This window comes from Lactiplantibacillus paraplantarum, assembly GCF_003641145.1.
GTDB lineage: Bacteria > Bacillota > Bacilli > Lactobacillales > Lactobacillaceae > Lactiplantibacillus > Lactiplantibacillus paraplantarum.
Map to the genome: position 1 here is coordinate 1325239 of NZ_CP032744.1, position 57671 is coordinate 1382909.

Consider the following 57671-nt stretch of genomic DNA (forward strand, 5'->3'; position numbering starts at 1 on the left):
TTGGCCGACTACCAACAGGCTTTACAGGCTGCTGGTTTTAGTCAGGTGACAGTTAGTGCTGATTTTGGTCAGCAGCAACCTGATGAGCATACGACGCGGTGGTTCTTTAAGTGTCGTAAATAACGGGAGGGACTAGTGGAGATGCAAGCGGTAGGGCTCATAACTGAATACAATCCGTTGCATAATGGTCATCGTTACCACTTGCAACGAGCCCAACTGCTGACTGGCGCGGACTGTGTGGTCGTTGTAATGAGTGGTAATTGGTTACAACGTGGTGAACCGGCAATTTTGGATAAGTGGACGCGTGCCAAATTGGCATTGGCCAATGGGGCGGACTTAGTTATTGAACTTCCCGTTTTTTTTGCAGCCCAACCTGCACACTTGTTTGCACGGGGCGGCATTGAACTGCTAAGTGCGTTGAACTGTACGAGCGTGGTTTTTGGTGCTGAGCACCCTGAGTTAGATTTTCAACGGCTAACAGCCGCTATTGCTGCTAATCAGGGCGACTTTAGTCACTATAACGCCACCTATGCGACACAGTTCAACTCTGCCTTACAGGCGGCTACTGGTGTTACGTTAACGGCGGCCAATGATATGCTGAGCTTTTGCTATTATACGGCTAATCAGGCGCTGGCCCACCCGATGCGGCTAGTGCCAATCAAGCGTCAGCAAGCTGATCATGCGACAACTGCTATCGCAACGGGAAGTTCGTATGCTAGTGGGACAGCGGTTCGTCAGGCCGCTTTTGATCAGAATTGGGGCAGTCTCAAATCAGTGGTTCCCACGGATACGTTGACCGCCTTGACGACGCAGCGCTTGCAGCGGTGGGCTGACTTTTGGCCTTTCTTACAATATCAATTGCTAACAGTTGATATTGCTCACAGTGGTCAGTATGATCAGATGGCGGAAGGCTTGGAGTACCGAATGCAAACAATGGCGCAACGGGCGACGTCTTTTGATGATTTTATTCATCAGGTGAAGTCTAAGCGGTATACGTACACTCGGCTGCAGCGCGTTGCGACGGCCGCGTTGTTGCAATTAACTCAGGCGGAAGTCCAAGCGGCCCAAGCCCATAATTATTTGCGTGTTCTAGGATTTACCCCTAAAGGTCAGGCTTACTTACATCAAGTCAAAAAACAGTTACCATTACCGTTATACACAAAAATCAATCAAAAACTGCGACAACATGCGCTGAATCTGGACTACCGGGCCGGCCGGGTTTACCAATTAATTAATGGGCAGTCCCAAGATTTGTATCGCCAACCGTGGCAATTACCGGCAATTATTGGTTGACCGAGGCGGACTTTCCTGATATGGTTAGGTCTATTGGCGGGCATTTTGGCCTGTCAAGGAAAAAACATTGACAAAGGATTTTTACACAGGTATAATTTATCACGTTGCATTAGGAGGTTTTTAAATGAAATGGTCACTTTCACAACTTAAAACGTACCGTGAAACGCCACTTCAGTTTGATGAAGCATTGGATTTAAAACACTCCTTGATGAGCCGTTATCCAGAAATCATCGATGTTAAGTCAGTTCATGCAACTGGTTTAGCTAGTTACGATAAGGATAATGTGTTGATCACTGCGAAGATTGACGCAATGTTAACGTTGCCGTCCAGTCGATCGCTGACGCCAGTGGATGTGCCATTGGCTTTTCAGATGACAGAATATTATGTTCCCCAGGGAACGGATCTCAGTCGTTTTGACGAGGAGACCGATACGGTAATTATTTTACCTGAAGATGATATTTTAGACTTTGATGTCGCTGTGGAGGATAATATTTTAATTCACATCCCCATGCAGATTCTTTCTGAAGCTGAGCAAGACGGGGCCCCAATGCCGACTGGTAAGGGCTGGGAAGTCCTCTCTGAGGATGACCAAGCGTTGCAAGCTGCAGAACTTAAAACTGTTGATCCGCGTTTAGCTAAGTTAAAAAACCTGTTCCCTGATCAGGAAGACAAGGATTAAGTTAGTTGAGCGTATCAAAAAACACATTATGTGAATTCACTTGAAGGAGGTGTAGGTTGATGGCTGTACCAGCAAGAAGAACATCTAAGATGCGTAAACGCAACCGTCGTGGTCATATTAAATTGGCTACACCAAATTTGGCACCATGCCCAAATTGTGGCGAATTACGTGTATCACACCGTGTTTGCCCAAGTTGTGGTTACTACAATGGCAAGCAAGTCGTAAAAGTAAACAACTAATTGTTAGTTGCTGAAAAGTCGCATTGCGGCCATGGCGCATGGGACCTTTCGTTACCATAATACGATCTAAAAACCCGCTTAGGCGGGTTTTTTTGTTATCCTCAATTAATGTCATTGTGGCGCACTAGTGTTGTGATTATCGTTAAACTAGTTTAGTTTGCATATTGATTGCGACTGATAGCCAAGCTTACGTATACTAAAGTTATCAATATAAAAAAATACACGTGACAACTTTTACTAGGCAGTGACGAGGAGGTTATGGAGATGACTATCAAAGGTTATGGACTTGGAATTATGCTACTGAGTGTTGCATTGTTAGCCGGATGTACTTCAAATCAGTCTGTGAAAAATAATGATAACCGACAACAATCGAGCAGCCAAAGTAGTTCGGCCAAAAGCGTGACGGCCACGACTAAAGTTTCACTAACAGCGGCCATTAAAGCCTTTCAGCAGCAATATCCAGATGCAAGTATCACGAGTATCGAATTAGAAACTAAACTTGGCCGCCCCGTGTATACACTGGAAGGAGACGGTGGTACTCAGGAGCATGAATTACAGCTCAATGGTCGTACTGGAAAAGTAATCAGTAAAAAATCCGAGCAATTGGACCAAGAAGATCAAGCTGATCATAAGGCCAATCAACTGAATCTAAGTAAAGTGATTAGTCCTAGCAAGGCCGTCGCAATTGCGGTCCATGATCGAAACGGTGGCCACGCAACGGAACTCAAGTTAGATAAGGAGACCGGGATTACTTATTGGGAGGTTCAGGTTCGTCAAGGCCAACGGCAAGTTGACGTTAAGATCGACGCTCATAAAGGTAGTATATTGGAAACAGAACATGATGATTAAGTTCAGGTGGGCAGTGTAAGCATGCGGCTGCGAAGCGTAATACTGTGACATAAATCAATGGTAAAACGGGTGGTCTTAAATGAGACGACCTTTTTTAGCAAGATGGGACTTCATCGCTCGGCTGGTTAGTTATATTCAACGTTGTTGGTCGTGATCATCACATCGGTTTCCATCACGCCAAACTCTTGCCACATGATTTGATTAATAGTTTGAATGAGATGCGTGATTTCTATGGCAGTCATTTGCGATGGCACGCTGATTGTGACACGTAACATAATTAAATTGCCGTCATAATGGGCTTTGAGGAATATGACTTTACGGACGACACTTAAACTAGCAATTCGGTGTTGATAACGATTTTCAAGGTAGGGGTCGAAATAATCAACTAGGTTCAGACTGCTTTCGCGAAAAATTTTGGCACCAGTGTTGAGAATGTATAATCCTAAGCCAATGCTGATAACGTTATCAAATCAGTGAAGATGGAAGCTAACGGTTATTAGGATCGTGAGAATCGTTGTTAGACTGGTCAGAGCATCCGTAAAGGTATCACGACTGGCAGCGGTCAGGGCGGCATTATTAAATTTACGGCTCCAGTAATGATTGAAGGCCCACAAAATTGTTAACGCAATAAAGGAGAAACTCGCGGCTAGACCAGCTACGGTTCCTGGGTTTTTCAATGGTGTATGGGTGGCAAACGTTATCATACCTTTAATAATGATTTCGAGCCCAATGGCCGCCATAATGGTGCCGGCAAGTAAAGTGAAAATGGTCTCAAAACGAAAGCGGGATTGCTGAATTCGGGGCCCTAATTGGTACTGCTCTTTGAGAGCGATAGGGGCGCCAAACAGATCGTTATCGTGAGTTCGACTAGCGATAAACAATCCGGTCATGAGTAAGCCAGTCGAAAAAATTCCTGACAGATTATTGAAAGCATCCGCTCGTAAGGCTTGTGAGTGGCCCCAGTGGGCACCTAGGAGCTCAATGATAAATAGGCCTAAGTAAACGGCCACGTTGCCCCAAAGATGGTGACGGGCCGTTTTGAGCGAGATAACTACGGGGTGTTCAATTTGATGCCAGTTAGGTGGTGTATTGTTGCGCATGGTTGGTGCCTCCTTGCAGATCTTAGCCTGAATTGGCGGGCTAATTGCTAGGTATAGCGACATGAATATTGCTCAAAGTATGGCCGTAGCGCTAGCACAGATGAATACAATAATCACACCCCACGTCATTAAACGATGAAGGCGATTAGCTAGACCACATTAACACTAGCGTAGCATGGCTTGTTAAGGATTGTCAGGGGTCATGATTTGAAAGGAAAGTGGCCTTTTAGATGCTGCTGTGAAAATTAATTTCTTTCTTGATTGAATGTTATGAAATTAATTTTATTAATTGCGATCATTTACTTTATTAACTGCATTTTTTTTGGTACGATAGTTGCGTAATAAAATTTGGGAGGCAATAAACTAATGAGTAATGAAAAACCACAAATTGGTGTCATTGGGATGGCCGTCATGGGTAAAAACCTGGCGTTGAACATCGAAAGCCGCGGCTACAAGGTTGCGATTTTTAATCGGACCGGTGCCAAAACTGAAAAGGTCGTTAAGGACCACGCTGATAAACAATTAGTACCAAGCTATAAGATTGAAGACTTCGTAGCGTCACTTGAAACGCCACGTCGGATTATCATGATGGTTAAGGCTGGAAAACCAACTGATGCCGTGATTGATGAATTATTACCATTATTGGATAAGGGTGATGTCTTAATTGATGGTGGGAACACCAACTTTAATGACACGATGGCCCGTAACGCTCGCTTAGATAAATCCGGTATCAACTTTATCGGCATGGGCGTTTCCGGTGGTGAATTAGGTGCCTTACAAGGGCCTTCATTGATGCCTGGTGGTCAAAAGGAAGCTTACGATTTAGTTGCCCCAATCTTAGAAAAGATTTCCGCAAAAGCGCCTCAAGACGGGGCACCTTGTGTCACTTACATCGGCCCTAACGGTGCTGGTCACTATGTTAAGATGGTTCACAATGGGATCGAATATGGTGATGAAGAGTTAATCGATGAATCATACAATATTATGCGTAACGTGGCGGGTTTATCCGTTGACGAAATGGCTGACATTTTCACTGACTGGAACAAGGGTGAATTAAGCAGCTACTTGATTGAAATTACCGCTGACATTTTGTCACGTAAGGATGATTTAGGCGCTGATAAGACTAAGCCGATTGTTGACATGATCTTGGACCGTGGGAACAACAAAGGGACTGGTAAGTGGAGCTCTGAAGATGCGTTGAACGTTCAAGTGCCACAATCAGTTATCACGGAAGCCGTTTATGCACGTTACATCTCGATGATGAAGAACGAACGGGTCGCTGCTTCTAAGCAGTTAGCTGGTCCAACTGCTGATGTTAAATTACCAGCCAAAGAAGAATTGGTTGAAAAGATTCGGCAAGCGCTCTACTTCAGCAAAATCATGAGTTACGCTCAAGGCTTTGAACAACTCCGCTTTGCTTCCGAACATTACGGTTGGGACTTGAAGTTTGGGGAACTTGCTCAAATCTGGCGTGCCGGCTGCATTATCCGGGCACAATTCTTACAAAACATCACGGATGCTTTTGACAAGAAACCAGACTTAAATAACTTATTGATGGACGACTACTTCACTGATATCGCCGCTAAGTACCAACAATCAACACGTGAAGTGCTTAGCTTAGCCATCCAAGCGGGTGTGCCAGTGCCTTCATTTAGTGCCGCATTGTCATACTACGACTCATATCGGGCCGAAGTTTTACCTGCTAACTTATTACAAGCACAACGCGATTACTTTGGTGCTCATACGTATGAACGGACTGACCGTGAAGGCTTGTTCCATTACAGTTGGTATGAAGAACAATAAAATAACTTTGAACTGAATAAACTGTGACTGATGACGATGATCGTCATTAGTCACAGTTTTTTTGTGTTGAAGTTGGGATTACCAGTGATTCGCGGTGGTTTAAGTGGATTAGAACGTACGTTTGCGTTAAAATTAAAGGTAATGAACTAACGCGAAAGTGGGGGTTGCTATGCGACAAGAATCATTATTTAGTCCGGATAAGGCTAGTAGTCCGTTGGCGTACCGAGTCCGACCAGTGACGCTAGCGGGCTTTAAAGGTCAGGATCACCTACTTGGTCCGGGTAAATTATTGCGACAATTAATTGCTGAAGACCAGTTGCCATCTTTGATCTTCTGGGGACCGCCGGGTGTCGGCAAGACGACGCTAGCCGAAATTATTGCGCAACAGACGCAATCACACTTTATTACTTTCAGCGCGGTTACTAGTGGTATCAAAGAGATTCGCCAAATTATGGATGAAGCGGAGGCCAATCGTGATTTTGGCGAGAAGACGATTGTTTTTATTGACGAAATCCATCGATTCAATAAGGCCCAGCAAGATGCATTTTTGCCCTATGTTGAACGTGGGAGTATTACCTTGATCGGAGCGACCACGGAAAATCCGTCATTTGAGATTAACGCGGCGTTATTGTCGCGATGCAAGGTACTGGTACTAAAGGCATTGACGGCTGGTGATCTGGAAGCAGTCTTGCAAGGGGCGTTGCATAATCCGAATGGGTTTCCCAATCTGGAGATTACGTTGCAACCAGATACGTTACGACTAATTGCAGAATTTGCCAATGGCGATGCTCGCATGGCACTCAATACTTTGGAAATGGCGGTCTTAAATGGTGATCGAGATGGCTCCCATGTCACGGTCACCACAGCAGGTCTATCGCAGTTGATCAATACAAAGTCGTTGCGCTATGATAAGCATGGCGAGGAGCATTATAATATTATTTCTGCACTACACAAGTCGATGCGTAATAGTGACGTGGACGCGGCGATTTATTGGTTGATGCGGATGCTTGCTGGCGGCGAAGATCCCTTGTATATTGCACGACGCTTGATTCGTTTTGCCAGTGAAGATATTGGTTTGGCTGATCGGCAGGCCTTGCCATTGACGGTGGCAGTATTTCAAGCCTGTCAACTGATTGGGATGCCCGAATGTGATGTGAATTTGACGGAAGCCGTGACTTATCTAGCACTGGCCCCGAAATCAAATGCACTATACGCAGCCAAATCGGCAGCTCAGTCAGATATCAAAGCAACGGGAAATTTACCGGTACCGTTACAAATTCGTAATGCACCGACAAAATTAATGAAAGATTTAGGTTATGGTTCTGATTACCAATATGCACACGATACGGCTGATAAATTAACTACCATGACAACGATGCCACCGGAGTTAAGTCAGCATCGTTACTATGAACCAACTAGCCAGGGACAAGAGAAAGCCTGGCAACAGCGCTTAGCTACCATTCGACAGTGGCACCACCAACATCCACAAACAAAACCGACCGATGGCGAGGCTTAAAGATTGCAATTTGATGAGAATTCACTAAAATTAGATTTGGGTGAGGAACAGACACTGGTTGAGGTGTAGGAAATTCAGCGTTTTCATGTTAAAATAACATGTTGTACTAGCTTAAGGCAGATTAGTGGGGCTCAAGCACTAATCTGTACGGTTTTTAGATAAGTTGAATATTAGGAGTGACTAAAAGTAAATGAGTCGAATATTAATTATTGAGGATGAAAAAAACCTCGCACGCTTCGTTGAATTAGAATTAAAACACGAAGGCTATGATATTCAAGTCGAATATAACGGCCGCAAGGGGTTAGACGCAGCGTTAGCTGAAGATTTTGATGCCATCCTATTAGACCTAATGTTACCAGAACTAAATGGTTTGGAAGTATGTCGGCGGGTACGTGAAGTTAAGAACACGCCAATTATCATGATGACGGCCCGTGACTCTGTGATTGATCGAGTTTCCGGCCTGGATCATGGGGCAGATGATTACATTGTTAAGCCATTTGCTATTGAAGAATTACTGGCACGCTTACGAGCACTATTGCGGCGAATCGATTTGGAAAGTGAACAACAAAGCACTAAACAAACGACCGTCACTTATAAAGATTTGACGATTGAAAAGGAAAACTTAGTCGTTAAACGCGGCGACGAAGTCATCAACTTGACGAAGCGTGAATATGAACTGTTATTAACTTTAATGGAAAATATTAACGTAGTCTTAGCACGGGATGTCTTGTTAAACAAGGTTTGGGGTTATGAGTCAGAAGTTGAAACGAATGTTGTCGACGTTTATATCCGTTACTTGCGGAATAAAATTGACCGACCAGGCGAAAAGAGTTACATCCAAACTGTTCGTGGGACTGGATACGTGATTCGTTCTTAATGACTGACATCAATACTAATCAAGTGACGCCCAAACCACGGCGCCGTTGGTCATTAAAATGGAAATGGGCGCTTGGGACCGCAATCGGGTCCGCGCTCATTTTTATTTGTTTTTCATTATTGGTCTATAAGAGCTTCACGAACCTCTTATTGCGCCAAGAACAACGGAACGTGGCTAGTGCAGTTACAACGGTGCAACAGTCTTTGCGAACGGAGTCCAAGGGATTAACGATCAAATCGGTGGCGGCTAAGTTGCAACCGGAAGCGAGTGTAGAACCGGCCAATACCATGAGTGAGCGGAAGCACGGGGTTCTCCAGAGTAAAATCTTTTCAGATTCAGATTTGACCGCCCTTTCGCGAACGAACTTAGCAGTGACGGTGTATGACCCACGTGGGAATACCTTGTATCTTTCACGTAAAGACGCTCATGAATTTTCGAAAAGCCAATCGCGACAAGTGGCCATTGTTGGTCGTGGCAGTGAGGCTGAATTAGTGGGGCGGGCGCCCATCTACGCAGCTAGTAATCACCGGTTGATTGGATATGCCCAAGTTACGAATAACTTGGCAGAATATCACTCCACGACACAGAACTTAATTTGGATTTTTGTTGTCATGACGATGATTACAATCTTTGGTGCCACACTATTGGGCTATTTTCTGGCAGCGTTTCTATTACGGCCAATGCGGAAAATCAAGCAGACGATTAATGCGGTCAATGATGATCCTCAAACGGATTCGCGGGTGCCCGATCTTAAACGCAATGATGAATTGTCGGATTTGGCAGTGGTATTCAACGATATGTTGGATCAGATGCAACGCTACATCAATCAACAGCAACAATTCGTTGAGGACGTCTCCCATGAATTACGGACCCCGGTGGCCATTATTCAGGGACACATGGAGTTGTTGAATCGGTGGGGTAAGGATGATCCGCAAGTGTTATCGGAATCACTAGCGGCTAGTTTATCAGAGACTAAGCGGATGCAGAGCCTAGTTCAAGAAATGTTAGACTTATCACGAGCTGAACAATTAGAGATTAACTTCAGCCATGAGACGTCGGATGTTCAGAAATTAGTGACGCAAGCTTTTAACGACTTCAAAATGATTCATCCAGACTTTAATTTTACATTTGACGATGACGTTAAAAAGCCGGTTTATGCCCAGATTTATCGAAATCACCTTGAACAAATCCTGATTATTTTATTGGATAATGCGGTCAAGTATTCGACTCGACGCAAAGAAATCCATTTGTCATTATCCACGGATTATCGCTATATCGAAGTCGCCGTCCAAGACTTCGGTGAAGGCATTTCTAAGGATAATCTCGACCGGGTTTTCAATCGCTTCTATCGGGTTGATAAAGCGCGTAGTCGTGACAAGGGCGGTAATGGATTAGGGCTATCGATCGCCCAACGGTTAGTTGAAGGTTATCATGGCCATATTAGTGTTGAATCGGTAGTGGGCCAAGGCTCGATCTTCCGGTTCCAGTTGCCAATTTTACGTGATTCAAAGCTATTGGCTAAGGCCGAGGCTGAAACGAATGATGTTGAAAAGATTGCTAAGTCGGAACTGCCAGCTGGAATCCGACCAGCTACTCGTGATGAAGATGAAGCGCCCTTGGATGATCATGAGCACGATCACTAGGCAATCGAATCATTGATGAATTTTAAGACGCACATTCAAGTTGATGTAACTTGAATGTGCGTTTTCAGTTTGGATAATTGCGCTGTAATGAATTTTAAAGACGCGGCCTATGGGATCATATCGTGATTTTGAGGGAGGCTTGAATCAATATTGAACATCGACTAGTTCGATAAGGCACAGTAAGATGCTGATTAAACGACGAATGGATGGCGCACAAACAGGTTGAGTTTAATCCTGATTCAGATTGATCCGACTCGAAATAGGTCTAAGTTGACCTATATTTGTTGGTATGTTCATCATGAAACCATTTTCACAAGTAACCTTTTTTGGTATAGTGGAAGAGTAGTTAATTTAATCAGGGGGCGAAGTTGTTGACGAACGAACCAACTTATCGGCCAATGACGTTCAAAATTTTTTTGGAATTCATTCGGCTAAATGCCAAGGCAGCTAGTGTGGTGCCGTATTTTATTGGTGTTTTATTTTCAATCTATTATTTTCATGCGTTTAATTGGATCAATTCGTTAATTTACTTAGTTGCGCAAGTAGCGATTGCATTATTTGTGACGGGGTTTAATAATGTGCAGGATTACTACTTGGCTAAGGATTTACATTATCGGGATACTTATAACATTGTTGGCCGTGAGCACCTGTCACCACGACGATCATTGAATTTGATGCTAGCGATGTTAGCAACTGCAATTATTTTAGGATTAGTGCTAGTCGTCAGAACAAACTTATTGTTACTGTTCATGGGCGCTGCAGCGATTGGTGTGGCCATCTTCTATACCTATGGCCCGGTGCCGTTTTCGCGCTTTCCGTTGGGTGAACTACTATCGGGATGTGTCGAAGGATTTGGCGTTTTCTTTCTGAGTGTTTATATGAACGTCGCAACTCCCGTACTGGCGGGCTTCAAGTTTGCTTGGCCGCAGTTTGCGATTGTGGGGAACTTAGAGAACATATTGGTTATGATTTTGGTGGGGCTACCAGGGATTTTCTTGGTTGCAAATATTATGTTAGCTGACAATATTTCAGATTTAAAACAGGATATTCGCAACGAGCGCTATACGGTGCCGTACTATATTGGTCATCGTTGGTCACTACGGGTCTATGATACGCTAGCGCTGTTAGGCTATTTACCAGTGCTGGTGAGTGTTGTCTTACAAATACTACCGATTTATCAATTGGTAGTGTTGCTCGTTTTACCAAAAATTTTGAAGAATATTCGGGCCTTTAACGCGGTGCAGGTGAAAGAAACCACCTTTAATACGGCGCCACAAAATTTGATGATGTTTCAAGGCATGCAATTACTTGGACTGATTCTGGGCATTTTCTTTTAATCCGGTCTGGTTAATTGGGATGGTTCACAAAAACGGCGGCCGTCATTCAGCAATTATGCTGGATGACGGCCGCCGTTTTTGTGTCGCTGTTTTTTGAAACTTGTTAGTCATGTATTGCAGTTGTTTTCGGCAGCTATTTACTGATCAACCGCACGGTACTACGGCCATCCCCCATCTTTTTGATGAGAACTTGTTGGCCAATTGTTCGTTTCATTGATTCAATGTGACTGATAACGCCGACCATTCGGTTTTCACCAATTGTTTCGAGTGCCTGCATCGCTTTTTCCAAAGTTTCATCATCCAGGGAGCCAAAACCTTCGTCGACAAACAGTGCGTCGATTTGGACGCCATTAGCCGAAGATTGAACGACCTCGCTGAGCGAGAGTGCAATCGACAGAGCGGCGATGAAGGTTTCACCACCGGACAACGTGTTAGATGAACGCGAGTTGCCGGTTTCATTATCGTAAACATTGATATCGAGGCCGTGGTCACTGCGGTTGTCACTCGCTTCGGCAGCCAATTCAAATGTGTAACGGTTATTGGAAAGCAGATTGATAAAGTGATCATTGGCGTAGTTTAAGACGCGTTGCAAGTAGTTTTGGACAACGTAGGTCTCTAACTTGAGCTTGTGATCGTTGCCATCTTTGCCAGTCATGATATTATACAGGCTTGTAATTTCGGCGAACCGCTTTGCAAATGTGCCTTGCTGGTGCATGATTTGTTGGACTTTTTCGAGACAACTTTGCGCGTCGGTTAAGGTTTGTTCCGCCACGGTTTGTGATTGCAGTGCTTGATCCTTATGAGCTTGCAGGTCGGCCAGCTGAGCTTGGATGTCCGCAATATTCGGTCGTTCAACGTTCGTTAAGGCGGTTTGCAGTTGCTCGATTTCGGCTGTTAGGCGTTCCTTGTCTTGCCGATAGGTGGCAATTTGAACTTGCAAGGCGGTCAATCGACCATTAGCGAGTTCTTCTAACCAATTTTCAAGGACAGTCTGGTCATGAGTCGGTGCTTCTGGAGCAACTAAGGTCTGTGCGATTGTCTGCTCAAGCTGCGTGCGCGTGGCTTGGGTTGTCTTCAACCGGTCGTTTAAATCATCGAGCTTAGTTTGATGTTTTGATAAGGTAAGTTGACTGGTTTGAACGGTGGTTTGGGCGGCCTCTAGGCGTTGCTGGTAGGACGCGACAATCTGATTGAGATGTGCTTTTTCGGCCAGCAGGTTAGCGCTTGTGACTTGGAAATCCGTACCAATGGCTGCCTGAGCTACCGTCAAATCGGCTGTTTTATTGCGCAATAAGGCCCGTTGTTCGCCTAACTGTAATTCAGTTTGTTGGGCCTGTTTTTGTTGTGCTTCCAGTTCAGCAGTATATTTATCAATAGCTTGAACCACTCGTTGGGCTGCCTCAAGTTTCTTCGTAATTGTGGTGAGTTGCTCAGTGAAAAAAGCCCTGACTGCGGTCAAATCGTAGGGTGCCTTGAGTGCTAGTCCGTTGGTTTCGATCAACTGTTGGTAAGTTGAAGTTAGTTGCGTTTGGGCGGTGGTTACTTGCTGCGTGGCCTGGTCAACTTCTTTTTCAGCCTGTTTGACACGTTGCTGTGTGGCTTCCACTTGCTTGTTGGCTGCCGCCAACGCGTTTTGGGCGTCGTCAACGGCTTGCATGGATTGTCGTAAGTCAGCTTCATTTGCAACGATGGTTGTGACCGGCATCTGTGAATGATCGGTTGATCCGCAGACTACGCAGGGCTGGCCGTCAACGAGTTCTTGTTGTAATTGGGCAATCATTAAGCTTTGGCGTTGACCCCGTTGTTGTTCAAATTGAACTTGCGCATTGTGCTGATTCTGTTCATCGCGGGTAAGCTGCGCCCGTAAATCAGTCAGTTGCTTGGTGACGCGCTGCTGTTCTTGTTGCGCACTTCGCCATTGACTATCAAGTGGTGTCAGGGTGTCGACGAACTGTTCCCGTTGTTTAATCAGCAAATCTTTAGTAGCGTGTAAGTTATCAACAGATGGCAAGGTCGCTTGTTGGGCGGTGATTTTGGCTGTTAGCGTCTTTATTACGGTTTGGTGCTGTTCAAAAGTTGCCTTCAGATCAGCGACACTCGGCTTGAGCTTCGCGAGCTGTGCGGTGAGATTTTCAACGCGTTGCGCTTGTGGAATCAATGTGGCCAATTGTTCCAAGCGCTGTTGGTGCTGATGGTTAGCTTCACTTTGGTCATGTAATTGTTGAACTGCAGCTTGCGCTTGGCGATAGTCGTCCTGCGCTTGTTGCACGTTACCCATAGCTGCTTGCTGGTCAAGCGTCAATTGCTTTTGGTCCCGTGTTTGTTGAGTGAGGGCTTGCATGGTGGCTTGTAGGGGCTGAGCCCAAGTTAACGCGTGCAACTGTTGCTTGGCTATGGTAATTGCCGGTGTTTGTTCTTCAACTTTAGTTTGATAATCAGCTTGCGCCTGTGTGAGCCGGTCAAACTGTTGTTGGCGATCGCGTGCTTGCTGGTAGGCCGTTTCGGCCGCTTTAACAGCCTGATTGATTTTGCTAGTCGTTTGCTGTGCTTGGTCAAAAGCACTTTGACGCGTCGTAACAAATGCTTGTAGCAGTGGAATTTTTTGATCGTCCGGAACTGCTTGAAGTTGCGCCTGTTCCTCATCATTCCAAGTTGCTGAGGCTAGTGCGACCCGCAAATCGGTGACAAACTGATCACCAGTCTTGCTGGCGGCTTGATACTCCGCTTTAAGTTCCGCAGTAAAGTCTGAATAAAGTTGCGTTCCAAAAATCTTTTTAAGAATTTTTTCCTTGTCAGTCGTTTTTGATTTTAAGAATTCCGAGAAGTCATTTTGGGGGAGTAGAATGATTTTTTTAAATTGATCGGCAGTCAAATTTAAGATGGTCGTGATCTCGGGACCAACGTCAGCTGGCTTGGTTGCAATGCTCTCAATCTCCACGCCACCGACGTGATCAACGACAGCTAATTTGGCCGTACTATTCTTTTTCGTCAGTCCAGACCCTTTTTTCTTAGCTAAGTATTGTTCAGGGGAGCGCGCAATCTTATAGAGTTGATTGCCTTGCTCAAAGTAGAAGGTGACGCTTGTCGGTTGGTCGGCGGGGGCGAACTGACTGCGCATCTCTTTGGCTGCCCGACCATCCGTGCCATCATTCGTTGTACTGCCAAAGAGGGCAAAAGTCATGGCATCGAAAATAGTTGATTTACCGGCCCCAGTATCACCACTAATCAAAAAGATCGGGGTACTTTCTAGCTTGCTAAAATCAATAATTGAATGTTCGTGGGGGCCAAAATAGTTCATGGCTAAATAAACGGGTTTCACGGCTAATCCTCTTTTCTTAAGTTGACAAAAATCTGGTCAACGAGTTGTTGTTGCGTCGTTGAGAGTTGGTTACCAGTAATCGCGTGGAAAAATTGCCCAACAATTGCATCGGGACTCAGCTCGTTCATGTTTTTTGGGCCACTGATGGCGGTGGTTTGGTGATTCGATTCGTAGTCCAATTCGACAATGGTGCCGTAGATTTGTTCGAGTTGTGCCCGGACGTTCAGATGCTTGCTACGGTCGAATTCCTGGACGGTGATCGCGAACCAAGCCTGCTTTAACGGCTGTTGCTGATAAAAGTTGGGATCAAGTAACGTTTCCCATGGCGCACGCAACGTAACCAAGTCAGTCTGCGGCTGAATTGGTTGGAATTCATGGGTGATCGCAGTGGGGGTGATTGTCACGATTTCAACACCTTTGCCATGGAACTTGGGATTGGCTTCCTTGACGTTGAATTTGACGGGGCTGCCGGCATACCGAATTCGATCTTTGTCAGGTGAGGCTAACCGAGTGTGAATATGGCCCAGCATCACGTAGTCGAAGTCTGCGAATAGATCGGTGGTCAGCGTCGCCAAACCGCCCACTTTGGAAGTTGTTTCACTTGTCAGTTCCAAGTCGTCATCCGCTTTGGGTGTAACGGTAAAATGAGTAATCAATAAGTGCCGTTTTTCAGGATCAAAGGTAGCAACGAGGTCACTAACCACGCGTTGCATCGCATCGTGAATGGTGTGAATCGCCTTGACTTGTTTTTCGGGCAAACCTTGTTGCTGATAGTAGACCCGCGCGTCAATGGGATCAAAAAACGGTAACATAAAGATTTGGGCCGTTGGGGTCTCGATGGGCGTGAAGGCCTCAGCTAGTAACGTATTGATATGAAAATTATTATAGGCTAGCCATTCACGACCGTAGTTGAGACGCTTGGCGCCATCATGGTTGCCAGCAATGGCATAGATTGGTAGGTGATGCTCAATATTAATAGCCTGCAGCATGTGGTCGAGTGAAGTGACCGCGTCGGTACTTGGAACGGCCCGGTCGTAGATATCACCAGCAATCACGATACCATCAACTTTTTCAGCCAATGCAATCGTTAGAATTTGCTTGAACGCTGCTTCCTGTTCATCTAACAAAGAATAACCGTTAAGCGTCCGGCCGATGTGCCAATCCGCTGTATGTAGTAACTTCATGGGAGTTCCTCCTTGAGTTTGAATTGTTAATTTCCATTATCGCATATTTACATAAAATTTCAGGCCGCGAAGTGTCGTCTGCCCAAAGTTGATTAATTTTGACGAAATACGTTTGAGTTAGTTTGGAATGTTGGCGGACAAACCTGATAGTGGGCAAGTTCTACCCCTTACTATTCAATTCAGCTATAATTGCGCTTAACTAGTTGAGCAATTATTGATTGCAACATACGGGGGAGTGATTTGCTGGTCAGCCTTGCTCTCAGCGATTGTGAGTTTTAGTCATGCTTAACGTCGGACTCGGTATTGGAATAATTAGGGCGCTACAATCTTATTGGGCTAGCAGTTTAAAAGGGGGCTTACTCATGATTCCAGAAAAATGGCAACAGACGCTTGGAGTTAAATTACTCGTCGTGGTGAATTTAATCAATTTGGTCACCTTAGCAGTGATCAAATTGGCCAGTGGTGGGCCCGTGTGGCGAGTTCGTAATGCACCGTTGGCCGTGGTTGGTGGGTTGTTTTTAATTGGGATTAGTTTGATTTTGATCTGTAAGCAGAATTCCAACTGGCGCAAGGGGACATATCTCGGTGCTGATATTAACTTGACCGTTTTATTTTATTTGTTACTCATTGATTTCAACCGGATTTCCACGATTGGCTTTGCGCTGATCGCGATAATCATCTCGATTGTCGCATTACCGATGGCATATGTTTCCCGTAATCTTTTGGTTGGAATCAGGATTCCGTGGACTTATTTGTCAGAAGAAAACTGGCATCGGACTAACGTGCTAGCAGGCAGATTATTTGGCATTTCAGGACCGCTGTTAGTAGCGATGGGAAAGATGTCAACAAAGTCATTTCTCAATGTCTTTGTTACGATTATCGTGTTGGTCGTGATTTTGACCGTGGGTTATTCCTACCGGCTAAGTAAGAAGTTGATCTAATCGGCCTGGCAGCGTTAATTGGCATCCGTGGTAATGTTCGCGAAATCAGTTAAGGGGACGGCTGCATGCCGTACAACGTAAAAAGCACCGCCACGAGAAGTTTCATGGCGGTGCTTTAGTGTTGATTGAGCTTCAGTGGTTATTGACGGTGCCGTTGTTGTTTACCGGCATTTCGGCCGCGACCCGCATTATTTTGCGGACGAGGGCGACTAGGATTGGATTCGGTTGCACTAACCGGCTTTGGTTGCGTCGGTGTTGGTGTTTTGATTGGGTGCTTTTTGAGTTCTGCTTCAACTTCGCGCCGAATACGTGGCCGGAAGAAGTTGATAATCAGTGTTTGCAAGCAGGCAAATAAACCACCAACGAAGAAGTAAAGTCCTAAACCTGCGGGAGCGGACATGGAAACAAATAAAATCATGACCGGACTCATAATAAGCATGAGACGCATCGTCTTCTTCTGTTCTTCAGGTAACCCAATCATGGATAGGTAACCTTGTGCCAAGTAGGATAAAAAGGCCAAAATGGCTAGAATCAGACTGGATTTCCCAAGGGAGATTCCCATAAAGGTCGCCTTAGATAATTCAGGCGAATAGCGAATGGCGTAATACAAGGCGGAGAAAATTGGCAGTTGAATCAGTAATGGTAAACAGCCAATACCACCAGTCATACTGATACCGTTGTCACGGTAAAGTTGCATGAGTTCGTTACTGATTGCGGCCTTTTCTTCCTGAGTCGTGGCTGCCTTTTGCCGTGCCTGGATTTTTTCCATCTGTGGCCGAACGGCGGACATTTTTTCTTGTTGGTAAGTTGATTTACGTTGTTGGTTGATCATCATTGGCAATAAAACTAACCGCACGATGACCGTCAAGCCAATAATTGCCCAACCGTAGTTGTTGCCGAATAGTTGTGACAACCATTCCATAACATTTTGACCTGGTCTTGCTAAGTATTCGTAAACAAACCCGTATGGTTTACCAGCTTTGGTCGTTTGCACACAACCGCTTAGAAACAGTGCTAACGTTCCTAAGGTGAGGGTGAGCGTAAGGCCTTTTTTTGATTTCACTAGTTAATAATCCCCTTTGTTAAAGTCATATAATGATGATGATACTAAAGATGTCGGGGGAATTCAATTGGTTATCCGAAAATCGTGATAGTTTTGTGGTTCAACTTCATGCACTTCGAGGTGCTTGACCTTGCCAAAATCGGTTGGCGACTGCCGAACAACGTCGATAAAGACTTGCACTCGTTGATCTTCACCCTCGGCTTCAATAAAGACTGAACCGTCCATCAGGTTACGAACGATTCCGTTCACGCCGCATTTGTCAGCGGCAACTTTAGTGGCCCAACGGAAGCCCACCCCCTGGACCCGGCCGGTTGCTTTTAATGTTACTGCACGCATTGTGTCACTTCCTTACTTAACTTGTTCAGCTAGTCTAACCTGTGACTAGCACCCTGATTGTACTGATTGCTGATTGTATTGTGTCAGCATAATTAGTACAATCTGTATTACTTATATAATAGCATGGAAATGTTCAACGGGCGATATGCTATACTTGGGATAAAACGGACACTTTCGAATGATACAGGGTGCCCTGAATTGACAAGACCGGCTGATGTTTCAACCGATTAATTAAAGGAAGTTGACAATGGAAAAAATTAATTCATTACAAAACGTGCACGTTAAGGCGTGGAAAAAATTACAGACGAAAAAAGGCCGTAAACAACAGGGCCAATACTTACTGGACGGCTGGCACTTAGTCAATGAGGCCGTTAAAGCACACGTGGCGATTCAAACTTTGCTCATCACCGAAAAACAGCTGGCGACTAAACCGGATTTGACCCATTTTCCAGCCGTCATCGAAATCTCTGATGAAGTCGCCAAACACATCAGTGCAACGGTGACGCCGCAGGGGGTATTTGCGTTAGCGACTCTGCCCGCTGCAATTGAAGATTTATCACAACTAGATTTAACGCGGCCTTGGTTACTGCTCGATAATGTTCAGGATCCCGGAAATATTGGGACGATGGTACGGACTGCGGATGCTGCTGGTTTTGCCGGCGTGGCCTTTGGTACTGGGACGGTGGATATTCACCAACCAAAAGTTGAACGGGCCATGCAGGGGAGTCAGTTCCATTTACAACTGATCAGCACTGATCTCAATCAACTTGTTGATCAATTGCAAGCTCAGGGGGCACCAGTCTACGGTTCAGAATTGAACCCACAGGCGGCCCAGTATTTAGATGTTGATGCGCCAGCTAGTTTTGGCTTGATTATGGGGAACGAAGGTAATGGGATGAGCCAGGAATTGTTAACACGGACTGATCAGAACTTATATATTCCCATCAAGGGACAGGCAGAATCGTTAAACGTAGCCGTGGCTGCCGGTATTTTGATGTTCGGTTTATATCGCTAACTTACAATTAGTAAGAAAATGCTAAAATCCAGGTAAAATACTTTCAAAACAGCTAGCTTTTTAGTAGAATAGCCGTAGATATTAGCAAAGGGAGCTTTAGATGAAAACTAATAATGTGTGGCAACAAGATTCTGAATACGTGGCGATCGTCGAAGACTTATTAGCACAGCCAGCTGTTCAACGGCTTGCTGAATTTACGCAACACCATCATTCGAATCGATTAGATCATTCGATTGCGGTTTCATATGATAGTTATGTTTTAGCGAAGAAATGGCATCTTAATACGACGGCAGTGGCGCGTGGTGGATTATTGCATGATTTGTTTTATTATGACTGGCGTGAAACCAAGTTTGATCTCGGCTCACACGCATTTATCCATCCACGGGTCGCGTTGCGCAATGCTGAAAAGCTGACGAAATTAACGCCAATGGAAAAAGATATCATTTTGAAGCATATGTTTGGTGCAACCTTAGCTGTACCGAAATATCGGGAAAGTTTGCTCGTCTCTTTAGTTGATGATTATGAAGCAGAACATGAATTTTTTGGACCATTACGTATAAAAGTGGCCAAACAACTAGATCGGTTCCGAGGCAAGGTCTCCGCCGGTTAATTCGATAATTGGGGGTCATTGCATGTCAGAAATGCTAGCTGACACGGTTACAGAATCCAACGTGGATTTTGAACTGTGTCCAAAATTCGAAAAAACATTTTCCATTCTAGGTAAGAAGTGGAATGGGTTAATTATTGACGTTTTATTGGAGGACGGGCCGCAACGTTTTAAGAATCTGGCTCGCCGGATTCCTAAGTGTAGTGACCGGGTGCTCGTGGTCCGACTTAAAGAATTGGAAGAAAATGGGATCGTCAGCCGGGTCACACATTGTGATTCAGCTTTGATTGAATACCGGTTAACGACTAAGGGCCAAGATTTACGACAAGTGATGGATACGGTCCATAATTGGTCCGATAAGTGGTTTAGCCCGGCCGAATCCTAATACGGGGTTGACGTGCAAGGGACTTTGCCATAAACTGACAATGTAGATAAAAGCCTTGACGAGAAATAGTAGTTGACTGCGGGGTCGTAGGGACGGGTGTCACCGATTGAAAGCACCCTGACAACCAAAGTTGACGAATTCACTCTCCGAGCTGAAATTGGGCGTTTGTGAAAACAAATAATTTTCCGGTATCCCGACCGTTATGACGGGTAGTGAGTGTGCATAGTGATTACTGTGCAAACAAGGGTGGTACCGCGATGACCTCGTCCCTTTTTGGGGATGGGGTCTTTTTTTGTCCACAACGCAACTAAAAATGGGAGGCAGCACATGAGTTTACAAGATCGATTAACTGAATTACGTGATCAAGGCTTGGCCGATATTAAGTCAGCTGACGTCTTAAAAAAAGTCAATCAAGTAAAAGTTGATTTACTTGGTAAAAAAGGGCCAATTACCGAGGTTTTACGTGGGATGCGTGACTTGAGTCCTGAAGAGCGCCCTAAGGTAGGGGCCTATGCCAACGAAGTTCGTGATCGAATTCAGGCCGCGATTGACGAGCGACGTGAAGAATTAGAACGAGAAGCGGTTAATCAGCAATTAGCTGCTGAAAAGTTGGACGTGACATTGCCTGGCCGAGAAGTTCCGCAAGGACAACCGCACGTGATTACGCAGATTATTACCCAGTTAGAAGATTTATTTATGGGGATGGGCTATCAAATCGTTGATGGTGATGAGGTTGAAGAAGACTATTACAACTTTGAACGTCTGAACTTACCGAAGGATCATCCTGCCCGTGATATGCAAGATACGTTCTACATTACCAAAGACGTATTATTACGTACACAAACGTCTGCGGACCAACCGCGGTCATTGGAAAATCATGACTTCTCGAAGGGGCCGTTGAAGGTCTTGTCACCTGGCCGCGTTTATCGGCGCGATACCGATGATGCGACCCATTCACATCAATTCCATCAAATTGAAGGATTGGTCGTGGATAAGCATATTACAATGGCTGATTTGAAGGGCACCTTGATCCTCGTTGCCAAGACCTTGTTTGGCAATCAATTCGATGTCCGGCTACGGCCAAGCTTCTTCCCATTCACGGAACCATCCGTTGAAGCTGATGTCACTTGCTTTAATTGCAATGGCAAGGGCTGTGCAATCTGCAAGCAGACTGGTTGGATCGAAGTGTTGGGTGCCGGCATGGTTCACCCGCACGTATTAGAAATGTCTGGCATTGATCCAGAAGAATACGGTGGTTTTGCCTTTGGGTTAGGACCAGACCGTTTTGCGATGTTGAAATATGGTGTTGACGATATCCGCAATTTCTACTTAAATGACGTGCGGTTCTTGTCACAGTTCTATAAGAAAGGCTAGGCGTCCACATGAGAATTTCTACGACATGGTTACGCGATTATTTGAAGCTGGACATTCCGGCCGATGAATTAGCAGAAAAGATTGAACGGACGGCCGTTGAAGTTGACGGTGTTATTCGTCCCAGTGAAGGATTAAAAAAAGTAGTGGTGGGACACGTCTTAACGTGTGAACCCCATCCAGATTCTGATCATCTCCACGTGTGCCAAGTGGACGTTGGTGAGGCTGAGCCTTTACAGATTGTTTGTGGAGCGCCTAACGTTGCGGCTGGTGAAAAAGTGATCGTGGCGTTACCCAATTCATGGATTGGCGGTCATACGAAGATCAAGAAGAGTAAGATGCGTGGCGTACCGTCAAACGGGATGTTGTGTGCGTTAGATGAACTTGGCTTTGACGAAAAATTAGTGCCAAAGGAAGTTGCGGATGGTATTTTCATTCTTCCTGACGATGCCACACCTGGCGACCCGGTCTTTTCATACTTAGGGATGGATGATGAAATTATTGACATGTCCGTTACCCCCAACCGTGGTGACATGCTCAGTATGAACGGGACGGCACATGAGCTGGCTGCCATTTACGATCAGCAACCAATGATGTCAAAAGTTGATTTGCATGAAGATGCAGCGACTATGGCAGCGGATGAATTAAGTGTTGAAGTTACTGCTGATGAGCATGATGTGCCGATGTATAAGATGCGACTCATTAAGAATGTGACCATTAAGCCAAGTCCATTATGGCTCCAAATTCGAATTTGGAATGCTGGCATGCGGCCAATTAATAACGTCGTCGATGCCACTAATTACATTTTAATGCAATATGGGCAACCACTGCACGCGTTTGATTTTGATCAATTGAATGATGGCCAAATTAACGTTCGGTTAGCTAAAGCTGGCGAACACTTAACGACGCTAGATGGTGAGGATCGTGAATTGTTAGCGAGTGACTTGTTGATTTGTAGTGGCGATCAACCAATTTGTTTGGCTGGGACCATGGGCGGTTTAGCAACCGAAGTCACTGATCAGACGACGACCATTGCGTTGGAAGGTGCGGTTTTTGATGCTGTTAAGATTCGTAAAACGGCCCATAATCATGACTTACACAGCGAAGCCTCAATGCGCTACGAACGGGGCATTGACCACGGCATGACCGCAACGGCCTTAGACGCTGCTGCAGCCATGATTGCAGAACTTGGTGATGGTCAGGTGGCTAGTGGGATGGTCAGCGGTCGTGATGAGGATGTGCAACCAACTACCGTAACGATTGACTTAGCGCGGATCAACCATGTCTTAGGAACTGAGTTATCATTGGACACGGTCAGTGATATTTTCAAACGATTGGACTTTCCAACGGTCGTTGCTGATGAAACGTTCACGGTCACGGTGCCATCACGGCGTTGGGATATCCATATTCCAGCCGATCTAATTGAAGAAATTGCCCGCTTGTATGGTTACGATAACTTACCGGCGACCCTACCAACGGGCCAACCAACGATCGGTAAGCTTAATGAGACCCAACAGGTGATTCGTGATTCACGAAAATTGATGGAAAGTGCTGGTCTGACCCAAGCAATCAGTTACTCATTGACCACGGAGACTAAGGCGAAGGCCTTTGCGCTCCATGCCAGTGACGTCACTAAATTAGACTTTCCAATGAGTTCAGAACGGACGACGTTACGGTTGAGCTTGGTTTCTGGTTTGTTAGATGACTTAGCATACAATAATGCCCGTAAAGAACATAATGTTGCCTTATACGAAGAAGGACGGGTCTTTTACAGTCAACCTGAACAAGTCCGGCCCAAAGAAATTGAACACATTGCTGGGGCCATCACTGGTTCAATGGTGCAAAAGAGCTGGGGGGTTGCTGAACAACCGGTCGATTTCTTCCAAATCAAGGGAATTGTCGCGGGCTACTTGAAGAGTTTAGCCCTACAAGATGCGGTTAGCTACGTTGCAACGGCTGACCATCCAGAAATGCATCCTGGTCGGACCGCTGATATTTATGTTGGCGACCAATTGGTTGGTTTTGTTGGTGAAGTTCATCCAACGACGGCCAAAGCTTATAAGATTCGAGAGACCTACGTCTTTGAATTAGATTTGACCGCATTGATTGCATTGCCAAAAGCCCGGCAGCAGTATCAACCAATCTCAAAATTCCCAAGTATTACTCGGGACGTGGCGATGTTGATTGATGATGACGTGACGAATGCAACCGTAGTCGCCTTGATTAACAAGAAGGGTGGCGCCCATTTGCGGCAAGTGCAACTCTTTGATGTTTATAATGGTAGTCACGTACCAGCTGGCAAAAAATCGCTAGCTTATACGTTAACGTATCAAGACCAAAATGCAACGTTAGTCGATGATGATGTCACAACTGCTTTTGAAAAAGTACTGACAGCCTTGACGGACGAATTAGGTGCCGAGATCCGTTAGTTTGTTGATAGTCTGGATGAACGCCGAATGATTTTAGGTCATTCGGCGTTTATCGTGTGCCTAAGATACTAAAAAACCATAAAACTAATGGTGAACTAGTGCAAACTAGGCAACAGTTTTGTATAATTGATAAGATTAATCAATAAATGGAGGGGCGAGTCTTGAATAACAACCAGGATAACCAAGATCAAAAGAATCAAAACGATTCACAAGATCAAGGGGTAAACGAACCTAATCGTTCGGAACAAAAACAGCGGAAGTCATTTTCGAAGCACGTCATTGGTGGCGTTGTTGGTATTTTAATCGCACTTTTAGTCGTGATTGGGGTATTGGGTTACCGGTATTTTGATAATGCAACTCAGCCGTACGACAGTAGTGATAAGCGGGTCGTCCAAGTTGACATTCCGTATGGTGCCAATGGCAAGAAAATCGCGGATATTTTGCAACGTGAAAAAGTGATTAAGAGTGGCTTTGTGTTTGAATATTGGACCAAGGCGCACAACTTATCGAATTTCCACGCAGGCTATTATCAGTTAAAGCCATCAATGTCGTTGGCTCAAATCGCGAAGGCTTTGAATAAGGGTGGTTCATCTGAACCCGTTCAGAGTTCAAGTGGTAAGGTTTTGATTGTTGAGGGTAGTCAGATCAAGACGATTGCCAAGACGGTACAAAAACAAACTGATTTCACGTCAGCGGAATTTTTAGCCTTGATGAAAGATCAAACGTTCATTAAATCATTGGCCAAGAAGTACCCGCAACTATTGAATTCGGCAATGAGTGCTAAGCAAGTTCGGTACCGCTTAGAAGGTTATCTATTCCCGGCAACCTATGTCGTTGGGAAAAAGACAACGTTGAAGCAGTTAGTGACACAGATGGTTTCTAAGACCAATGATGAACTAAAGCCATACTATGCCCAAATTAAAAAGTCGAAGATGTCCGTCCAAGAAGTGATGACATTGGCCTCCCTAGTTGAACGTGAAGGCAGTACGACTAAGGATCGACGTTTGATTGCCGGCGTCTTTTTAAACCGCTTAGATGCTAAGTGGCGCTTAGATTCTGATATTTCAGTGTTCTATGCGATCAACTCGAACAAGTCAACGTTAACGAATAAAGATTTGCAGACTGATTCACCATATAACCTACGATTGAACTTGGGCTATGGCCCTGGACCGTTCAACAGTCCTAGCTTAACGTCGATTAAGGCCGTTTTAGATCCTGCCCAACGTAGTAAGGATTACATGTACTTCGTGGCAGATTTGAAGACTGGTGACGTCTACTATGCAAAAGATGCTGCGGGACACGCAGCCAACATTAAAAAGGTTTCGAAGCATAATGAAGCCGCTGAAAAATAAGAATGAGGCGTAACTTAAATGACTGAAAACAAACATCGCCGACCAGTAGTCATTGGGGTAACTGGTGGTTCCGGTAGTGGTAAAACTACGGTTAGCAATGCCATTTACAATCAATTATCTGGCCAATCGTTGTTGATCTTGCAACAAGATTCCTACTATAACGATCAAAGCGAAATGACAATGGCTGAACGACATGCGGTTAATTATGATCATCCGTTGGCATTTGATACGGAGTTAATGATTAAACAAATCAAACAACTGCTAGATTATCAACCGATTGAAAAACCAGTCTATGATTATGAGCAGTATACTCGTAGTCAAGAGACGATTCATCAAGATCCACGTGATGTGATTATCGTTGAGGGTGTTTTGATCCTTGATGACCAGCGGTTGCGCGATTTGATGGATATTAAGGTGTTCGTTGATACCGATGATGATATTCGCATTATTCGGCGCATTCAGCGTGATATTAAAGAACGTGGTCGGACGTTAGATTCTGTGATTGGGCAGTATCTAGCAACGGTCAAACCAATGTATCATCAGTTCGTAGAACCAACTAAGCGTTATGCGGATCTAATTGTGCCAGAAGGCGGCGAAAATGAAGTTGCCATCGATTTATTGACAACTAAAGTTCGCTCAATTTTATAAAAATAACGACTTAACCAGCGCTATTTTGGATTTTAGAGTTTACTTTTAAAATCTGAAATGGTAGGCTGGTTTTTGATAACTATATTGAGTATTTGAGGAGTGAAACACATTGGCTGAAGATAAGACATATCCAATGACAGAAGAAGGGAAGGTCAAGCTTGAAAAGGAGCTTGAAGACCTTCGGATTAATCAACGTCCAGAAATTATTAACCGTATTAAAATTGCGCGTAGTTACGGAGATTTATCAGAAAATTCTGAATATGAATCAGCAAAAAATGAACAAAGTTTGTTAGAAAACCGGATTAAGACGGTTGAACACATGCTTCAATATGCTGAAATCATTGATAGTGATAAGATTGACGAAACGGAAGTCTCCGTTGGTAAGATGGTCACGTTCCAAGAGCTACCAGATGAAGAACCTGAAAGCTATACAATCGTTGGGGCGGCCGAGGCTGATCCGATGGTTGGTAAGATTTCCAATGACTCACCAATTGCTAAGGGTTTGATTGGTCATCATGTTGATGAAGAGGTCTCCATCAATATTCCAGCTGGTACGATGACGGTTAAAATTTTGAAGGTTGAAAACGTGTAATTAAAAAGGACGCAAAACAAGCAACCTGTGAGTGCACATTTCGAAAATGTTGAGAGAAAAAGTGTGCTCAGACTTTTTAATTGGCGGTCCAATTGAGCCGTCTAATCGTTGTTATTGGGTGATGAAAGTTGCCTAACAAAGTTTGCTTGCTATTACCAAGCATCTTGAGGGCCAGCTAATGTTGGCCTTGCGCTTAGTCTATTATAGTAGTCGTGTGTATTGATGACACAGCGTGCGACAACTACTAGCCCAATTTATAGATCTAGTGATTAGAACAAAAACGTCCAGGTTAACCGCACTTAGCTGGTTGACCTGGACGTTTTTGAGGCTTGTCTAAATATAGATGATTCGTAGTTCACCAAGTGAGACGCTACCGCTTAGCGTGATACGCGGACCAACCGTAGTCGGGCTGCCTTCAAACGAAATGTGACCCATTGAATTACTGAGACTATCTTGTACTTGCCAAGTTTTTGGTAAGTACAACTCCAAGCTACCCAATGAGACGTCGACGTTAATGATGGCTTGATTTTCTTGGATATCAACGTCATCAAAATAAATTTTGGCACCGGCCATCGATACGTTCAGATTAGCAGAGCTAAAATGGTCGCTGTGAACATAGCGGATACTATTGCCCAGGGATAAGTCTAAATTAACGTGGTCATCGCTAATTGTGCCCGTTGATGTATTATCATCACCGTGGTTATGATGATGATAATGGTCATGATGGTGATAACGATAACGTGGTCGAATTAATAGCCCTAGTCCAATGCTTAATAATAAGGCAGCGCCCAGAATGGTCCATGGCACCAGTTTGGTAATACCAAGTGGCTGTGCGTAGATAATGGCTAAGAATGCAAGGGCAAAGACAACGCCCGGCATGTTTAAATAACGAAGACTACTAATTAGTGCGGCAATTAAAATTAAGGTTAGAAACAGGCTCCAGGCACTGACACGGAAGGTGAATAGGCCCAGTTGACTGACGACAAGGATCACGGCGCTTGCAATTAAGAAGACTGGCCAGAACCAATTTTTACGCATTTATAACAGTCCTTTCTGTTCAAGACATTGCTTGAGATCGTGGTAATAACGCCTCGAAGCATATAATTGTTTAGGTGAGTTGTGAAACGCAATCAGGTTACCAGTCAGCGTCTTAGTTAATGAATAAACCTGTTGGGTATTGACGATCGCTGATTTAGCGACCCGCATAAAGTGGGTCGGTAATTCAACACCCACAGCGCTCAGTGACCGGGGCACCCGGTAAACCTTGTCAATCGTGTGGGCAGCGACTTGATGACCCGTAGCTTCAATAAATAGAATCTGAGCGAGAGGCAACTGGATCAGTTGTCCTTGTTGTGAAACGGTTAACGTAGCGCTCGTTACTGAAAAGTTTTCGAGGGCGGCAATAAGAGTGGCCGCCTCGGGATAGTCCGTTGGAATGTGAAGGGTGATCGTCGGCAATGTAATGTCAGGGTCGGGTTCAATGTTCACCTTCATGGGTTTCACCTCCTTGAATAATCTAAGTACACCATAAATTAAGGTATCTGTAAATCACGATTTCCTTAGTGGTCATATTAACAGCGCAAGTGGTCAATTGCTTGCTCACTGACTGGCAATGTTGCGTTTTGAGCGTAAAAAGGTCACAATAGCTGTAAACGATTTCAACAATGAGGTGGCAATAATGAAAATAACGATTACAGATGCGGCTAGTCAATGGTTTCATGACGATATGGGGGTTACAACGGGTAACGGCGTGCGGTTTTACGGTAAAACCTATGGTAAGACAGCGGTCCACAGTGGCTTTTCAATTGGAATTATGCGCGATGATGAGCCGCATCAACCGATTGCCATGGTTGAAAAAGATGGTGTTAATTACTATGTCAATGACCGTGACGAGTGGTTCTTCAAAGGGTATGATCTAACGGTCGATTATGATGAGCAAAACGATGGTCCTAAGTACGACTATATTCCTAATAACGAGTAAGTCGTAGCGTTGATCGGATTACTGTCAGATATAATTATTACTGAAAAAATCAGTGCCACTAGAAGTTACAATTCTAGTGGCACTGATTTTTTAATGACTAATTGGTTAATTACAAAGCTTGTCGACGTCGGCGCCGAACAAGCACCCAGCCAACCGTTCCTAACGCACTGACCCCAGTAATGAGGCTACCAGTGACTAAAAATGGTGGCCGATACGTTAAGGTGACGGTGTGCTTACCTTTACTTAAAGGAACGGCAACAAAGGTATTGATCACTTTCTTGGTTGCCACCGTTTTACCATCGACAGTGGCGTGCCAGCCCTTAGAGTATGGAATGGTCGTCATCAGGACTTGGTGTTGATGCTTAATATTGATCGTCCCGGTAATTTTACGACTCGAATGGGCCGTAATGTTCCAAGGCGACTGTTGAAGTTTATTAGCAGATTTCTTAAATTGGCTATTATTCAACTTGTAGAGGGTGAAGTTTTGCAACCAAAGAGAGGTCTTCTTCATCTGAATCCCAAAGGTGACGGTTTTACCCTTACTATTAGAAGCAACGTTAACGGCGATCGTGTGCCGGTAAGTTGGGTACTGCTTAAGCTCTTTACCATTAATATAGTAACTAGCATTCGAAGTTGTTAAGTTCTGTCCTAACGTGATGTAATAGGAATCGTTCGTCGTAGGCGTGAACTTAAAGTAAACTGATCCCGTTTTAGCGAGATTTTGTTTGTTGAGTACGGCACCAGTCAGTGTCGTGACTTTTTTAACGTTTTGGAAGACCACTTCGTTAAAGTTTTCGGCGCTGATCAGCCCGCTGGTAGAACGATTAGCTAAAGTTTGGTAAATCAATTCTTGCCGGGCAATCGGATCACCAGTTGTTTTTGAAACTTTTAGGCTGGTAATCTTATCAGATGCCGCAAACCCTAATCCTAAGGCGTACGGATTTTTATAAGTCGTCACTTTGCTGGTACTGAGCTTAGCCGACTGTTTGTAGTTCGTCAAATCCTTTTTCGTACTGGTTACCGGAATATAACTCCGATAATTAGTGTTATCGGTTTGGTCAGTTGGTACGGTCTTATCCATAAAGTACTGCATGTCGAGTAACGAATCAGTAATCATGGTCCCATTAGTGTAAGCAACGACGCCATCGCCATCTGGTTGACCAATTGAACCGAAGAAGTTCGGGATAATACTTTCAAAGGTTGAACTAAAGTGATCAGCACCATTATAAGCTGCTTGCATCGGATCATCTTTAGTTCGGGTGAAGGTCTTGCCAATCCGGTAAAAACCATTGTTGCTAGCTTTGATTTTATTAACCGCATTGTCAAGGACTTGCGTGTATTTCCCAAACTCGCTCTGTGACACGTATGAAATGTTATTCAAGGAAGCTACCACGTTGATTGACATATCAGTCGCAACTAAGATTAACGCGACAATTTGATAAATTAGCCGTCGTTCCTTCGGTAGTGTTAGGAAAATCAAAGTAATGGCTGCTAAGGCAATCGTGATTAAAAGATTAGCTTTGGTAACGTAGCTGACTTTCTTAATGTTCAAGTAAATCGTTGTAAACAAAGCAACTAATAGCGCGAGCATTGTCAGGGCTTGCCAGAGTTTGATCGTCATTTTATCGGTTAGTGCCTGGGCCCCAATCCAGACGATCCAGAAGCAGAAGACAAAGGAGAAACGGTAGGGGTACCAAACAGGAAATTGGCCCGCATGCCACAATAAATCAAGTGGTTCGTAACAAAATGATAAAATCAGTGTCGCGGTGACGAGCAACACACTTAATTTAACGGTCCATTTGAAGTGGCGGCTTAAGAAAAATAAGATAAATGCCAACACGGCCAGCCACGCCACATAAAAGTTCGGTTGACCGGATGGCATCTGATCAAAATTGAAGGTCCCCGTGACAAACTTAGCCAACATCTTCCAAGGCCTGTATTCGAACTTCCAATGGATTTTGGTGACATTGTACTGGGCCTTACTTTGTACGAGTGCCCAAAAAGTTGGTAGTAGCAACCATGCAGAAAAAGCGACACCTAGCAGGCCACCCCAAGCAAACTTAAGCGCGTGCAATACTAAAGTTTTCACGTCTTGCCAATGCTTAGTTGCGCCATACAACCAGTACAAGCAACTAAATAAAATGACCATGTAGCCCATGTAATAGTTGTCAATCAACATGACAGCTAGCCAGCCGGCGAAGTAACGAACTTTACCAGTTGTAAATAAGCGTTCTAGTCCCAGAATGACTAAGGGTAAAATGGCAACGGTATCTAGCCAAATCATATTCAGCTGGTTAGCGACCATCCAGCCCATCAATGCGTAGGCGGTACTAAAAGTTGGGACTAGCCAGCCTTTTTGCGTCCGCGTTTTGGTCAGTAGCCAGGCAAAGGATAACCCCGCAAAACCGTACTTTAAAACGGTGACGATAAAAATACCAGTGGTGATTGATTGACCAGGGAACAGTAAGTAGATTAAATTAAAGGGACTCATCAAGTAATAAGCCCAGACCCCCACCATCTCGCCACCAATAGTTTTGGAGAAGGAATAGAAAAATGCACTTGGGTCATGTAGCAGGGTATGCCGGAAATAGGAAAATAAGTCAACATATTGTTGGCCTAGATCGACTGTTAACAGACTACTTGATCCAAAGGGAGCCATGTGCCGATAAATAAAATAACCGGTCATAATCAGTAAGGGTAACCAAAAACTGATCCACAATGGCCATGTGCGCTTATCAAAAAAACGACGGAGTTTCAAAAATTGCCACCTCAATCTCTAATAATTCACAGCCAAACAGAAAAATAATCAAAAAAACATTAAAATCCGTAATAACGGCTGAAATTTTTATGTCTATCGTTTAGAATAACATAAGTATGGTATTTATCTAGGATTGCTAGTATCATCTGGTGAATTTTTGCGAAATGTTTACCAAATTAAGAATGGGAGCGCCTGAGAATTGAAATTGTTTAAGAAAATTACGATAAATCGTGATCCCAACAAGTCGCATATTCCATTTCGGCTGAATTTCTTGTTTTTTATTGTTTTCTTGTTATTTGCTGCGTTGATTGCGCAGTTAGCTTACTTACAAGTTGACTACGGACAGAAATTCCGAAGCACAGTGAATTCGGCCAATAATACGACGGCTACGGGCAACGTTCAACGGGGATCGATTTATGATTCAACCGGTCGGGTCTTAGTGGGAAATAAATCTCACCAAGCGATTCAATACACGAAGGGGCTGTCAGTTGCGTCAACTAAGATGTATGAAGTAGCGAATAAGTTAGGCGAGTACTTAACCATTCCAACCGATACATTGACGGATCGTAACTTGGCTGATTATTACTTAGCGGGGGCGGCGAATTTAAAGTCGGTTGCTAAGAAGGTCAAAACGTCTAGCGATGATGATGTTTTGTACGCACGGGAAGTCGCTTATGCTGAAAAACACATCATTAATAATTTAACGGCTACGCAAAAAAATGCGGCGGCGATTTATTATAAGATGAGTTCAGCTTATTCCTTATCAACAGTCAACATTAAATCAACTGGTGTGACCAGTACGGAGCTTGCTGAAATCGGTGAGCACCAATCTGAAATGCCAGGGGTCAAGGTTGGGACAAGTTGGACCCGAAGTTACCCTAATGGGACCGACTTGAGTAGTGTGCTTGGAACGGTCACGACTGAAAAGCAAGGATTGCCTAGTGATAGCATTAAGACGTTACTAGCAGAAGGTTATTCTCGTGATGATTCAGTTGGCCAAAGTCAATTGGAAAAACAGTACGAGAATGTCTTGCGTGGAACTAAGTCGCAGACGGAAGTTAAGACGCAGGATGGGGTCATCCAAAAGGAAATCAAGAAGTATGGTGGCCAAAAGGGTGACAACGTCCAACTAACGATCAACTCGAAGTTCCAGAAAAAGGTTCAAAGCATCATTATGTCCGAGGCCAAAACGGTAGGTAGTGGTAATGCCTATTCACCAGGAGCCTATGCTGTTGTAATGAACCCCAGTACGGGTGCCATTTATGCATTAGCTGGTGCTAGCCGTAATCTGTCGACTGGTAAAGTGACTGAAAACGCCCTTGGGACGATCAACCAATCATTCGTTATGGGGTCAGTTGTTAAGGGCGCCACGGTTATGGGGGCGTTACAAGATGGGGTTATTACGCCAACGAATAGTACTTTGACTGATACGCCAATTAAATTAGCTGGGACGGCTTCCAAGTCGTCATGGTTTAATAAGAATGGTGGGACGAGTTTGAGCTTGAATGCCTCGACTGCCATGGAAGTTTCTTCTAACTCTTATATGATGCAATTAGCCATGAAGGAAGGTAACTTCAGTTATGCATCTGGCAAAGCACTGACGATGTCTAATTCGGTCTTCTCCAAACTGCGTGGTTACTTCAATGAATTTGGGTTAGGTGTTAAGACTGGGATCGACTTGCCAGGTGAAGCCTCAGGGTACCAAGGTTCTTCGGCACAGAAGGATATTGGTAAAGCATTAGACTTGTCCTACGGGAACTATGATGCTTATACGACTATTCAGTTAGCGCAATACATTGCAACGATGGCGAATGGTGGTCGGCGGATTGCCCCACACATCGTTTCGGCTATTACTGGGACCAAAGCTAATGGGTCTCAAGGGGTCGTTAAGACTAATGTTAAACCGCGGGTCTTAAATACCATTGATGTTCCATCTTCGTACTTTGACGTTGTGCACCAAGGATATTGGGATGTGGTTCATGGGACTAGCACTTATAAGACTGGGAGCGCACTGGAGAACCTGTCACCAGCCGTTGCCGCCAAGTCTGGGACTGCTGAAACGTTCCACGGCACCACTTCTACCGAAACACTGAGTTTAGTGACGTATGCACCTTATAAGAACCCTAAGGTAGTGATTGCCATTGCCTTTCCTGGGATTACTGCAACCAGTGGTGCTTATAACACGACAACTGCCACACAAATTTATAAGGCCTTTTGGAAGTATTATAATAAGTAAAAATCAGCTTTTTTCGTGCCAGTATCTTAATTGATACTGGTATTTTTTAATCATTAATGGTATAGTAGTTCAAGTTAAGGGTTCCGGCCCTGTAATATGCGAATGAGTTTGGAGGGTCAACAACATGCGGGTACACATTACACTTGAATGTACAGAATGCCATGAACGCAACTACTTATCTTCAAAGAACCGCCGGAACAATCCGGACCGGGTTGAATTTAAGAAGTATTGTCCACGGGAACACAAAGTGACATTACATCGTGAAACAAAATAACAACGGGGACTCCTGTTGTTTTTTCTGTAACATTGTCATCAGACAATGGGTTTCTCATTTGTTGGCAACTGCCAAATTGATTTTTCAATTTGACATGTTAATGAATGAGATTTTTTTATACCAATTTTATTTTGGGGGTGCCGTACGTGGATAAAAAAACGTTTCGTAAGCAACAGCTTGGGCGATTAAGCCAAATGACGCCGGCTGACCGGCAACGGCAAAACCAGGCGTTACAGACCCAATTATTTGCAAGCCCAACATGGCAAAATGCCCAGGTTATTGCCATGACAATTAGTAGTGACATCGAAGTAGCGACGCGCCCACTTATTGAACAAGCGTGGGCGGATGGCAAAATGGTGGTCATTCCAAAAACGCTGCCGCATCGTCAAATGGCCTTTTATCCTTACCAAGTGACTGATCGACTTGAGCGAACGACTTTTGGAATCCCAGAGCCCGTCACGGGTGAACCAATCGCCAAGCAACAGATCGATCTAATCTTAGTTCCTGGTCTTGGATACAGCCGTGACCAGCACGCCCGGATTGGCTTTGGCGGTGGTTATTATGATCGCTATCTAGCCGATTATACTGGCAAGAAGTTGACGCTCGCCTATGACCAGATGGCTTTTGAACATGCCGAGTGGCCAGTTGATCAATACGACGTCTTATTGGACGAGCTTTTAGTGGCGGGGGATGAACAACATGACAAGAATTAGACGTTGGTGGCAAACCGAACCAGCAATTACCCAGGTCTTATTAACGATTACGGTCGCTGTCTTTTTGATTGAATGGTTGATGGGTGACGGTGCTATGTTGGTTTTTAATTCGTTAGGTGCTAAAAATAATCAGGCAATCGTGGCTGGTCAGTGGTGGCGTTTTGTGACACCAATGTTCTTACATATGGGACTCACACATATTGCACTGAACGGCGTTGTGATCTACTTTATGGGAATGCAAATTGAAGCGATGTACGGCCATTGGCGAATGTTGGCACTTTACCTGCTGGGTGGCATCAGTGGTAATATTATGAGCTTTGCACTATCTAGCAATCAGTCAGTTGGTGCCAGTACGGCTTGCTTTGCCCTATTTGGCGCTTTTTTGACGATTGGCGAATCGTTTTGGGAAAACCCAGTCATTCGGCAATTAACGAACCAGTTCTTACTATTGACGGTTTTGAATCTTGTGTTCGATATGTTCTCTAATGGGATTGATATTTGGGGGCATGTTGGTGGTCTTGTAGGTGGCTTTTTACTGGGCTACGTACTTGGCGTACCACGGATTGGCAAGATTGCACCATTGAAGCGAATCGTGGCGGCAGTCGTTCTAATTATTGGCTGGTTAGCGTTATTAAAAATGGGTTTTACAAATGTTAATTTAACTGTATAATTAATCGAGGATATGCACATGAAAACACTTTACGACGTCCAACAATTACTTAAAAAATTTGGCGTGTACGTGTACGTGGGTAAACGGATTTGGGATATTGAACTAATGGCAATTGAGATTGATCATCTCTATCAAGCTGGTGTGATTGACCCGAAGATGTATGCGCGCGTTAAACTCGTATTGAGTCATGAGCACCGGATAGAAGCAGAACACGCCCGTGAAGACGCGGCGCATGACTAATTGGAGGGATTTAGCAACATGGAACGTAAGTTAATCGGAGTTGACCTTGGTGGCACGACAACTAAGTTTGCCATTTTAACGGAAAATGGTGATATTCAACAAAAGTGGAGTATCGAAACCACGATCTTAGATGAAGGGGCTCACATTGTGCCTAACATCATTGATTCCATCAATCATCATATTGATCTATACAAGATGGATCGTTCACAATTTATCGGAATCGGGATGGGTACGCCTGGGACTGTTGATTTGAACAAAGGAACTGTTATTGGGGCCTATAACTTAAACTGGAAGACTTTACAACCAGTTAAAGAACAAATCGAAAAAGGGACGGGTATCAAGTTTACGTTAGATAATGATGCCAATGTTGCCGCACTCGGCGAACGTTGGAAGGGCGCTGGCGAAAACGGTAGCGATGTTGTCTTTGTAACCCTTGGAACTGGCGTTGGTGGTGGAATCATTGCCGATGGCCGTTTGCTTCATGGTGTTGCGGGTGGTGCCGGTGAAATCGGCCACGTGACAGTTGAACCTAATGGCTACATGTGTACTTGTGGTAAGAAGGGTTGTTTGGAACAATATGCTTCTGCAACGGGTGTGGTGCACGTTGCCCGTGATATGGCTGAAGAATTCTCCGGTGACTCTAAGTTGAAACAATTATTAGACAATGGTGAAGAAATCAGTTCGAAGATTACCTTTGATTTAGCTAAAGACGGCGATGTCTTGGCTAAACGAGTTGTTGACCGCGTTTCCTATTACTTAGGATTGGCCTTAGCCAACGTTGGTAATACGATGAACCCATCGTCAATTATTATCGGTGGTGGTGTTTCAGCGGCTGGTGACTTCTTGTTGAATCAAGTAATCAGTTATTTCAAACAATTCACGTTCCCAACAATTCGTGACACAACGGCTTTGAAGTTAGCAATCCTAGGTAACGATGCTGGGGTTATTGGTGCTGGTTCATTAGCTCAACGGTTCATTTAAAGTAATAATAAGGAAGCTTGGAAGTGATTTCTGAGCTTCTTTTTTATGATGATATTCTAGACTAGTTATTAACGATCTGAAAATTAAATGGATTAAATTATCGATTGGAGGCCGACGATGTCAAACCTATTATTATCCTCACGCGCGTTTTGCCATGTGACATTGACACACGCTTTTCTAGCTTTAGTGTCCCCGGTTGATCGTACAACTGCGAAGATTGTGATTATTGTTAATTCGGTCAACAACGGTAAAAAGCATCCCAAAATGTTGGAATTGCAACAAACGGTGCGACGACTTGGTTTCGTGGACGTTCAGCTCTTAGATGTATTAACGGATGACTTGACAGTGCTAGATACAGCGACTGCCATTATCTTGAATGGTGGTTACGAGTTTTTGTTGTTAAAAAATTTACGGCAGATGCACTTGTTACAGCGGCTACGACAGTTGGCATTGGCTGGCAAGCCCATTTATGGGATCAGCGCGGGGGCTATCTTGTTAGGCCCTGATTTGGATCTATATGCACAACTGTACCCTGAAGATAACACCGAACGGCTGACGACGACAACGGCGATTGGCGCGACGACTATTCGAATTTACCCGCATTATGAGGTTCATTGTGAGCTTAACCCACAATTGCCACAGCTAATCGCTGATTGGGAGCGGCAAACCGGCGTATCAGTCACCCGTCTGACTAATGATCAAGGTTTATTATTGCAGGGATCACGGGTACAGCTGATTGAACGAAGTGGCAGTTGAATCACAAGTTTTAGGTGGCTACAGCGATTACTATTAGATGCAGAATAGCGTTAAGTCTGCATTGCATTGGTTTACGATATTCATAATGCTGGCACCTAAGCCAAGCTTTACTTAGATATTAATCGATTGCAAGTATTAATTGATGATATCAAAGAGTGTGGGATCGTCAATAAAGGTTAAATCAAGCCTTTTACCGCTTACCCCTAGTAAAAGTAAGCGGTTTTGTGTAAAATAGGTAAGTAGAAATTAGGAGGGATAACGTGGTTTTAGGTGCATTGAGCGGTCTGACTTATGTTAACATTGTGTTAGTTATCATAATTGCGGCCTACTTTATTTATGAGTTGTATAGTTACATTCGGCGGCGACAAGTGTCCACGATGCTGGACGAAGAAGCTTTTCAGGCAGGAATGCGTAAAGCACAAGTTGTTGATTTACGTGAAAAGAAAGAGTTCGATGCGGGCCATATTTTAGGTGCGCGAAACATCCCATTTAACAGTTTGAAAGTACGGATGAATGAACTTCGTAAGGACATGCCGATCTACGTTTATGATCAAACCCATACGTTAAGTACACGGGCCGTGGTAACATTAGCTAAGAATGGCTATTCACAGCTCTATATTTTAAAGCCTGGCTATGCGCGTTGGGAAGGTAAGACGAAAAAAGCGAAGTATTAAAAAATGGCGGCTAGAACAAAAACTTGTTCAGCCACCATTTTTTAGTTAATTAACCGTTGTGAGCAGAGCGACTTTTGCGCATCGCCTTTTTACGGTTTTCTTCGAATTTGTTTTCTTGGTCTTCAATGGGGTCAACAACTTGCTTCTTAAATGATAAGACGGAACCGATTACGGCACCAGCAGTTGCGACGACTCCAAACAAGAAGCCACGGGTAAATGATTTCATTAGTAAAACCTCCTAGCTATTGTTAGTTTTATTATGCTTGTTTTACGTGGAGATAGCAATCAATTCAAACTAAATTTTAAAAAAGTGGGGTGAAAAGTGATGCTCACCAAGATTATTGCACACCGTGGTAGTAAGGGCACCCGGCCAGAAAATACGTTACCCGCATTTATTGCGGCGATTGAGGATGGTGCGGATGGCATTGAGACGGACGTTCACCTGTCACGAGATGGTCACCTGATAATTATGCACGATGAACTTGTTGACCGCACGACTGATGGGAGCGGTCGCATCGTTGATCACACGTTGGCAGAACTAAAGCAACTAGATGCAGGTCGTAAATATAGCCCGGCCTATGCGGGGACGCCAATTCCAACGTTAGATGAAGTGGTTCAGTTATTGATCCAGCGAAATTTTACGGGTATTTTTAACCTAGAAATCAAAACGAACAAAATTCATTATGAAGGTATTGAAGACCTTGTCGCGGATTATTTCAAGCATCATCAGGTACCATTTACACTGGTTTATTCGAGCTTTTATGGCAAGTCGATTGAACGATTGCATATTTTGCAGCCCGATGTTGAATCGGATAGTTTATTTAAGACCAAGGTTCAAACCGCTAAGCGGCTACATGCGCAGCATATTGTTTTAGGTTATCACCCAGATATTCGTTGGGTTCGCTTTCACTGGTTTTTACTTCCCAAGGTTCAGCTACGGCCGTGGACGGTTAATACCGCACGTGATATGCGGTTTTGCTATCGGCATCGCTTTGCGGGGTTGATTACGGATTATCCGGGATTGGCGCGTGAAGTTCGCAAACAAATTCAAGGAGGTTAAGTGAGTGACAGCAACAACTAAACATAAGGTATTATTAATTGCAGGTCCGACGGCAGTAGGTAAGACTGCATTATCACTAGCACTGGCAAAGCAGTTGAATGGTGAGATTATTTCTGGGGACTCAATGCAAGTTTATCGTCAGTTAGACATTGGTACGGCTAAAATCATGCCGGCTGAACAGGCCGGCATTCCCCATCATCTAATCGATATCAAAGATGTTAATCAGCGTTTTACGGTTGCTGAATTTGTTAGTCGGGCCACGACATTGATTAATGGAATTAGTGCTCGCGGCAAGTTGCCGATAATTGTCGGTGGCACTGGCTTTTACTTACAATCCTTACTGGCAGGCTATCAATTTGGACCAGCCGATAAAGCCCCTGATATGATGTATCGACAGGTTTGGTTTGACCGAGCGGCAGTTGAAGGGCCCCTGGTGGCGTGGACAGCACTCCAAGAGCGTGATCCGCGAGCAGCGGCCGCCATTGCGCCTGCTAACCTGGTTCGCGTTGTTCGTGCGCTAGAATACGAACATACGACCGGCCAACGGTTTTCTGATCAAGCCGATACGGTCAGTGAGACGCTTGATGCCTACACATTATGTCTTACGGCGGACCGGACACTATTGTATAACCGGATCAATCAACGTGTTGATCAAATGGTAGCAGCAGGATTGGCACAGGAGGCCCGCTGGTTGTTCGACCAAGGTGGGGCAACTTTACCAGCCGGCAAGGGTATCGGTTATCATGAATGGTTCCCATATTTTGATGGGGAACGGTCGCTTGATGAGACGGTTGCGGCTATCAAACAAGACTCACGACGCTACGCAAAACGGCAATTGACTTGGTTCCGTAATAAGATGACGGTTGATTGGGTCAACTTATTGGAACACCCTGAACTACGAGCCTCAATTGACCAGCAGCTAGCTAGTTGGTTAAGCTAAATTATAAATTGGTATACCTTTGATAAAACGTGTGATATTTTCTAACATGAATGATTGACATTCAATGATAACATTGCTAATATTAAGTCTGTATTAAAGAGGAGGGTCGTTATGAAGGAAAAGGAACTGCGTCGCTCGTTGGCTGTCTTACCAATTGGTACGGTTATGAAGCTGACCGATTTGTCCGCACGACAAATTCGTTACTATGAAGAGCAAGCATTGATTACGCCGGAACGGAATGCTGGTAATCGGCGGATGTTTTCGCTAAATGATATTGATCGGTTACTTGAGATTAAGGATTTTTTAGCAGATGGTATCAATATGGCAGGAATCAAAGAAATTTATGCGCGCCAAAAGCAGCGGGCTGAACAGAAACAAGCTGATTTGGCTAAGCCACTAACTGATCGCGATGTGCGCCGCATCCTTCATGATGAATTCCTGAATCTCGGAGGTTTGCAGTCCGACAAGGGTCCCAATTATCCGGCACGTTAAGGTATTTGCATCCGTTAGTCAATCAATTTAAGGAGCGATTTTCATGGCAAAACAGTCCTATTCAAAAGACGATATCCGCCGCATCGTCAAAGAAGAAAACGTTAATTTTTTGCGGTTAATGTTTACTGATTTATTTGGCACAATTAAGAACGTTGAAGTTCCGGTTTCACAACTCGACAAACTTCTGGATAACAAGTTGATGTTTGATGGTTCATCCATCGATGGGTTTGTTCGGATCGAAGAAAGTGACATGTACCTGTATCCTGACTTATCAACTTGGTTGATTATGCCTTGGAATACGGAACATGGAAAAATTGCACGGATCATCTGTGAAGTTTACACCGCTGACCGTAAGCCGTTTGAAGGTGACCCACGGAACAATTTGATTCGTGTCTTGAATGATATGCGGGAAGCAGGTTATACGTCATTTAACTGTGGGACTGAACCTGAATTCTTCTTATTTAAAATGAATGAAAAGGGCGAACCAACGACTGAATTGAACGATAAGGGGAGTTACTTTGACTTATCGCCAATGGACTTAGGTGAAAATTGTCGTCGGGATATTGCACTTGAACTCGAACGGCTTGGCTTTAACGTTGAAGCCAGTCACCATGAAGTTGCACCTGGCCAACATGAAATTGACTTTAAGTACGCGGATGCCTTATCTGCAGCCGATCATATTCAAACATTCAAGTTGGTCGTTAAGACCATCGCACGGAAATACAACTTGTGGGCAACCTTCATGCCTAAGCCGTTAAACGGTGTTAATGGTTCTGGGATGCATGTGAACATGTCCTTGTTCCATGATCAAGGGAATGCTTTTTACGATGCTAATGACAAGAGTGGGTTAGAATTGTCATCCGATGCTTACCATTTCTTAGGCGGTCTGATGAAGCATGCACGTTCTTACACGGCTGTTACGAATCCAACGGTCAACTCATACAAACGGTTGGTTCCAGGATACGAAGCACCAGTGTACGTGGCTTGGTCAGCCTCTAACCGGTCACCAATGATTCGAATTCCAAGTGCACGCGGCTTATCAACACGTCTTGAATTACGGAGTGTGGATGCATCAACTAATCCATATTTAGCCTTTGCAGCAGTGCTGGAAGCTGGCTTAGATGGTATCAAGAATGGCATCGAACCACCAAAGAGTGTTGATCGTAACATTTATGTCATGGATGAAGATGAACGTTCAGCAGCTGGTATCGCTGACTTGCCATCAACGTTACACAACGCTCTGAAAGAATTCCAGACAGATCCAACAATGAAAAAAGCGTTGGGGCCACATATTTATCAGAGTTTCTTGGAAGCTAAACGGCTAGAATGGGCATCATACCGTCAGCAAGTTAGCGAATGGGAACGTGATCAGTACATGGAACTGTATTAAATAACGAATTAAGATTAAAGTAAGACGGTTAGGGCACCTTAAATGGCGGACTAGCCGTTTTTGTTATAAAATTAGTAAATTGTGGTGTTAGCCTTTATTAATGCATCAATTTTCGGTAACATTAAGAATAGCAATGCAATTCAGCAAGTTTTCAATTATTATTGATTGCAAGGAGATTATTATGGAAAAACAAAATCAGCCTGATCTTGAAAAACAAGATCAACCTACGCGCGCGCTTACGAAGCGACTTCAACAAAAGTTAGACTATGTAACTACGGTGCGCCAAGCAATTACGGCTGGTGACGACCGGTTGATCTATGAATTGATCGATGGTGACCATTATCACCAAGCCTTACTTAACGAGGAACCGGATCCAACCCGTAATGCCCAAGTGGATTTAATTACGGATGTTTATCCGGCAATCAGTCACTACTTGAGTACCAAGTTAATTGATTATTTGGCCCATGAATACCCGTTCTTTTATTATGAGGAAACGCAGCTCGGTGAGTTTCAGATTTACTTTGGTAACTGGTGGGACCGGCGACGCTTTGGCAAATTAAACGTGTTAAAAGTGGCGTTTGAATTTAGTTCAGAAGAATATAACAAATTACAAAAAACTTTTGAATTAGCGCCAGAACATAAGCGATTTAATACGGACCGTATTCAACAAATTTCGGCTGGTAGTGATCAGCTCCAGAAGTTGATTGACGCTCAGTCGGACCGAGATGCCCAGAAAGAAGAATTGCGCAAGCAACTGAAGGAAAATGGGCAACGTAACTCGTTGTTTGATTCTGGCCGGATCAAAGAAGAACGCCAACAAATTATTGATCAGTTATCTAAACTGGCCGATGAAGATGAACAGGCGAACAATGCTCATGCCACTATGAAAGATAACGAAGCTAAGATCTTAACGCTTTCTAAGGAAGATACGATTTTAGCTTACGAAAAGCAAGCGATTGAAAACGCCTTTAAGAGTTTTGAGAATTTTAATGAGCGTAACCGTAGTCTTTATGTGGACTACTTGACCACGCTGATTGGGAAGGCGCAGGTAGCGGCTGATGGCGAATAATACGGACAAACAGATTGATACGGCAACATTGAGTACCCACGGTAAGTTGAGCACGTTCAACGAGGGCCTTAAAAAGGGACTCGCCAATGGTGAAAAGTTCACAGCTCTTATGGATCAATTGATTGATACGGCTGATGGCGAGACTTTATTAGCGGCCGCGCAACAGTTAGCGAATTTCAAACTAGATACGGCCTACGTGACGTTCCCGCATCAATATCAAAATGCAGACTATTACTTGATCTTCATGAGTCGCTTATTGGGGATGCATGGTGATGAACAAGCCGTATTGAATTCGCAACGGCATACTGAAGCTTTATACCACGTTTACAGTGCCTTAACGGATGATTATACGTTCTTGTACCAAGTGGTTGATAAGGGCAATGGTGGTGCATATTACCGGGAACAAACGACGGGCGAAAGCTTGTTTTATATTCATCTAGAACGGCGCTTATTGCGATTCAATAGTTCGGCCTTTACAAATTTATTTATTAATAAATTGTTGTTAAAAGGGACGGGCGTTGATCAAATTAACGTGGTACTAGCAACGCTAATTAAATTTGGACATTGTTTACAAGACGACTTCGGCTTTAATGTCGATTTCAATATTTTGGACGTGGCTAATGCGGCCAAATACGAGTTGCGTGCTGCCGACCTTGATCGGGCGATCGTTGATCAATTATTCGTAAGCGCCGCCGAAAATGATTATATGTTGCGCAATTCACAACATGGCCAGGGTGCTCAAATTGAACTGCGGACAGGTTTGACCGTTGATATTTTTGATGCGGCTGAGGCTGATGGTGGCCGCAAATGGGTATTGACCGTCCATGATCCTGAGCAAGCCGTCTCATGGTTTGATGTGTTACTGCATTTTGGCTTTATGCGTGATTGGTACTTAGATAATATTGATTCGCTAGAAATAAAAGCGGATCCATTAGTATTTGCTTAAGTAACGGAGGGATTTGATGCTAGAATTAGCAACGCTATTGCAACAATCAATCCGCTTAGACCGTGATATTACAGCACGTCAGCAGATTCATTGGCGGCCACAAGAACGATTGCAAAATGCAATGGTTTCGCTGGACGTGGAACTAGCTGAGATGGCGAATACATCGGAGTGGTTTAAAGTTTGGAAAATTTACCGGGGTAAGGCTGATCCAGATAAGACGCACCGAGAGACCTTGTTGAACGAATATGTGGATGCCATGGATTTCTTTTTTCTTGTTTCGGCCATTCAACAGTGGACACATTTAATTCCAGTCACGGCTGAGCAATTGACCAGTATCACGGCCAAGCCAACGACAGATCTGAACAAACAGTATTTAGCAATTAAGCATTTATTATATGATGCCTACTTTAACCATCGACGGGAAAGCTATCAGCATGCTTGGCACGTTTTCTTAAAGATCGGTTTAGTTGACTTTGGGTTTGATCAAGATGAGATTCAAGCAGCTTTTACTGCTAAAAATCATGTTAATGAGCAACGTCAAGCGAATAACTATTAAAAAATAACCTAATTACGCGAGCAGTTCACGTAATTAGGTTATTTTTAAGCATCGGCGATTAATTGCGCCTCGTTATCTTTATCTTGAGCAACCAGCTCATTGACTTGGTCGATCAGTGTTTGTCGCTGGTCAAGATCATCGTCGCATTCAAAGAAAGCGCCGAGTTCTTCAGCTAGGGTGTCTTTGCCCGCATCCATATACCGAAAGTCATGACTCGTAATCGTATAGTGCTGCTGATCTGGCATCCGCACAATCACGCAACCAGTGGCTGATTTTCCCTTGGACGCTTTGTCGGTGAATTCCACGGCTAGCACGTAGGGAGCGTCGGTTGAGCGATCCTTGATGGCGTGAGCGATATTCCCAGTAATTGCTTCAAGTTTCAATTGTTTCACCTCAAAATATATTATACGCACTATTGAGGCGGGATGCGAGAATTGTTTTAGTCTAAGCGTTGTTCGGCCCTGCGGTTCTGTTCAGCGTAAAAGATGTTGAAGGCGCGGTGGGCACTGATGACGAGTCGGTAATGATGCTGCGCGACTAACAGATTATTACGGAATTCAAAAGTGTCGCGGCCTTGTTGAATAAACGTTAAGGTGTCATTGAGATAGATATTATTAGTTAAGCCATGGCGTAAAAGCATTGTTGATTCCCCCAGTATTCGATAAATTGATTGTACTACTTTGGTGGTGCGCGCTGCTGGTGAGGGCACTTGATTGTAAATTGTTGATGTAAACTCGGTTAATTAAAATGGTTAACCAGTGCTTAAATAAAATATAGAAGTACTCAATTTTGAATGAATGTCGGCGTTTGATAAAGCCTGTGATTTTGTTATTTAATTGTCAGGCTGGTAATAACATTATGACAGTTCATGGTTCTAAATCACAATAAGCGAGTTGTGATTTAAAATCAAAAAGCAATCCTGTCAAAGACGGTTTGACAGGATTGCTTTTTTGGTTATTTACATGCGGGTCGCTATTAATGTCACGAGTGAGACTTGAACTCACAACCCTCCGCTTAGAAGGCGGATGCTCTATCCAGTTGAGCTACCGTGACAACAACAAGATTAATTATAGTTAAGAAGCTGAAGTGTGTCAATTTTTATTTGGCTTTTCGCTAATCTGAAATGCTAAAAATGACAGTTGGCATGAAGAATTTTTGTAAAATGTAATATTTGTAACAAAAAGAAACTGAATTTAAGTAAGTGCTTTTAGCATTAGGTATAGTAATAATATGAGCTGATGAAATTGAAATTAAAAATGGTGAAATTGTAAAATTATGTGATTGCCGAAATTTAGATGCGATAAAACAGCACTATGTAAATGCTGTAATAGCGGTAACTAAGCCTCGTCGCAATCAGTTTGATTTTTTGAAAATTGGTATTACATATTGGTATTGAAAAAGCTAATTTAGCCAAGAATATTTAAGAAAAGCTAAAGAAACTAACAAAACTGACTAAAATAGTTTATTTTGCTTGAAATATTGCTGTAACAAAACGATAATAATCACGTAACAAGGAAGGAGAATTCTTATGGGTTCAGTATTTGCAATTGTCGGTATCATCGCCATCGCTGGTGGGATTCAATATTATTCAAACTTTGTTGCCAAAGAAAATGCAAGCAGTAAGCATTTCACTGCTTCCCGTAATGACCGTTAGTCAACGGGAGTTCTTGAACTTGCACATTGGCATTATACAATCAATCAATTAAAAAAGAACTACTCACTATAAGATGAGCAGTTCTTTTTTAATTACTTGATTTTTGGTGTTTTTTCGATGGTGTCAGTCTTGCCGGCAGCCCAACGCTGGATAGCAGCAACTTCTTTTTCGCGACGAATGCGCTTTTGCTTCCCAGCAACTGGCCGACGTGATGCCCATGTGTTATATGGTTTTGCAACAACAGTCATAAGAGTATGTCCCTCCTTTGATTAGTCCAATAACGACTATATTAAACAAGAATAGTGTACATTGCAACCGAATTAACAGGAAAAGCCAGACTTTTCCCAAAAATTGCATTATTAGTATAACGGTTATTTCGGTCGCTTGTCAAGATAAAATCCTTTACAGCGTGCATAAAGGTCTTTTTTACTATTCATTAACAACACATTGTACTAGTAAATTTGTCATGAATCATGATTAAAACATGCCAGTTAGTTGGATTATTATTCGTCAGTATATGCGCGTTTTAGGCCGACCTCCGGGGCTGGGTGCCAATTGCTGGAACAGGGCGGACATCGATTTGAACTCACGCAGAAGCTCACTGCGCAATTTCAAATACGAGTCTTCTTCTAGCCCGGGAACACCACCCGGACAAGAAGAACTTCGCCCTTGAGCATTGTCACCCAGCCCCTCCAGTCTCAAATCTGCGCGGAACCGTGAGTTGAGACCGAACATTGTCTAGCCTACAAATTAATGAGGTTTGCATTAGTCCGTTGGCATGGTAAGCACAGATTTCAGTGGCACCAAGCAGTTTCGGGGTTGCTTGAATGGCTGATAAACGATCACGCTGCTTGGTACAATTGATCGTGGAATAGTTGTTGTGTGGAATTTTTAGCCAACCATGGTGTTAGTCTAAGTCAGTTGTTTGAAACGCTTAATTATTAACTGTAGATGTGTAGCTATAGACATCAAGAATCACGATATTAACGGTTGATGCAATTGGGTGAACATGCAAATCTGCCATTGTCTCGCTTAAGATAATCGTAAAAGCTGTTTAGATGTGACGGGGTGTTAGACGGAATTGAACTATTTGTCCGGCTGATTATCATCTGTTAGACGTTCTTGATAATTAATGTTATATTGGTTATGAAACGAAAGTAGGGAGCGAATATGAGCCATGAAATGGACCCGCGCGTCGATAAAACTCGGCGCCGTTTGCGGCAAGCATTAATTACATTATTACAGACAGAAACCGTTGACAATATTTCCGTGCAGAAGCTGACGAGTACTGCGTCGATTACACGGGGAACTTTTTATTTACACTATAAAGATAAACCAGCTTTTGTTGATCAGGCTTTAGATGACTTGGTCAGTGAATTGTTCGCGGCGGCAATCGTAACGGTTTCGGTGAGCGATATTATGACGAATCCACTTGATCCGTTGCAACGCGTACAAGTTTTCTCATTGTCAAAGGCGTTAGCGTATATTAGTCAGCACGCCGAAGCGTTTGAGACGCTATTGTTGGATCAACGCCAGTTAGCAGTTGATCAGCGGATCAATCAGCAGATGACGACGTGGATGACGAAATTCCATCATGACTTTGAAGACCAGTTTGCAGATTTGGAAGTGCCGGTTAGTATTCAAGTTGCATACTATGTAGCTGCTACGGTCGGTTTGATGACCGATTGGCTGGCCAATGACATGATCTATACGCCACATTATTTAACTAAGTGCATCAAGAAAATGCATCATCTGATGGCGGTCGGTAGCATTAGCTTTACGGACTTTTTTGTAAACTGAAATCAATCCTTGACTATTATGAAAAAATTTGATAATATTTTCCTGTTGTATTTGTGGACTTCTACAGCTACAACCGCACGGATTGAGTCTTAAGTTCAGCAATGGCACTTACATTCGGCGAGTCTAAGTGATTCATAATTTAAGGAGGTGCACAAACGTGTACGCAATTATTGTAACTGGTGGTAAACAATATAAAGTTGAAGCAGGCCAAGCAATTTACGTTGAAAAACTTGACGCTGCAGCTGGCGACAAGGTTACTTTTGATCAAGTAGTCTTTGTTGGTGGTGACACAACTAAGGTTGGAACGCCGACTGTTGATGGTGCGACGGTTGAAGGTACTGTTGAAAAGCAGGGCCGTGACCGTAAAGTGGTTACTTTCAAGTATAAGGCCAAGAAGGGCCAACATACGAAGAAGGGTCATCGCCAACCATACACTAAGGTAACGATCGACACAATTAATGCATAATTAAGAAAGTAGGCATTCCTTATGATTCAGGCAACCATTTCTCGTAATGCAACCGGTCAAGTGACCGCTTTTAAATTGACGGGACATGCTGATTCAGGTGCTTATGGACAAGACATCGTTTGTGCGGCGGTTTCGGTGTTAGCAATTAGTACAATCAATGGGATTGAACAAGTTGCCCACTTACAGCCCGCAGTGCAAAGTGATGAAACTAATGGTGGGTTACTAATTGCAGATTTTACTAAGTTAGACTTAGCAAACTCCCAATTACAAACTTTACTTGAAAGTTTCACGCTTGGTTTGAACGATGTGGCCACGAATTACGGTGATTATATCCGGGTTCGTGAACAAACAAGATAACCACATTCGGAGGTGGACTTTACTATGTTAATGAACTTGCAATTCTTCTCTCACCATAAAGGTGGCGGTTCAACTGCCAACGGTCGTGATTCAGCTGGTCGGCGTTTAGGCGCTAAGCGGGCTGACGGCCAAACTGTTAAGAATGGTAACATTCTTTATCGTCAACGCGGAACCCATATTTACCCAGGTGTAAACGTTGGCCGTGGTGGCGACGATACATTATTTGCAATGGCTGACGGTGTCGTTCGTTTTGAACGCAAAGGTCGCGACAAGCGCCAAGTATCTGTTTACCCAGCAAAATAATTTTTGAAGAGCCTCTGCATGGAGGCTCTTTTTTTGTGAAACAATCCGGGCAGACGTGCTAGCTAATCAGTTGTTAGTCAACGCTGCGGGCTAACCGATGTATCGCTGGTTAGTGGGCTTCAACAAATCGTTACCTTCAGCTTTTAGAAAGTTTGGTATAATAAAGCATGGGTTATGATGGGAGTGACGATATGAAGAGTCGAGTTGAACGGTTACAAAAACAGTTTGATCAGTTAAAAATTGATGCGTTCTTAGTCTCAAGTGAGGCTAATTTACAATATTTAACAGGAATGGCGGATATGGCTGGTGATGGTTATTTATTGGTGCTGGCCCAAGGTGTTTACCTGATTACGGATGCCCGTTATCAAACAGCCTTTGCTGATCAGTATGATGATCAACACTTAATCATTACTCGTGACTATCTGGGGGCAGTTTGCGAGATTATTGCAAACACGCACACGGGGGTCATGGGTTTTGAAGCCGATATTCCATATGCCGCATACAGTTATTTGGACGAGAACTTGGTCAGTGATTTAGTAGCCTTGCCAGACGTGGTTGATGATCTTCGAATCACGAAGAGTTCTGATGAAATTGACTGTCTACGAGCGAGTGCTCACTTAGCGGATGCTGGCTTTGAATATGTAACAAGTATTGTACGGCCAGGGATGCGCGAAGTTGATGTCAGCAATTTACTAGATGCGTTTATGCGGACGCACGGCGCTAGTGGGCCTTCGTTTACGACGATCGTGCTCGGTGGTGCGCGGGCGGCTTTGCCCCACGGAACCGCCTCTAAAGCTGTTTTGGCAGCCGGTCAACTTGTGACGCTTGATTTTGGTTACTTCTTAAATGGTTATACGTCTGATATGACACGGACGTTTGCATTAGGAACACCAGATGCGAAGCTGGTCACAGCTTATCAGGCAGTTCAAGCAGCCCAACAAGCCGTGGTTGACCAAGTCAAAGCGGGGGCGGCAACCGCCCAGTTGGATGCCGTGGGCCGAGATTTACTGACGAAGGCCGGTTATGGTAGTGCTTTTAACCACGGAATGGGCCATGGCATTGGCTTGGCCATACACGAAGGCCCGTTGATTTCCAAGAATACAACGGCAACCTTAGTTGCAAATAGTGTCGTGACCGTGGAGCCCGGGGTGTACTTCCCAGATTTAGGTGGGATGCGGATTGAAGACGATGTCTTAGTGACCACCGATGGGCATGAAAGATTGACGACAGCGACCCGGGATTTACTGATTTTATAGTTAAGACAGTTGCCACAGCGGCTCGGTCTTGTTATAGTTATAAGGATATATTCGAGGAGGATTTTTAAAAATGATTTCAACTGCAGATTTTAAAAATGGTTTGACGATTGAAGTAGACAACGCAATTTGGCGCATCGTGGAATTCCAGCATGTTAAGCCTGGTAAGGGTGGCGCATTTGTACGTTCAAAGCTTAAAAATTTACGGACGGGTGCCGTTCAAGACAAAACGTTCCGGGCCGGCGCACGGATGGAACAAGCCCCAATTGAAAAGAGTACGATGCAGTACCTTTATGCCGATGGTGACAGTTATGTCTTCATGAATACTGAAACTTACGAACAAATTGAAATTCCTGGCGATCATATTCAAAACGAATTAAAGTTCTTGAAAGAAAACATGGAAGTTCAAGTAACCCTTTATAAAGGCGAAGTATTGGGAATTGATTTGCCAAACACGGTTACCTTAGAAGTTGCCGAAACTGAACCAGGAATTAAGGGTGATACGGCTTCTGGTGGTTCCAAGCCAGCAACGTTGGAAACGGGTGCGATTATTCAAGTGCCATTCTTCGTTAAGGCGGGCGACAAGTTGATCGTTAACACCGTTGATTCCACTTACGTTTCACGGGCTTAATTTTAGTAAACTAATACCGGCAAACATGGAATTGGAGGAATGTCAAAATGGCTGACAGTAGCAACATTACGTTACAAAGCAAAGAACCCAGCTTAGGACAAATTCAAATTGCACCAGAAGTGCTTGAAATAATCGTTGGTATCGCGGTAAGCCAAATTGATGGTGTTAACCGGATGCAAGGGACGATTTCTTCCAGTGTCAATGAGTTGTTCGGTCGCAAGAAGAATCTTGGTAAGGGTGTCAAGCTAACAATCGTCGATAATCAGATTAGTGTTGATGTGTACGCATACTTAGACTATGGTGTTTCAGTTCCGAAAGTTGCCTTGGCAATTCAGGATAAGATTAAGCAGCAAATTCTATTTATGACTGATCTTGCATTGAGTGAAGTCAATGTTCACATTACTGGTATTGTGACTGAGAAGACTGAAAGTGCCATTGATCCAAACAATCTGTTTGGTGATGAAGATACCCAGACCGATGAAAATGAAGATGGTGAAGAATCGTGAGTTTAACGCGTCATGAAATCCGAGAAAAAGCATTTCAAGCGCTATTTGCCCTGAATGCTAATCCGGACGCTGATGAAAATCAGTTATTCCAACAGTTACTTAACCCTGAAGAGGCGGATGCAGTTGAAATTCCTGCGTATTTAAGTACGTTAGTAACTGGTGTTCGTGAACATCAAGCGGAATTAGACGCTCAAATTCAGCCCTATTTGAGCCAGACGTGGTCATTAGACCGGCTGGCTAAGACTGATTTGATTATCTTACGAATGGCGTTCTTTGAATTGCAGTTTGTTGACGACGTTCCAACTAAGGTCGCAGTTAACGAAGCAATTGAATTAACGAAGGCGTTCAGTGATGACCGGTCTCGAAAATTCGTCAGCGGTGTGCTTGGTAAAGTGGTTAAAAACCAAGCTAATTAGTCTAAAACCGAACAATCTTATGTTCTACCGTAAAAGTCTGGCAATTTGCCAGACTTTTTTTAATAACTTATTAGTAAACCGGTCATAAATCATCGTAGTGAATATGCTAAAATAAGACCAGACAGAGAAAGAGGAGTGTGGCACTTGTGACGAAGATTATTGATGGTAAGGCAGTAGCCAAAAAAGTTAATACGCAGACGGCAACCGCGGTGGCAGAATTAGCTGCCCAAGGAATTCAACCGGGAATTGCTGTAATTATTGTTGGGGACGATGCGGCCAGTCAGATCTATGTTCGAAATAAAAATCGCAAAGCCACTAAGTTGGGCATGCACTCCGTTGTGCGACAGTTGCCAGCAACTACGACGCAGGATGAACTATTAGCGATTATTGCAGCGTATAATACGGATGACAGTATTCATGGTATCCTGGTGCAATCACCATTGCCGTCACAAATTAATGAACCGCTGATTACGATGGCGATTGATCCTAAAAAAGATGTCGATGGTTTTCACCCGGCGAACGTTGGTAAGTTAATTACGAACTTTCCCGGAAATTATCCCGTAGCCAATACGCCCCGCGGCATTATGACAATGTTGCAGGAATATGATGTCGATCCAGCGGGTAAAACCGCGGTCGTGATTGGTCGTAGTACGATCGTTGGTAAACCGATGGCTGCTTTATTGACAAATGCTAACGCGACCGTAACCATTGCCCACAGCAAAACAGCTGATTTAAAGGCGGTAGCTCGCACAGCAGATATTTTGGTAGTTGCAACGGGAATTGCTCATCTGATCACTGGTGCTGATATCAAGCCTGGTGCGACAGTTATTGATGTTGGCATGGACCGTGATGACAATGGTAAACTAGTGGGTGACGTCGATTTTGATTCTGCCCAAGGAATTGCTGGTTTGATCACACCAGTTCCTGGTGGGGTCGGTCCAATGACGATCGCCACGTTAATGCAGACAACGGTAGAACTTGCAAAGTGGAGTGATGTAAGTGAGTGAAAGTCAACAATATTTGACAGTGACAGCTTTAACTCAGTATTTGAAGCGTAAATTTGAGGTTGATCCGTACTTGGGCAAAGTATATTTAACGGGGGAAGTTTCTAACTATCGTCCGCGTCCCAATACGCATCAGTATTTTAGCTTGAAGGATGACCATGCTAAGATTTCGGCCATCATGTTTAAGTCAGCGTTTGCTAAGGTTAAGTTTCGACCAGAAGAAGGGATGAAAGTCCTCGTAGTTGGTCGGATTGGCCTTTACGAGCCAAGTGGTAGTTATCAGATTTATGTGGAGCGTATGGAGCCAGACGGCGTTGGCGCCTTGTATCAAGCTTATGAACAATTGAAAAAGAAACTAGCAACTGAGGGGTTGTTTAGTGCACCTAAGAAGCCACTACCACGTTTTCCTAAACGAATTGCGGTGGTAACTAGTCGGAGTGGTGCAGTGATTCGTGATATTATTACAACCACTCGGCGGCGTTTCCCAATTGCCCAGATTGTCTTGTTTCCGGCACAGGTTCAAGGTGATGCGGCAGCGGCCGAAATCAGTCGGCAGATTGAACGGGCGAATGCTCAAGGTAACTTTGATACTTTGATTATTGGTCGTGGTGGTGGTTCCATTGAGGATTTATGGCCCTTCAACGAAGAAGTGGTTGCCCGAGCGATTGCCCAGAGCCAGTTACCGGTCATTTCATCAGTGGGGCATGAAACGGATACTACCATTGCTGACTTGGTTGCTGATGTACGGGCGGCAACGCCAACTGCCGCTGCCGAGTTAGCCGTTCCCGTGTACAACGATGTCCTATTACAATTGAAGCAAGATCAGACCCGGGTACTGAATGCGTTTCAGAATTTAGTTCAACGGGACCGGCAGCGCTTAAATAAATTGCAGACATCCTATGTGTTTACTCAACCTAACCGCTTGTACGAAGGCTACTTACAAAAGTTAGATTTTTTAAATGAGCGCCTTAAGCAAGCCGGTCAAAATAACTTTAATCTGGCCAGTCAGCGTTATCAACGCGCATTTCAGCAGTTACGGCAACAAACGCCGATTCACCAAGTTCGGCAAGCCCAAACACAATTGCTTAACTTACAGCAGCGGCTGAATCGCGGCACCCAATTAGTCGTGCGGCAGAAACGCCAACAATTGACGCAGACCGTTCAATCACTGGATCTATTAAGTCCGCTCAAGATTATGACCCGGGGTTATGCTTTTGTGACGGCTGATGAACAGGTCGTTCATGGGGTCAAACAGTTGCAGCCACAACAGACGGTTGCGATTCACATGGCTGATGGTGAAGCACAGGCACAGATTACTAAGATTGATGGAGGAAAATAATGGCTGAACAACCAACTTTTGAACAGAACTTATCTCAGTTAGAGACGATCGTTAATCAATTAGAACAGGGTGACGTTCCCTTGGAGCAGGCGTTAGACCAATTTCAAAAAGGAGTCGCGCTTAGTAAGCAATTACAAGCAACGTTAGAAGGGGCCGAGAAAACGCTCACTAAGATGATGGATGAAAATGGTGACGAAGTGCCGTTTGAGCAAGCTGACGCTAATGAATAAGCAACAATTAGTGGCCTTCGAAACTAAGTGGCGTCCACAAATCAATCAGTATTTGGATGAACATTTGGTGGCTTGTTCTGATCAGCCAACATTAACGGCTGCCATGCGTTATTCTGTATTAGCTGGGGGAAAACGGCTACGACCGCTGTTGACACTGGCAATTTTGGATGTTTTTGGGATAATGGTGACGCCGGCCAACTTGCGAGCCAGTGTCGCAGTTGAATTGATGCATACTTATTCGCTGATTCATGACGATCTCCCAGCAATGGATAATGACCAGCTCCGGCGTGGTGAACCGACCAATCACGTTAAGTTTGGCGAGGACGTTGCAATTTTAGCCGGTGATGCGTTGCAACCCTTAACTTTTGAGTGGATTGCAGATAGTGGGTTATCAGCAACCATCGTTGCCGACCAGACCCTGGCCTTAGCGCGAGCAACTGGTCCTCAGGGCATGGTGGCTGGTCAAATTGCCGATGTTTTGGGAGCAGGACAACATTTGGCCCTACCAGCTTTACAACAGTTACACCGTGAAAAAACGGGGGCTCTAATTCACTATGCTGTTCAGGCGGGCTTGATTCAAGCTCAAGTGCGATCAGATGTTCAGGCGCCATTGTTGCGATATGCTGATGCCTATGGATTAGCATTTCAGATTTATGATGATATTTTAGATGTGACAAGCACCCCCGCCCAATTAGGCAAAGCAACGCATAAAGATGCTAATGAGCATAAGAATACGTATCCAGGATTGCTGGGCCTAGCGGGAGCACAAACAGCGCTTAGACAAGCTGTGACAGCTGCTCAAGTCGCGTTGGAACAGGCGAGTGCTGCTAGTCATCAAAATATGGACTTATTAGCAGCTTTCTTGACGTATTTTACAGATTAAGGACTTAAATTTAGATGGAAAAAGAACGAGTTGACGTATTATTAGTACAACAAGGATTATTTGACACCCGTGAAAAGGCCAAGCGTGCCGTGATGGCTGGTGAGATCTTAGGTGTCAATGAAGAACGTTTGGATAAACCCGGCATGAAAATTCCGGTTGCAACTGAGTTACACTTGAAGGGCAAACCGATGCCCTATGTTTCACGGGGCGGCTTAAAGCTCGAAAAGGCGCTACAAAGTTTTGATATTGATGTCACTGGTAAAACGGTCTTGGATATTGGCTCATCGACGGGCGGTTTTACTGACGTCGTACTACAAAACGGCGCTAAGATGAGTTATGCGTTGGATGTTGGTAGTAATCAGTTAGTCTGGAAATTGCGCCAGGATCCACGGGTGGTGGTGATGGAACACACGAATTTCCGCTACAGTCAGCTAGCTGACTTCACCGCCGGCCAACCTAATTTTGCGTCGATTGATGTCTCATTTATTTCGTTACATTTAATCTTACCACCGTTACATGCCATTATTGAAAATGGTGGTTCAGTCGTTGCTTTGATCAAACCACAATTTGAAGCTGGTCGTGAGAATGTTGGCAAGCATGGAATTGTCCGTGATCCGGCTGTTCATCAAGCGGTGCTAACGGATATTGTCGAATTTGCGCAAGCGAATGGTTATAACGTTTTAGGACTCGATTATTCACCAATCAAGGGTGGGGAAGGTAATATTGAATTTCTGATTCATTTGCAAGCAACTGATGAAACCCCACAAATAGCGCCAACTGTGTCGATTGAGAAAACGCAAGCGGCGGCTTATGAACAATTAAATCAAGCTTAAAATTCAAATCCGGACTTTCATATTTATGCAATTTGGCTTATGATGTGTTTAAATAAGTATGAATAGCTACCGGGGGTGATCGGGTGAAGAAGCAAGAGCGCCAACGCTACATTAAACGATTATTGAGTTCGAACGAAATTGAACGTCAAGAAGACTTTGTTAAGCTGTTACGTGCCGAGAATATTGACGTGACACAGGCAACAATTTCGCGCGATATTAAGGATATGCAGCTGGTCAAGGTTCCCTCGGCAACGGGCGGTTACCATTATAGTATGCCAGTTCAGAAACAAATGGATACGGAGAAAAAACTTAAACGGACGCTGAAAGATGCTTACGTGTCCTATGCAACGCAGGATAAGTTTGTACTCATTAAGGTGTTGCCTGGTAATGGGCCGGCACTAGCAACTCTAATCGAAGCGATGCATTATGATGAAATTTTTGGGACCCTTGGTGATGATGCCAATGTCTTGATTATTTGCAAGTCACTAGCCATGACTTTAGAGTTACAACAAAAAATTCAGCGCTTACTGAGTGATAATTAAGTCAGTAAGTCGTCTTCGACCTGTTCACACGCGTGTCAGGTCGCTTTTTTTAAAATTTATAGGCTACTGGTAACGCAATTGCTTTTAAGGAGGGCTTGCGGTGTTACAAGAATTATCAATTACGAACTTTGCAATCATTGAACACTTAGATATTGCTTTTGAAGCTGGGATGACAGTTTTGACTGGTGAGACTGGTGCTGGTAAATCAATTATTATCGATGCGGTTGGTCTATTAGCGGGTGGTCGCGGATCATCGGAGTTTATTCGGACTGGTGCTGACAAGGCCATCTTGCAAGGTATGTTTATCCTGCCTGCCGATGGGGTCACGGCCCAATTACTAGATGAAGCTGGCATTGAACACGCCGATAATACCGTCATTTTACAGCGGGAAATCACTAAAAGTGGTCGTAATACGTGCCGCATCAACGGGATGTTAGTCAACACGACCACTTTAAAGCAGATTGGTGAAACGATTGTTGATATTCATGGTCAAAATGAGCATCAGGAGTTAATGCAACCTGAAAAACATCTGGGGTTGCTTGATGAATTTGCAACGACTAAGATTCGTAAATTAAAACAGCGCTATCACCAACAATATGATCGTTATCAGCAATTGAATCGTGAATTACGACAAAAAAATGCCAATGAAAAAGAGTGGGCCCAACGCTTAGATATGTTGAATTTTCAAGTTGACGAGATTGCGGCCGCGCAAGTCAAAGTTGGTGAAGAAGCAAGCCTGATTGCTGAACGTGATCGGTTAGATAATTACCAGATGATCAATCAAGCGCTTCAGCAGAGTTACACGTTGCTGGCAGCGGGAGAAGAGACGACTGGAGCTGTCGATATGGTCGGTACGGCGATGAACGCACTAGAACCAATTGCGAATTTGGATTCAGCATTTAACGAAATTACGGTAAATGTCAAGAATGCGTTTTATGGGCTACAAGATGCGGCTACTCAAATCTCAAACCAACTAGATTTGCAAGAATTTGATGAGGGGCGGCTTGATGAAATTGAGCAACGGTTAGACGTGTTGGCTCAGTTAAAACGCAAATATGGTGACTCAGAACAACAAATTTTAGATTATTATCAAAAAATTGCGACTGAGTTGGCCAAGATGACCGATTCTGAAGAAAATAG

General features: G+C 44.1%; 63 protein-coding genes, 1 tRNA gene and 2 other annotated features (2 of these 66 only partly in view). Of the genes, 51 read left to right on the forward strand and 13 right to left on the reverse strand.

The features are described from left to right. From LP667_RS06355 to LP667_RS06375, 5 genes are all read left to right on the forward strand, one after another. On the forward strand, positions 1-123 hold the final stretch of the coding sequence (locus LP667_RS06355) for a class I SAM-dependent DNA methyltransferase (protein WP_021731715.1). The gene continues 612 nt to the left of window position 1, outside the view; 123 of the gene's 735 nt are visible here — the last part of the coding sequence; its start codon lies beyond the left edge, outside the window; the stop codon is at positions 121-123. Positions 124-141: 18 nt separating this feature from the next. Then, positions 142-1293 carry a nucleotidyltransferase gene (locus LP667_RS06360; protein WP_056988309.1) on the forward strand — a complete coding sequence of 384 codons (1152 nt, stop codon included), beginning with the start codon at positions 142-144 and terminating at the stop codon, positions 1291-1293. A gap of 124 nt (positions 1294-1417) precedes the next feature. Further along, positions 1418-1972 carry a YceD family protein gene (locus tag LP667_RS06365; protein ID WP_003640295.1) on the forward strand — a complete coding sequence of 185 codons (555 nt, stop codon included), beginning with the start codon at positions 1418-1420 and terminating at the stop codon, positions 1970-1972. Positions 1973-2031: 59 nt separating this feature from the next. After that, positions 2032-2211, forward strand: coding sequence for a 50S ribosomal protein L32 (gene rpmF / locus LP667_RS06370; protein ID WP_003638547.1), 180 nt, complete (start codon positions 2032-2034; stop codon positions 2209-2211). A 264-nt stretch (positions 2212-2475) separates the two neighbouring features. Continuing rightward, positions 2476-3060, forward strand: a complete 585-nt coding sequence (locus tag LP667_RS06375) for a PepSY domain-containing protein (RefSeq protein WP_021731712.1) — start codon at positions 2476-2478, stop codon at positions 3058-3060. A 470-nt stretch (positions 3061-3530) separates the two neighbouring features. Here the strand turns inward: LP667_RS06375 and LP667_RS17015 are convergent, their stop codons facing one another. Continuing rightward, on the reverse strand, positions 3531-4160 hold the full coding sequence (locus tag LP667_RS17015) for a cation diffusion facilitator family transporter (protein ID WP_021731710.1): 630 nt from the start codon (positions 4158-4160) through the stop codon (positions 3531-3533). Positions 4161-4526: 366 nt separating this feature from the next. Here LP667_RS17015 and gndA point away from each other — a divergent pair, with 366 nt between their 5' ends. The 5 genes from gndA (at position 4527) to LP667_RS06405 (ending at position 11336) form a co-directional block, all read left to right on the forward strand. After that, positions 4527-5963, forward strand: coding sequence for an NADP-dependent phosphogluconate dehydrogenase (gene gndA / locus LP667_RS06385; protein WP_021731709.1), 1437 nt, complete (start codon positions 4527-4529; stop codon positions 5961-5963). Between the two features lie 169 nt (positions 5964-6132). After that, on the forward strand, positions 6133-7479 hold the full coding sequence (locus LP667_RS06390; protein ID WP_021731707.1) for a replication-associated recombination protein A: 1347 nt from the start codon (positions 6133-6135) through the stop codon (positions 7477-7479). 190 nt (positions 7480-7669) lie between these two features. Beyond that, a complete protein-coding gene (locus tag LP667_RS06395) occupies positions 7670-8356 on the forward strand; it encodes a response regulator transcription factor (RefSeq protein WP_003638551.1) in 687 nt (228 codons plus the stop codon). Beyond that, positions 8356-9999, forward strand: a complete 1644-nt coding sequence (locus tag LP667_RS06400; protein ID WP_056988308.1) for a HAMP domain-containing sensor histidine kinase — start codon at positions 8356-8358, stop codon at positions 9997-9999. Before LP667_RS06395 ends, LP667_RS06400 begins: the two co-directional genes overlap by 1 nt. 368 nt (positions 10000-10367) lie before the next feature. Then, a complete protein-coding gene (locus LP667_RS06405) occupies positions 10368-11336 on the forward strand; it encodes a UbiA family prenyltransferase (RefSeq protein ID WP_082618906.1) in 969 nt (322 codons plus the stop codon). Between the two features lie 133 nt (positions 11337-11469). On the opposite strand, the gene LP667_RS06410 is transcribed toward LP667_RS06405, so the two are convergent. Together LP667_RS06410 and LP667_RS06415 are read right to left on the reverse strand one after the other, a co-directional pair. Beyond that, positions 11470-14655 carry an AAA family ATPase gene (locus tag LP667_RS06410; RefSeq protein ID WP_021731705.1) on the reverse strand — a complete coding sequence of 1062 codons (3186 nt, stop codon included), beginning with the start codon at positions 14653-14655 and terminating at the stop codon, positions 11470-11472. 2 nt (positions 14656-14657) lie between these two features. Next, complete coding sequence (locus tag LP667_RS06415) at positions 14658-15839, reverse strand: exonuclease SbcCD subunit D (protein ID WP_021731704.1); 1182 nt, start codon at positions 15837-15839, stop codon at positions 14658-14660. A 362-nt stretch (positions 15840-16201) separates the two neighbouring features. Here LP667_RS06415 and LP667_RS06420 point away from each other — a divergent pair, with 362 nt between their 5' ends. Further along, positions 16202-16780: an SdpI family protein gene (locus LP667_RS06420; protein WP_021731703.1), complete on the forward strand. Its 579-nt coding sequence runs from the start codon at positions 16202-16204 to the stop codon at positions 16778-16780. 139 nt (positions 16781-16919) lie between these two features. Here LP667_RS06420 and yidC read toward each other — a convergent pair whose 3' ends face one another. Together yidC and LP667_RS06430 are read right to left on the reverse strand one after the other, a co-directional pair. Further along, the gene (gene yidC, locus LP667_RS06425; protein WP_021731702.1) at positions 16920-17843 is read right to left on the reverse strand and encodes a membrane protein insertase YidC; all 924 of its coding nucleotides are present in this window, start codon (positions 17841-17843) and stop codon (positions 16920-16922) included. A gap of 63 nt (positions 17844-17906) precedes the next feature. Then, a complete protein-coding gene (locus tag LP667_RS06430) occupies positions 17907-18179 on the reverse strand; it encodes an acylphosphatase (RefSeq protein ID WP_003638559.1) in 273 nt (90 codons plus the stop codon). A gap of 247 nt (positions 18180-18426) precedes the next feature. On the opposite strand from LP667_RS06430, the gene LP667_RS06435 reads away from it, so the two are divergent. The 8 genes from LP667_RS06435 (at position 18427) to greA (ending at position 26578) form a co-directional block, all read left to right on the forward strand. Continuing rightward, a complete protein-coding gene (locus LP667_RS06435; protein ID WP_021731701.1) occupies positions 18427-19194 on the forward strand; it encodes a TrmH family RNA methyltransferase in 768 nt (255 codons plus the stop codon). Positions 19195-19294: 100 nt separating this feature from the next. Continuing rightward, on the forward strand, positions 19295-19804 hold the full coding sequence (locus LP667_RS06440; RefSeq protein WP_021731700.1) for an HD domain-containing protein: 510 nt from the start codon (positions 19295-19297) through the stop codon (positions 19802-19804). A gap of 22 nt (positions 19805-19826) precedes the next feature. Next, positions 19827-20186 carry a winged helix-turn-helix transcriptional regulator gene (locus LP667_RS06445; RefSeq protein ID WP_003638562.1) on the forward strand — a complete coding sequence of 120 codons (360 nt, stop codon included), beginning with the start codon at positions 19827-19829 and terminating at the stop codon, positions 20184-20186. A gap of 46 nt (positions 20187-20232) precedes the next feature. Beyond that, positions 20233-20460: a binding site (T-box leader), on the forward strand. Between the two features lie 53 nt (positions 20461-20513). After that, on the forward strand, positions 20514-21560 hold the full coding sequence (locus LP667_RS06450; protein ID WP_021731699.1) for a phenylalanine--tRNA ligase subunit alpha: 1047 nt from the start codon (positions 20514-20516) through the stop codon (positions 21558-21560). A gap of 8 nt (positions 21561-21568) precedes the next feature. Next, positions 21569-23986, forward strand: coding sequence for a phenylalanine--tRNA ligase subunit beta (pheT, locus tag LP667_RS06455; RefSeq protein ID WP_021731698.1), 2418 nt, complete (start codon positions 21569-21571; stop codon positions 23984-23986). A gap of 146 nt (positions 23987-24132) precedes the next feature. Beyond that, a complete protein-coding gene (gene mltG / locus LP667_RS06460; RefSeq protein ID WP_082618905.1) occupies positions 24133-25338 on the forward strand; it encodes an endolytic transglycosylase MltG in 1206 nt (401 codons plus the stop codon). Between the two features lie 18 nt (positions 25339-25356). Continuing rightward, positions 25357-25986 (forward strand): uridine kinase, encoded by a 630-nt coding sequence (udk, locus tag LP667_RS06465; protein WP_021731696.1) that lies wholly within the window; start codon positions 25357-25359, stop codon positions 25984-25986. Positions 25987-26095: 109 nt separating this feature from the next. Continuing rightward, on the forward strand, positions 26096-26578 hold the full coding sequence (gene greA / locus LP667_RS06470) for a transcription elongation factor GreA (RefSeq protein ID WP_021731695.1): 483 nt from the start codon (positions 26096-26098) through the stop codon (positions 26576-26578). Positions 26579-26911: 333 nt separating this feature from the next. Here the strand turns inward: greA and LP667_RS06475 are convergent, their stop codons facing one another. Further along, entirely contained in the window at positions 26912-27616 is a 705-nt protein-coding gene (locus tag LP667_RS06475; protein WP_056988306.1) for a LiaF transmembrane domain-containing protein, read from the reverse strand. Further along, positions 27617-28072 (reverse strand): LytTR family DNA-binding domain-containing protein, encoded by a 456-nt coding sequence (locus tag LP667_RS06480; RefSeq protein WP_021731693.1) that lies wholly within the window; start codon positions 28070-28072, stop codon positions 27617-27619. 184 nt (positions 28073-28256) lie between these two features. On the opposite strand from LP667_RS06480, the gene LP667_RS06485 reads away from it, so the two are divergent. Continuing rightward, complete coding sequence (locus LP667_RS06485; protein WP_021731692.1) at positions 28257-28559, forward strand: HesB/YadR/YfhF family protein; 303 nt, start codon at positions 28257-28259, stop codon at positions 28557-28559. Positions 28560-28668: 109 nt separating this feature from the next. Here LP667_RS06485 and LP667_RS06490 read toward each other — a convergent pair whose 3' ends face one another. Further along, positions 28669-31317, reverse strand: coding sequence for a YfhO family protein (locus LP667_RS06490; RefSeq protein WP_056988305.1), 2649 nt, complete (start codon positions 31315-31317; stop codon positions 28669-28671). Positions 31318-31516: 199 nt separating this feature from the next. Here LP667_RS06490 and LP667_RS06495 point away from each other — a divergent pair, with 199 nt between their 5' ends. The 8 genes from LP667_RS06495 to LP667_RS06530 all read left to right on the forward strand — a co-directional run bounded on the left by LP667_RS06495 (position 31517) and on the right by LP667_RS06530 (position 37861). After that, a complete protein-coding gene (locus LP667_RS06495) occupies positions 31517-33553 on the forward strand; it encodes a peptidoglycan D,D-transpeptidase FtsI family protein (RefSeq protein ID WP_021731690.1) in 2037 nt (678 codons plus the stop codon). 124 nt (positions 33554-33677) lie between these two features. After that, positions 33678-33827 (forward strand): 50S ribosomal protein L33, encoded by a 150-nt coding sequence (gene rpmG / locus LP667_RS06500; protein ID WP_003638573.1) that lies wholly within the window; start codon positions 33678-33680, stop codon positions 33825-33827. Positions 33828-33973: 146 nt separating this feature from the next. After that, positions 33974-34540, forward strand: a complete 567-nt coding sequence (locus tag LP667_RS06505; RefSeq protein WP_021731689.1) for a 5-formyltetrahydrofolate cyclo-ligase — start codon at positions 33974-33976, stop codon at positions 34538-34540. Then, positions 34527-35210: a rhomboid family intramembrane serine protease gene (locus LP667_RS06510; RefSeq protein ID WP_021731688.1), complete on the forward strand. Its 684-nt coding sequence runs from the start codon at positions 34527-34529 to the stop codon at positions 35208-35210. Before LP667_RS06505 ends, LP667_RS06510 begins: the two co-directional genes overlap by 14 nt. An 18-nt stretch (positions 35211-35228) precedes the next feature. Continuing rightward, positions 35229-35450 carry a YqgQ family protein gene (locus LP667_RS06515; RefSeq protein WP_021731687.1) on the forward strand — a complete coding sequence of 74 codons (222 nt, stop codon included), beginning with the start codon at positions 35229-35231 and terminating at the stop codon, positions 35448-35450. Positions 35451-35468: 18 nt separating this feature from the next. After that, positions 35469-36431, forward strand: coding sequence for an ROK family glucokinase (locus LP667_RS06520; protein WP_021731686.1), 963 nt, complete (start codon positions 35469-35471; stop codon positions 36429-36431). 117 nt (positions 36432-36548) lie between these two features. Further along, positions 36549-37187: a Type 1 glutamine amidotransferase-like domain-containing protein gene (locus tag LP667_RS06525; RefSeq protein WP_021731685.1), complete on the forward strand. Its 639-nt coding sequence runs from the start codon at positions 36549-36551 to the stop codon at positions 37185-37187. Between the two features lie 260 nt (positions 37188-37447). After that, a complete protein-coding gene (locus LP667_RS06530) occupies positions 37448-37861 on the forward strand; it encodes a rhodanese-like domain-containing protein (protein ID WP_021731684.1) in 414 nt (137 codons plus the stop codon). Between the two features lie 49 nt (positions 37862-37910). On the opposite strand, the gene LP667_RS06535 is transcribed toward LP667_RS06530, so the two are convergent. After that, positions 37911-38087, reverse strand: coding sequence for a DUF3042 family protein (locus tag LP667_RS06535; RefSeq protein WP_003640329.1), 177 nt, complete (start codon positions 38085-38087; stop codon positions 37911-37913). Between the two features lie 99 nt (positions 38088-38186). On the opposite strand from LP667_RS06535, the gene LP667_RS06540 reads away from it, so the two are divergent. The 7 genes from LP667_RS06540 (at position 38187) to LP667_RS06570 (ending at position 44314) form a co-directional block, all read left to right on the forward strand. Continuing rightward, entirely contained in the window at positions 38187-38921 is a 735-nt protein-coding gene (locus tag LP667_RS06540) for a glycerophosphodiester phosphodiesterase (protein ID WP_021731682.1), read from the forward strand. A 4-nt stretch (positions 38922-38925) separates the two neighbouring features. Further along, on the forward strand, positions 38926-39861 hold the full coding sequence (gene miaA / locus LP667_RS06545; RefSeq protein WP_021731681.1) for a tRNA (adenosine(37)-N6)-dimethylallyltransferase MiaA: 936 nt from the start codon (positions 38926-38928) through the stop codon (positions 39859-39861). 111 nt (positions 39862-39972) lie between these two features. Continuing rightward, entirely contained in the window at positions 39973-40353 is a 381-nt protein-coding gene (locus LP667_RS06550) for a MerR family transcriptional regulator (protein WP_021731680.1), read from the forward strand. A gap of 43 nt (positions 40354-40396) precedes the next feature. Continuing rightward, entirely contained in the window at positions 40397-41743 is a 1347-nt protein-coding gene (glnA, locus tag LP667_RS06555; RefSeq protein WP_021731679.1) for a type I glutamate--ammonia ligase, read from the forward strand. A gap of 133 nt (positions 41744-41876) precedes the next feature. After that, a complete protein-coding gene (locus LP667_RS06560) occupies positions 41877-42812 on the forward strand; it encodes a hypothetical protein (protein ID WP_050584271.1) in 936 nt (311 codons plus the stop codon). After that, a complete protein-coding gene (locus LP667_RS06565; RefSeq protein WP_021731677.1) occupies positions 42802-43758 on the forward strand; it encodes a hypothetical protein in 957 nt (318 codons plus the stop codon). The genes LP667_RS06560 and LP667_RS06565 overlap by 11 nt, the downstream gene beginning before the upstream one ends. 16 nt (positions 43759-43774) lie before the next feature. Beyond that, positions 43775-44314, forward strand: coding sequence for a dUTP diphosphatase (locus LP667_RS06570; protein ID WP_021731676.1), 540 nt, complete (start codon positions 43775-43777; stop codon positions 44312-44314). A gap of 44 nt (positions 44315-44358) precedes the next feature. On the opposite strand, the gene LP667_RS06575 is transcribed toward LP667_RS06570, so the two are convergent. From LP667_RS06575 to LP667_RS06585, 3 genes are all read right to left on the reverse strand, one after another. Beyond that, positions 44359-44697 (reverse strand): hypothetical protein, encoded by a 339-nt coding sequence (locus LP667_RS06575; protein WP_021731675.1) that lies wholly within the window; start codon positions 44695-44697, stop codon positions 44359-44361. A 56-nt stretch (positions 44698-44753) separates the two neighbouring features. After that, entirely contained in the window at positions 44754-44954 is a 201-nt protein-coding gene (locus tag LP667_RS06580) for a hypothetical protein (RefSeq protein WP_021731674.1), read from the reverse strand. A gap of 339 nt (positions 44955-45293) precedes the next feature. Further along, a tRNA-Arg gene (locus tag LP667_RS06585) sits at positions 45294-45367 on the reverse strand. 475 nt (positions 45368-45842) lie between these two features. On the opposite strand from LP667_RS06585, the gene LP667_RS17230 reads away from it, so the two are divergent. Then, on the forward strand, positions 45843-45968 hold the full coding sequence (locus LP667_RS17230) for a hypothetical protein (protein WP_015380266.1): 126 nt from the start codon (positions 45843-45845) through the stop codon (positions 45966-45968). A gap of 92 nt (positions 45969-46060) precedes the next feature. Here the strand turns inward: LP667_RS17230 and LP667_RS06590 are convergent, their stop codons facing one another. After that, positions 46061-46216: a hypothetical protein gene (locus tag LP667_RS06590; protein WP_003640341.1), complete on the reverse strand. Its 156-nt coding sequence runs from the start codon at positions 46214-46216 to the stop codon at positions 46061-46063. A 922-nt stretch (positions 46217-47138) separates the two neighbouring features. Between LP667_RS06590 and LP667_RS06600 the strand changes: the two genes are divergently transcribed. From LP667_RS06600 to recN, 15 genes are all read left to right on the forward strand, one after another. Then, positions 47139-47768: a TetR/AcrR family transcriptional regulator gene (locus tag LP667_RS06600; RefSeq protein WP_021731673.1), complete on the forward strand. Its 630-nt coding sequence runs from the start codon at positions 47139-47141 to the stop codon at positions 47766-47768. A gap of 61 nt (positions 47769-47829) precedes the next feature. After that, positions 47830-47903, forward strand: a sequence feature (ribosomal protein L21 leader region). A gap of 22 nt (positions 47904-47925) precedes the next feature. Next, positions 47926-48234 (forward strand): 50S ribosomal protein L21, encoded by a 309-nt coding sequence (gene rplU, locus LP667_RS06605; protein ID WP_003640343.1) that lies wholly within the window; start codon positions 47926-47928, stop codon positions 48232-48234. A 21-nt stretch (positions 48235-48255) separates the two neighbouring features. Next, complete coding sequence (locus LP667_RS06610; protein WP_021731672.1) at positions 48256-48591, forward strand: ribosomal-processing cysteine protease Prp; 336 nt, start codon at positions 48256-48258, stop codon at positions 48589-48591. A gap of 24 nt (positions 48592-48615) precedes the next feature. Beyond that, positions 48616-48894, forward strand: a complete 279-nt coding sequence (gene rpmA / locus LP667_RS06615; RefSeq protein WP_003638594.1) for a 50S ribosomal protein L27 — start codon at positions 48616-48618, stop codon at positions 48892-48894. 191 nt (positions 48895-49085) lie between these two features. Next, a complete protein-coding gene (locus LP667_RS06620; protein ID WP_021731671.1) occupies positions 49086-50150 on the forward strand; it encodes a M24 family metallopeptidase in 1065 nt (354 codons plus the stop codon). 70 nt (positions 50151-50220) lie between these two features. Further along, a complete protein-coding gene (gene efp / locus LP667_RS06625) occupies positions 50221-50778 on the forward strand; it encodes an elongation factor P (RefSeq protein ID WP_003638596.1) in 558 nt (185 codons plus the stop codon). A gap of 47 nt (positions 50779-50825) precedes the next feature. Continuing rightward, positions 50826-51284: an Asp23/Gls24 family envelope stress response protein gene (locus tag LP667_RS06630; RefSeq protein WP_056988304.1), complete on the forward strand. Its 459-nt coding sequence runs from the start codon at positions 50826-50828 to the stop codon at positions 51282-51284. Then, complete coding sequence (gene nusB, locus LP667_RS06635; RefSeq protein WP_021731669.1) at positions 51281-51700, forward strand: transcription antitermination factor NusB; 420 nt, start codon at positions 51281-51283, stop codon at positions 51698-51700. The genes LP667_RS06630 and nusB overlap by 4 nt, the downstream gene beginning before the upstream one ends. A gap of 146 nt (positions 51701-51846) precedes the next feature. Beyond that, positions 51847-52707, forward strand: a complete 861-nt coding sequence (locus LP667_RS06640) for a bifunctional methylenetetrahydrofolate dehydrogenase/methenyltetrahydrofolate cyclohydrolase (protein WP_021731668.1) — start codon at positions 51847-51849, stop codon at positions 52705-52707. Then, positions 52700-54043, forward strand: coding sequence for an exodeoxyribonuclease VII large subunit (gene xseA / locus LP667_RS06645; protein WP_021731667.1), 1344 nt, complete (start codon positions 52700-52702; stop codon positions 54041-54043). Before LP667_RS06640 ends, xseA begins: the two co-directional genes overlap by 8 nt. Beyond that, complete coding sequence (locus LP667_RS06650) at positions 54043-54273, forward strand: exodeoxyribonuclease VII small subunit (protein ID WP_003638601.1); 231 nt, start codon at positions 54043-54045, stop codon at positions 54271-54273. The genes xseA and LP667_RS06650 overlap by 1 nt, the downstream gene beginning before the upstream one ends. Further along, entirely contained in the window at positions 54266-55156 is an 891-nt protein-coding gene (locus LP667_RS06655; protein WP_021731666.1) for a polyprenyl synthetase family protein, read from the forward strand. Before LP667_RS06650 ends, LP667_RS06655 begins: the two co-directional genes overlap by 8 nt. 14 nt (positions 55157-55170) lie before the next feature. Continuing rightward, a complete protein-coding gene (locus tag LP667_RS06660) occupies positions 55171-55989 on the forward strand; it encodes a TlyA family RNA methyltransferase (RefSeq protein ID WP_021731665.1) in 819 nt (272 codons plus the stop codon). Positions 55990-56072: 83 nt separating this feature from the next. Next, entirely contained in the window at positions 56073-56531 is a 459-nt protein-coding gene (locus tag LP667_RS06665; protein ID WP_021731664.1) for an arginine repressor, read from the forward strand. A 100-nt stretch (positions 56532-56631) separates the two neighbouring features. After that, a protein-coding gene (gene recN / locus LP667_RS06670; RefSeq protein ID WP_021731663.1) for a DNA repair protein RecN crosses the window boundary here: on the forward strand, positions 56632-57671 show its 5' portion. Its footprint extends 655 nt past the window's final position; only the first 1040 of its 1695 coding nucleotides appear in the window; its start codon is at positions 56632-56634; its stop codon lies off the right edge, out of view.

Bases quoted from the DNA above. Each gene is read 5' to 3' on its own strand.
- LP667_RS06360 (WP_056988309.1), top strand. From the start codon at position 142: ATGCAAGCGGTAGGGCTCATAACTGAATACAATCCGTTGCATAATGGT.
- LP667_RS06365 (WP_003640295.1), top strand. From the start codon at position 1,418: ATGAAATGGTCACTTTCACAACTTAAAACGTACCGTGAAACGCCACTT.
- rpmF (WP_003638547.1), top strand. From the start codon at position 2,032: ATGGCTGTACCAGCAAGAAGAACATCTAAGATGCGTAAACGCAACCGT.
- LP667_RS06375 (WP_021731712.1), top strand. From the start codon at position 2,476: ATGACTATCAAAGGTTATGGACTTGGAATTATGCTACTGAGTGTTGCA.
- LP667_RS17015 (WP_021731710.1), bottom strand. From the start codon at position 4,160: ATGCGCAACAATACACCACCTAACTGGCATCAAATTGAACACCCCGTA.
- gndA (WP_021731709.1), top strand. From the start codon at position 4,527: ATGAGTAATGAAAAACCACAAATTGGTGTCATTGGGATGGCCGTCATG.
- LP667_RS06390 (WP_021731707.1), top strand. From the start codon at position 6,133: ATGCGACAAGAATCATTATTTAGTCCGGATAAGGCTAGTAGTCCGTTG.
- LP667_RS06395 (WP_003638551.1), top strand. From the start codon at position 7,670: ATGAGTCGAATATTAATTATTGAGGATGAAAAAAACCTCGCACGCTTC.
- LP667_RS06400 (WP_056988308.1), top strand. From the start codon at position 8,356: ATGACTGACATCAATACTAATCAAGTGACGCCCAAACCACGGCGCCGT.
- LP667_RS06415 (WP_021731704.1), bottom strand. From the start codon at position 15,839: ATGAAGTTACTACATACAGCGGATTGGCACATCGGCCGGACGCTTAAC.
- LP667_RS06420 (WP_021731703.1), top strand. From the start codon at position 16,202: ATGATTCCAGAAAAATGGCAACAGACGCTTGGAGTTAAATTACTCGTC.
- LP667_RS06430 (WP_003638559.1), bottom strand. From the start codon at position 18,179: ATGCGTGCAGTAACATTAAAAGCAACCGGCCGGGTCCAGGGGGTGGGC.
- LP667_RS06435 (WP_021731701.1), top strand. From the start codon at position 18,427: ATGGAAAAAATTAATTCATTACAAAACGTGCACGTTAAGGCGTGGAAA.
- LP667_RS06440 (WP_021731700.1), top strand. From the start codon at position 19,295: ATGAAAACTAATAATGTGTGGCAACAAGATTCTGAATACGTGGCGATC.
- LP667_RS06445 (WP_003638562.1), top strand. From the start codon at position 19,827: ATGTCAGAAATGCTAGCTGACACGGTTACAGAATCCAACGTGGATTTT.
- LP667_RS06450 (WP_021731699.1), top strand. From the start codon at position 20,514: ATGAGTTTACAAGATCGATTAACTGAATTACGTGATCAAGGCTTGGCC.
- pheT (WP_021731698.1), top strand. From the start codon at position 21,569: ATGAGAATTTCTACGACATGGTTACGCGATTATTTGAAGCTGGACATT.
- mltG (WP_082618905.1), top strand. From the start codon at position 24,133: ATGGAGGGGCGAGTCTTGAATAACAACCAGGATAACCAAGATCAAAAG.
- udk (WP_021731696.1), top strand. From the start codon at position 25,357: ATGACTGAAAACAAACATCGCCGACCAGTAGTCATTGGGGTAACTGGT.
- LP667_RS06475 (WP_056988306.1), bottom strand. From the start codon at position 27,616: ATGCGTAAAAATTGGTTCTGGCCAGTCTTCTTAATTGCAAGCGCCGTG.
- LP667_RS06480 (WP_021731693.1), bottom strand. From the start codon at position 28,072: ATGAAGGTGAACATTGAACCCGACCCTGACATTACATTGCCGACGATC.
- LP667_RS06485 (WP_021731692.1), top strand. From the start codon at position 28,257: ATGAAAATAACGATTACAGATGCGGCTAGTCAATGGTTTCATGACGAT.
- rpmG (WP_003638573.1), top strand. From the start codon at position 33,678: ATGCGGGTACACATTACACTTGAATGTACAGAATGCCATGAACGCAAC.
- LP667_RS06510 (WP_021731688.1), top strand. From the start codon at position 34,527: ATGACAAGAATTAGACGTTGGTGGCAAACCGAACCAGCAATTACCCAG.
- LP667_RS06515 (WP_021731687.1), top strand. From the start codon at position 35,229: ATGAAAACACTTTACGACGTCCAACAATTACTTAAAAAATTTGGCGTG.
- LP667_RS06520 (WP_021731686.1), top strand. From the start codon at position 35,469: ATGGAACGTAAGTTAATCGGAGTTGACCTTGGTGGCACGACAACTAAG.
- LP667_RS06525 (WP_021731685.1), top strand. From the start codon at position 36,549: ATGTCAAACCTATTATTATCCTCACGCGCGTTTTGCCATGTGACATTG.
- LP667_RS06535 (WP_003640329.1), bottom strand. From the start codon at position 38,087: ATGAAATCATTTACCCGTGGCTTCTTGTTTGGAGTCGTCGCAACTGCT.
- LP667_RS06540 (WP_021731682.1), top strand. From the start codon at position 38,187: ATGCTCACCAAGATTATTGCACACCGTGGTAGTAAGGGCACCCGGCCA.
- LP667_RS06550 (WP_021731680.1), top strand. From the start codon at position 39,973: ATGAAGGAAAAGGAACTGCGTCGCTCGTTGGCTGTCTTACCAATTGGT.
- glnA (WP_021731679.1), top strand. From the start codon at position 40,397: ATGGCAAAACAGTCCTATTCAAAAGACGATATCCGCCGCATCGTCAAA.
- LP667_RS06560 (WP_050584271.1), top strand. From the start codon at position 41,877: ATGCAATTCAGCAAGTTTTCAATTATTATTGATTGCAAGGAGATTATT.
- LP667_RS06565 (WP_021731677.1), top strand. From the start codon at position 42,802: ATGGCGAATAATACGGACAAACAGATTGATACGGCAACATTGAGTACC.
- LP667_RS06570 (WP_021731676.1), top strand. From the start codon at position 43,775: ATGCTAGAATTAGCAACGCTATTGCAACAATCAATCCGCTTAGACCGT.
- LP667_RS06580 (WP_021731674.1), bottom strand. From the start codon at position 44,954: ATGCTTTTACGCCATGGCTTAACTAATAATATCTATCTCAATGACACC.
- LP667_RS17230 (WP_015380266.1), top strand. From the start codon at position 45,843: ATGGGTTCAGTATTTGCAATTGTCGGTATCATCGCCATCGCTGGTGGG.
- LP667_RS06590 (WP_003640341.1), bottom strand. From the start codon at position 46,216: ATGACTGTTGTTGCAAAACCATATAACACATGGGCATCACGTCGGCCA.
- LP667_RS06600 (WP_021731673.1), top strand. From the start codon at position 47,139: ATGAGCCATGAAATGGACCCGCGCGTCGATAAAACTCGGCGCCGTTTG.
- LP667_RS06610 (WP_021731672.1), top strand. From the start codon at position 48,256: ATGATTCAGGCAACCATTTCTCGTAATGCAACCGGTCAAGTGACCGCT.
- rpmA (WP_003638594.1), top strand. From the start codon at position 48,616: ATGTTAATGAACTTGCAATTCTTCTCTCACCATAAAGGTGGCGGTTCA.
- LP667_RS06620 (WP_021731671.1), top strand. From the start codon at position 49,086: ATGAAGAGTCGAGTTGAACGGTTACAAAAACAGTTTGATCAGTTAAAA.
- efp (WP_003638596.1), top strand. From the start codon at position 50,221: ATGATTTCAACTGCAGATTTTAAAAATGGTTTGACGATTGAAGTAGAC.
- LP667_RS06630 (WP_056988304.1), top strand. From the start codon at position 50,826: ATGGCTGACAGTAGCAACATTACGTTACAAAGCAAAGAACCCAGCTTA.
- LP667_RS06650 (WP_003638601.1), top strand. From the start codon at position 54,043: ATGGCTGAACAACCAACTTTTGAACAGAACTTATCTCAGTTAGAGACG.
- LP667_RS06655 (WP_021731666.1), top strand. From the start codon at position 54,266: ATGAATAAGCAACAATTAGTGGCCTTCGAAACTAAGTGGCGTCCACAA.
- LP667_RS06660 (WP_021731665.1), top strand. From the start codon at position 55,171: ATGGAAAAAGAACGAGTTGACGTATTATTAGTACAACAAGGATTATTT.